The sequence below is a fragment of the Rhizobium sp. 01N424 genome, assembly GCF_056399485.1.
The window spans coordinates 56,392-111,831 of sequence record NZ_JBFTRK010000007.1 but is presented as its reverse complement, the minus strand read 5'-3'; the positions used below and the strand labels follow the sequence as shown (position 1 = coordinate 111,831).

The window sequence follows — 55,440 nt, the reverse complement described above, 5'->3', positions numbered from 1 at the left end:
AAGAGCAAGGTGGCGATTCGCCATGTTCGCCGCGACGGCATGGACGGCCTTAAGAAAGCCGAAAAGGACGGTGTCATTGGCCAGGATGAAAGCCGGGCGCAATCCGATCGTGTGCAGAAGATGACGGATGAGACGATTTCCGAAATCGATCGCTTGCTTGCCGAGAAGGAAAAGGAAATCATGCAGGTCTAGGCTTTCGCCTGCGCCCCAAGAGACCGGACGGGAAATGTCGGAACCAGCATTCGTGAGCATGCCAGAACATGTTGCCATCATCATGGATGGCAACGGCCGTTGGGCCAAGCAACGCGGCTTGCCGCGCGCCATGGGGCACCGCAAGGGCGTGGAGGCGGTTCGTGCGACCGTCCGCGCTGCCGGTGACGCTGGCATCAAGTATCTGACCCTTTTTGCATTTTCGTCCGAAAACTGGCGCCGGCCGGAGGCCGAGGTTTCCGACCTGATGGGCCTTCTCAAGGCCTTCATCCGTCGCGATCTCGCCGAGCTTCACTCGGAGAATGTCCGCATCCGCATCATCGGCGACCGCCACACGTTGCGCAGCGACATTCTCGACCTGCTGCTCGAAGCCGAAGAGACGACCAGCAACAATACTGCACTGACGCTGGTCATCGCTTTCAACTACGGCTCGCGCGACGAGATGGCGAGAGCCATGGTCAGCCTTGCCAAGGACGTCGAAGCCGGCCGTCTGCGGACGCAGGACATTACGCCAGCGCTGATCAATGCCCGGCTCGATACGGCGGGGATTCCCGACCCTGACCTGATCATCCGCACCAGTGGCGAAGAGCGGCTGTCCAACTTTCTGCTCTGGCAGGCCGCTTATTCCGAGCTGATCTTCGTGCCGGAATACTGGCCGGATTTCGGACGCGAGCTGTTCTATTCGGCGCTTGAGAAATACGCCGCCCGCGACCGCCGCTTCGGCGGACTGTCGTCGCAAGCCGCGGCAGTGGGTACTTGATGCAGCAGGAACTGAAGCTTCGCATCATCTCGGGCATCATCCTTGCCATCATCGTGCTTGCGGCGACCTGGTACGGTGGCTTGGCGTTTCAGGCGCTGTCGGCGCTGATCGGGCTGCTGATCTACTATGAATGGTCGACGATCACCCGCCTTAGCGTCGAGCAGCCGGTTGCCAATGCCGCAGGCTGGGCCGGGCAGGGTGCTATCGCCCTCGCAATCCTCCTTGGCCGCTTCGATTGGGCCCTCGGACTTCTCCTGGCGGTTTTCATCGTCGCCATCGGCTTCACGCTGCTGCGGGGCGTCAGCCGCTGGTTTCCTGCAGGTGTCGTCTATGCCGGGCTGACGGGCATTGCCCTGGCCGAGATCCGTGGCGCCGATACCGGCGGCCTGCATGCCATGCTTTTCCTGTTTGCCGTGGTCTGGGCGACCGATATCCTCGCTTATTTCGTTGGCCGGGCAATCGGCGGGCCGAAGCTGGCGCCGAAGATTTCTCCCGGAAAGACCCAGTCGGGCGCGATGGGCGGCGCGGTCTCTGCTGTGATCGCTGGCAGCCTGATTGCCTATTTCCTGGTGCCTGAGGCCGATTGGCTGGTCGCCGCTGCGGTCGCGTTCATCCTGTCGGTCTGCAGCCAGGCCGGAGATCTCTTCGAATCCTTCATCAAGCGCCGCTTCGGCGTCAAGGATTCCAGCCGTCTCATTCCGGGACATGGCGGCGTCATGGACCGCGTCGATGGCCTGATTTTCGCCTGCTTTGCGGCTTTCTTGCTTGCGACGTGTTTTTCATTGATAAGAGGCGGCACAGCAGCGCCGCTTGGCGCGGCGTTGTTCGGACTTTGAATTCGCGGAAAGGCGGCGGAAGAAACTTATGGAAGGCTTGACCGGAATATTCGGCTTCCTGACGGGGTATATCATCCCCTTCGTCCTTGTTCTCTCGCTGCTCGTTTTCGTGCACGAGATGGGGCACTATCTCGTCGGCCGCTGGAGCGGCATCCGCATCCTGGCTTTTTCTGTCGGCTTCGGCCCTGAGATCATCGGCTTCAGCGACCGTCATGGCACGCGCTGGAAGATCTCCGCCATTCCGCTCGGCGGTTACGTGCGGTTCTTCGGCGACGAGGATGCATCGAGCAAGCCGGATACCAGCGTTCTGAATGCCATGTCCGAAGAGGACAGGGCGCGGTCTTTCGCAGGCGCCAAGCTCTGGAAACGGGCCGCGACCGTGGCCGCCGGTCCGATCGCCAATTTCATTCTGGCAATCGCCATCTTTACCGTGCTGTTTTCGATCTACGGCCGCTCGGTCGCCGATCCGGTCGTTGCCGAGGTCAAGCCCGAAAGTGCGGCTGCTGAAGCCGGTATATTGCCGGGCGACCTGTTGATCGCCATCGACGGCGGCAAGGTCGAGACATTTGATGACGTGCGCCGCTACGTCAGCATCCGTCCGGAGCAGAAGATCGTCGTCAGCATCGAGCGCAATGGCGAAAAGCTGGACCTGCCGATGGTGCCGAAGCGCACCGACATGACCGACCAGTTCGGCAACAAGATCGAGATCGGCCTGATCGGTATCGTCACCAATCAGGAAGTCGGCCATTTCCGCGTCCAGACCTATACGCCGGTCGCTGCCCTGAAAGAGGGTACGATTCAGACCTGGCATATCGTCACCGGTACGTTCAAGTATATCGGCAACCTGTTCGCCGGTTACATGAAGCCCGATCAGCTGGGCGGCCCGATCCGCGTCGCTCAGGCCTCCGGCCAGATGGCGACGCTCGGCGTTGCTGCTTTGCTGCAACTCGCAGCAGTATTGTCCGTCTCTATTGGATTGCTTAACCTGATGCCTGTACCGGTACTTGATGGCGGGCATCTGATGTTCTATGCGATTGAAGCGGTGAGGGGAAAACCTTTGGGGTCCTCGGCTCAGGAAATTGCATTTCGCATCGGCCTGGCTATGGTGCTTTCGCTAATGGTTTTTGCCACCTGGAATGACATAAGCGCGCTAATTGGATAGCGCGTGCGGTGAGGGAAAATTACCGTTTATTTACGATGTTTCAAAGCTGTAGTGGCGAATGGGTCACGCTTCGAAATGAAGTAAACAGAAATTAACTTGCTACCTTGCTTGTATGTCAAAAGCGGGTAAAACGACACACGTGGCCGGAATCGGGTTCTCCCGGCGACGGGGACGAGAAAAAAGGTAATGGGTGAAATGAAGGCTGGTTCAAGATTTTTGAACGCAGTATCGGCGGTTGCGCTGTCTGCAAGTGTTGTGGCTTCCGGCGCAGGTGTCATTACAATCATCTCTGCGGGGGCGGCTGAGGCCGCAGTCATTCAGCGCATCGATGTACGCGGGGCAAGCCGCGTCGGTGCTGAGGCTGTGCGTTCCAACCTGACCATCGCACCAGGCAAGAGCTTCTCCAACACCGACATCGACGACTCGGTGAAGCAGCTCTACGGCACTGGCTATTTCTCCGACGTCAAGATTTCCGTCTCCGGCGGCACGCTCGTCGTACAGGTTCAGGAAGCCCAACTCGTCAACCAGGTCGTCTTCAACGGCAACCGCAAGGTCAAGGACGACAAGCTGGCCTCCGTTGTCGGCACGCACGCCTCCGGCCCATACAATGATGCGCAGATCCAGGCTGACATCGCCGCTATCAAGGAAGCTTACGCTGCCACCGGCCGTAGCGAAGTCAACGTCACGACGCAGGTCGTTCCGCTTGGCGAAGGCCGCGTGAACCTTGCTTTCGTCATCGACGAAGGTGACCGCACCAAGATCGATTCCATCAACTTCGTTGGTAACAACGCTTACAGCGCCGGCCGCTTGGCTGCTGTCATCTCGACGAAGCGTTCGAACTTCCTGTCGTTCCTGACGCGCAAGGACGTTTACAACGAAGACAAGCTGCACGCCGACGAAGAGGCGCTGCGCCAGTTCTACTTCAACCGTGGCTATGCCGACTTCAAGGTCGTCTCGTCCGACGCTCAGTTCGACGAAACCACAAACAAGTACACGCTCACCTTCAACATCGAAGAAGGTCCGCGCTACAATTTTGGTCCTGTTACGGTCCAGTCGACGGTCGATGGTGTCAGCGGCGAACAGTTGCAGGGTCTCGTCAAGACGCACGAAGGCGAGGTTTATAGCGCCAAGAGCGTTCAGCAGTCGATGGAAGCCATCTCCGACCAGGTTGCTTCGGCAGGTTATCCCTTCGCCCGTGTCACGCCGCGCGGTAACCGCGACCTCGGCAACAACACGATCGGCGTCGAATATCTCGTCGACCAGGGCGAGCGCGCCTATATCGAGCGCATCGAAATCCGCGGCAACAGCCGCACGCGCGATTACGTCATTCGCCGCGAGTTCGACGTCTCCGAAGGCGACGCCTTCAACCAGCAGATGATCACCAAGGCGAAGCGCCGCCTTGAAGCGCTTGGCTTCTTCTCGTCCGTCAACATCTCGACGCAGCCGGGCAGTGCCGCTGACCGCGTCGTCGTTGTCGTCGATGTTCAGGATCAGTCGACCGGTTCGTTCGGTATCGGCGCCGGCTACGCTGCAGGCGGCGACGGCCTCATTCTCGAAGCCTCGATCGAAGAAAAGAACTTCCTCGGCCGCGGCCAGTACATCAAGGTTTCGGCAGGTGGCGGTCTCGAAGGATCGCAGAGCTACGGCCTGAGCTTCACCGAGCCCTACTTCCTCGGCTATCGTCTTGCGACCGGTTTCGACCTGAACCACAGCGAAACCTCGAGCAACGACAACTACGACTACACCGAAGACAGCCTTGTGCTGCGCGCAACAGCGCCGATCACCGAAGACCTGGCTTCGACTTTCCGCTACAACTTCAAGCGGATGGACTACGACTCCAGCGGCAGTGATTTGAGCGATCTGTCGATACCCTATCAGGATCTGGTCAATAACGGTCCTTGGATCAAGTCGTCGATCTCGCAGACTTTTACCTACAACACGCTCGACGATATGACGTTGCCGCGTGAAGGTATCTACGCAACCTTGACCAACGAAATCGCTGGTCTCGGCGGCGACTCGCAGTTCTATAAGGTCTACGGCAAGGCCCGCTATTATCATCTGCTTGCTGACGATGCAGACATCATCGGTTCGCTCGCGGCAGGCGCTGGCTATGTTGTTGGTTTCGACAAGAACCTGAATATCTTTGACCAGTTCACCCTGGGCAACAGCGATATTCGCGGCTTTGAAAACAAGGGCATCGGTCCGCGGATGGGCGGATCCCAGCCAGACGATCCGCTTGGTGGTACGACCTATTTCACGGTCTCTGCTGAGGCTTCGTTCCCGATGCCAGGCTTCCCGCGTGACTTTGGTCTGCGTGGCGCAGTCTTTGCGGATGCGGGTACGCTTTTCGGCAACGATGTTGATGTTTCTGGTCTTACTGTCGATGGTGATAACGCAGCTCTGCGGGCTTCCGTCGGCCTTGGCCTGATCTGGCAGTCGCCTTTCGGTGCACTTCGCGTCGACTATGCGATCCCGGTCGTCAAGAAGGACTACGACAAGACGCAGTACTTCAAGTTTGGCATCAACAACCAATTCTGATATCGGCAGTCCGGAACCATACTGGAATTCCGTTCTGGAGCATTGCCGATGGAGCAAAATTCGTTCTTTAAGCCTCGGGATGGGGTGAAGCTCTCTGAGCTCGCTCAATATCTCGGGGCAGAACTTCCCGATTCGTCCAAGGCTGACGTCATCATTCATTCCGTGGCTCCTGTGAGCCGCGCCAAGGCTGGTGACATCTGTTATGTGATTTCGCGCAGGAGCCGGGCCGAGCTGGAAACATGCGAGGCATCGGCTGTTCTGTGCGATCCGGCTTTGCTGTCTGCAATCCCGGCGCATATACCGGCGCTCGTCTCAAAAAATCCTCACGCAGCATTTGCAATGGCTGGCGGATATTTGCATCCGTCGGCTCTGCAGCCATTGCCATCCATGTCGGTTGACAGCGCCATCGGCACTGGCGCCGTGGTCGATCCGACCGCCAAGCTGGAAGCCGGCGTCATCGTCGAGCCTTTGGCTGTCATCGGCGCCGGTGTCGAAATCGGTTCGGGCACCCGGATCGGAGCGGGTGCGATCATCGGCCCCGGTGTCAAGATCGGCCGCAATTGTTCGATCGCCAGCGGCGCGAGCGTGCTGTGTGCTTTTCTCGGCAATCACGTCATCATCCACAATGGCGCACGTATCGGCCAGGATGGATTCGGCTATGCGCCGGGCCCGCGTGGCATGATCAAGATCGTTCAGATCGGCCGTGTCATCATTCAGGACAATGTCGAGATCGGCGCTAACTCGACGATCGACCGCGGTACGATGGACGACACGGTCATTGGTGAAGGCACCAAGATCGACAATCAGGTGCAGATCGGCCACAACGTGAAGATCGGCCGTCACTGCGCGGTTGTTTCACAGGTTGGCATCGCCGGCAGTGCTGTGATCGGCGATGGTGTGCAGATCGGTGGTCAAACCGGGATTAATGGCCATATTACCATTGGCAACGGCGTTCAGATCGCTGCCAAGAGCGGTGTGGTACAAAGCATTCCGGACGGCGAGCGTTATGGTGGCATTCCGGCCAGGCCGATCAAGCACTTCCTGCGCGAATCTGCCGAGATCATGGCACGTTCGGCGGCACGGGCGAACAAAACGGGAGACAAGAATGACTGAAGAAGCAAAGGCTTCTCTTTCGTCGGCAGACATCATCGAGATCATGAAGCTCCTGCCGCACCGCTATCCCTTCTTGATGGTCGACAGGATCATCGAGATCGACGGTGACGATTCCGCGATCGGTATCAAGAACGTCACGGCCAACGAACCGCAATTTACCGGCCATTTTCCCGATTCGCCGATCATGCCTGGCGTGCTTCTGGTCGAGGGCATGGCCCAGACGGCCGGCGCGATCTGTGCGCGCAAGGATGGCACGAGCGGCAATCTCGTCTACTTCATGACGATCGACAATGCCCGCTTCCGCAAGCCTGTCATCCCCGGCGATCGCGTCGAATTTCACGTCAAGAAGCTGAAGCAGCGCGGCAATATCTGGAAGTTCCACTGTGACGCCAAGGTTGATGGCAACCTGGCCGCGGAAGCCGATATCGGTGCAATGATCCTACGCAAGGACAAGGCATGAGCACGGTTGCCGCCAGCGCCCGCATTCACCCGATGGCCGTCGTTGAAGACGGCGCCGTCGTCGGTGAGAACGTGACCATCGGTCCCTTCGCCTATGTCGGTCCGAAGGTGACGCTTCATGACAATGTCGAGCTTCATCCCCATGCCATCGTCACCGGCCGGAGCATCCTCGGCAAGGGTTCGAGGGTGTTTCCTATGGCCGTCATCGGTGGTGATCCGCAAAGCGTCCATCACGCCGGTGAAGAGACGACGCTGACCGTCGGCGAAAATTGCACGATGCGCGAAGGTGTGACGATCAATACCGGCACCAGCGATTTCGGCGGCAAGACCATCGTCGGCGACAACAATCTGTTCCTCGCCAATTCGCATGTTGCCCACGATTGCCGTGTTGGCAACAATGTCATCATGTCGAACAACGTCATGCTTGCAGGTCACGTGACGATCGAAGATCGCGTCATTCTCGGCGGCGGTTCGGCGGTGCATCAGTTCACGCGTGTCGGCCGCCAGGCCTTTGTCGGCGGCCTCTCCGCCGTCAGCTACGACGTCATTCCCTACGGCATGCTGAACGGCAATCCGGGGCTGCTCGGCGGCCTGAACGTCGTCGGCATGACGCGTGCCGGCGTTGATCGCGCTGTCATTCACACCGTACGGCGCGCCTACAAGGCAATTTTCGAAGGCTCCGGTTCGGTTCGCGATAACGCAGCCGCAATCCGCGCCGAATATGATGATTGCCCTCAGGTTGTCGAAATCCTCGATTTCATTGCCGCCGAGAGCGATCGGGCGCTGTCTTCGCCGACGCGGGGACAGAAAGGCTGAGCGTGTCCGTTTCCGGCGACACCGCGAAGGGCCGTCTTGCGATCATCGCTGGAAACGGCCTTTTGCCGGCTTACGTCGCTCAGGCAGCGCGAGCTGCCGGCGATGAGCCCTTCGTGATCTCGTTGAAGGGCGAAGTTGACCGTTCCTGGCAGGGCTACGACCATGCCGTCATCGGCGTCGGCGATGTCTCCGCACTCGAAGCTATCTTCAGCAAGCATGACATTCGCCGCGTCGTAATGTCCGGTGGCGTTCGCCGCCGGCCGGAATGGCGGGAAATACGCCCGACCTGGAAGTCCATCGTCAAGATCCCGTCGGTCGTCAGGACATTGATCTCCGGCGGTGATGACACCGTGCTGCAGATGGTCATCAAGCTCATCGAAAATAACGGCCGCCGCGTGATCGGCGCTCAGGAAATCGCACCTGATCTCCTGGCTTCTGTCGGCTCTCTCGGTGCGGTGGCGCCGGGCAAGGACGATATCTCCGACATGCTGAAGGCTGCCGAGGCCGCCAATGCCCTGGGATTGCTGGATGTCGGGCAGGGTGCCGTCTCTGTGGGTGGACGCGTCGTCGCGCTCGAGGGACCCGAAGGTACCGACGGCATGCTGGAGCGGGTCGCATCGCTGCGGGGTACAGGGCGGATATCGGCGCGCCGCAAGGGCGTCCTCGTCAAGCTCTGCAAGCCGCAACAGGATTTGCGCGCCGATCTGCCATCGATCGGCGTATCGACAATTGCCAATGCACAAAAAGCCGGTCTTGCAGGCGTCGCCGTCGAGGCGGGCAGGGCACTGATTCTGGAGAGAGATGAGATGATCGCTGCGGCGGATCAGGCTGGCCTTTTCGTGTGCGGCATCGACCGCGGCTTGCCTGGATGGGGGCTGACGTGAGCACCAGTCTGAAAATCGGCATCATTGCCGGAGAAGTCTCCGGCGACCTACTGGGCGGCGATCTGATCGCCGCTCTGAAAAAGATCCATAACGGCCCGGTCGAGCTTTTCGGCGTCGGCGGCGAGGCGCTGGAAGCCCAGGGCCTGAAATCGCTGTTCGACTATTCCGAACTGTCGATCATGGGCATCAGCCAGGTGCTCGCCAAGCTGCCGACGCTTTACAGGCTGATCCGCCAGACCACGGCGGCAATCATCGCCGCCAAGCCTGATGTTCTCGTCATCATCGACAGTCCCGACTTTACCCATCGCGTCGCCAAACGCGTACGCGCGGCTCTCCCGGATCTGCCTGTCGTCAACTATGTCTGTCCGAGTGTCTGGGCGTGGAAGGAATACCGCGCACAACGCATGCTGGGATATGTCGATCATGTTCTGGCGGTCCTGCCATTCGAGCCCGGCGTGATGAAGGAACTCGGCGGGCCGCCGACGACCTATGTCGGCCACCGGCTGACGGCAGATCAGGATCTCATCGCGACACGAAACGCGCGCAGCGCAAGGGCAAACGCTGCCCAGCCCGCCGTCAAGTCGATCATGTTGCTCCCGGGCTCGAGGGCCTCGGAGATCAACCGTCTTTTGCCGCATTTCGGCGATGCAGTGAATGAGCTTGTCTCGCGCAACGGCGAGATGCGGTTCATGTTGCCTACCGTTGCGAGGCGCGAGGCGCAGGTGCGCGAGATGATCAAGGATTGGCCGGTGAAGCCGGAGATCCTTGTCGGCAGCGAGGCGAAGTGGCAGGCTTTCGCCGAAGCCGACGCAGCGATGGCCGCATCCGGAACGGTGATCCTGGAGCTGGGGCTCGCCGGCGTGCCGACGGTGTCGGCCTACAAGATCGACTGGATCATGAAGCTGCTGACGGGCCGCATCAAGACCTGGACGGCTGCCATTCCGAACCTGATCGCCGACTACGCGGTCGTGCCTGAATATATCAACGAGGTTGTCCGCGGCGGCAGCCTGTCGCGATGGATGGAGCGACTGTCGGCGGATACGCTGCAGCGCCGCGCGATGAGCTCGGGCTTCGATCTCGTCTGGCAGCGCATGCAGACGGACAAACCGCCAGGACAAAAGGCGGCCGAGGTCGTTCTCGAGACTCTGGACAAGAAAAAACCCGGTCAGAAATGACCGGGTTTTTTTGTTTCACCGATACAGGCGCCTAGCGCTTGGAGACCGGAACGTAGTTGCGCTCCGCTTCGCCGATATAGAGCTGGCGCGGGCGGCCGATACGCTGCTGCGGATCCTCGATCATCTCGTTCCACTGCGCGATCCAGCCGACGGTGCGGGCGAGAGCGAAGAGAACCGTGAACATGGTCGTGGGGAAGCCGAGAGCCTTCAGCGTGATGCCCGAATAGAAGTCGATGTTCGGGTAGAGCTTCTTCTCGATGAAATACTCGTCGGTTAGCGCGATGCGCTCGAGTTCCATCGCCACTTCGAGAAGCGGATCGTCCTTGATACCGAGTTCGCCGAGAACTTCATGCGTCGTCTTCTGCATGATCTTGGCGCGCGGATCGTAGTTCTTGTAGACGCGGTGACCGAAGCCCATCAGGCGGAACGGATCGTTCTTGTCCTTGGCGCGGGCAACATATTCAGGGATACGATCGACGGAGCCGATTTCCGAAAGCATGTTGAGAGCCGCTTCGTTGGCGCCGCCGTGGGCAGGACCCCAGAGGCAGGCAATGCCGGCCGCGATGCAGGCGAACGGGTTTGCACCTGAAGAGCCGGCGAGACGAACGGTCGAGGTCGAAGCGTTCTGCTCGTGGTCGGCATGCAGGATGAAGATGCGGTCCATGGCGCGCGAGAGAACCGGATTGACCGTGTACTCTTCGCAAGGGACAGCAAAGCACATGCGCAGGAAGTTCGACGCGTAGTCCAAGTCGTTCTTCGGGTAAACGAAGGGCTGACCGATGTGATACTTGTAGGCCATGGCGGCCAGCGTCGGCATCTTGGCGATCATGCGCAGCGAAGCGACCATGCGCTGATGCGGATCGGTGATGTCGGTCGAGTCGTGATAGAAGGCCGACAGGGCGCCGACACAGCCGCACATGACGGCCATCGGGTGTGCATCGCGGCGGAAGCCGGTGAAGAAGCGGCTCATCTGCTCATGCACCATGGTGTGGTGCGTGACGCGGTAATCGAAGTCCTTCTTCTGCGCAGCGGTCGGCAGTTCGCCGTAGAGCAGCAGATAGCAGACTTCGAGGAAGTCGCCGTGCTCGGCCAGCTGCTCGATCGGATAGCCGCGGTGCAGCAAAACGCCTTCATCGCCATCGATGTAGGTGATCTTCGATTCACAGGATGCGGTCGAGGTAAAACCAGGATCGTACGTGAAGGAACCGGTGTTCTTGTAGAGTGCGCCGATATCGATGACATCAGGCCCAATCGTTCCGCTCTTTACGGAAAGATTGGCGGATTTGTCGCCGATTTTGATTGTTGCGCTTTGATCCGTCATTCTGATCCTCCAAATTGGCGGCGGCGCCATAAAAGCGCCATAGGGTTAAGCGTCCGCTCAGATTGCTATATGATAGCGCGCCTAATGCCAAGTTACCGTGACGCCATTTTGTGCATCGCAGTATCAACTTTTAGGCACTCCTGCGATGCTGTAAACGCATAGCGGAAGCCGATGATTTATTTAGGCTTTTTGCACTCACGTTTTTTCATCATTTTTCAATCGATTATTGTTGCTGAAACGCGCGCAGGGTTGCATTCTGGTTGTATTCTATCGGGTCATCAGGCTCTTTGCATGCCGGAGTTGAAAACCAGCGACGTCAGCACGATCACCATCGGCGCCGCGGCCAAATTGCCGCAGACGCTGCTGATGCCGCCTGCAGCGGGCTCTCTCCTCGCACCTGTTAATCTAGGTCACCGCCGGCAGCTTTCTATTCATGCTCTTCGGTCGCTGCAGCGCCGTGTTGTGCAAAGCCTGCCGGCCTGCGCTGTCGAAGAGCTGGCTTATGGCGGCCGCATGTTGTTTGCGCCGGTGGCGCTCGGACTGGGCTCCCTTCTCTGGTTTGCCTGCGGTGCAGACATTTCACCGGCTGTGCCGCTTTCATGCGCGGTCGTGCTGCTTCTGCTGCTCGCCGTGACCGATCGCAGCCGGCAGTGGAGCCGGATCTGCGTGGCCTCCATGACGTTGATTGCTGCCGGCATCCTCGCCGCACAATTCGAGACCTGGAGAGCTGGTACTGTCGTTCTCGATTCGGCGGTAACGACGACGCTGACAGGCCGCGTAGAGCGGCGGGAAAGCGATGGCCGCGGCGGCTGGCGGTATCTGCTGGCGCTCAAGGCGACGGAGAACCCGGCGCTGAAGCGACCGCCAGAGCAGGTGACCGTGATTGCGCGCGGCCAGAAAGCGGAGTTCGAAACCGGGACTTGGCTGAAAGGCCGGGCAAGGCTGACGCCGCCGTCTGGGCCTGCTCTTCCCGGCCTCAACGACTTTTCGTTCGGTGCCTATTTCGACGGCGTCGGTGGCAACGGTTTCTTTTATGGTGCCCCTGCCGTGGTGCCAGCGGCCGAACCCGAGCCCGGATCGATGCAGGATCGCGCTATTGAATGGCTTTATCGCCTCAGAAGCGGCATCGGCGATCGTATCAGAGGCATCCTGCCTGGCGACACCGGCGCTTTCGCCGCCGCTCTCGTCACGGACGAGCGCCGCGCCATTTCGAGCGAGACGACCGAGGCGCTGCGCCAATCCGGGCTTGCGCATATCATTGCCATTTCCGGTCTCAACATGGCGCTGTCGGCAGGCATCTTCTTCGTCGGCTTCCGCAGCGTGCTCAGCCTGTTTCCGGCTGTCGTCCAGGCCTATCCCGTCAAGAAGATCGCCGCAGCCGGTGCGCTTGCCGCCGTCACCGCCTATTTTCTGATCTCGGGCTTCGCTGTCTCTGCCGAACGCGCCTTCATCATGATGGCGATCATGCTGGCGGCGGTCTTCTTCGACCGGCCGTCGATCAGTCTGCGCAACGTCGCCCTGTCGGCGCTGGTGATCATTATCCTCTCACCCTCGGAGATCATGGGGCCAAGCTTCCAGATGTCCTTCGCCGCGACACTGGCCCTCGTCGCGGGCTATGCGCTCTGGAAGGAGAGGCCGGTGCGCGACCGGCCCTTCGCAAAGTTTCGCGCCGTCAGGATGCTGTCTTCCGCCGCCGCGTTCTTCGGCGGCATCCTGCTGACCTCCGTCATCGGCGGCTTCTCGACTGCATTGTTCTCGGTCGAGCACTTCCACCGGCTGACGGCCTATGGCCTGCCAGCCAATCTCGCCGCAATGCCGATTATCTCCTTCATCATCATGCCGTTCGGCCTCATTGCCATGCTGCTGATGCCCTTCGGTCTCGATGCATGGGCGTGGCAGGTGACGGGTTTCGGGCTCGATCTGGTGATCGCCATCGCCAGGACGGTTGCCTCATGGGGCGGCGATATCGGCGTCGGGCGCCTGGCGTCTTGGTACTTTCCCGCGGCGGTGACAGGTTTCCTGCTGCTGACTTTGCTGCGCAGCCGCATGCGCCATCTCGGCACCGCGATCTTGATGGCATCGACGACAGCCGCCGCGATGTTGGGAGGTCCTCCGCCGCCGAAAATCGTGATTGCCGAGGACGGGAGCATGGCGGGCATCGTCAGCGACAACGGCCTCGCCACCAATCGCGAGCGGCCACCGGGCTTCATCTTTGATCAATGGAGGCGCGCTCTGGTGATCGATAAGCATCTGTCACCGGCGTTCCCGGCGCTCCCGGATATTCCCACCGCACCGCGCGGTGAAAGGCTGAAACTGACGGAGGCACAGCAGAACGACACCATGAACGCGATCAAGGCCAGTGCGACGGGCGAGCGCTTCTCATGCGTGAAAAAGGCCTGGTGTACAGCGAAGCTCGACAACGGTTCGATCCTGACCGTGATCGAGAATGCGGCGTTCCTTGGCCCAGCCTGCGACATATCCGATATCGTCGTCACACCGGTTCGCCTGCGCTTCGATACCTGCCGCTCAGGCGCCCTGCTTTTCACCGGGGAGACACTGCGGAAGACAGGCGCTGTCGAGCTTCGTTTCCCCAATGGGATCGCCGAAATCACCACATCATTCGAGGGTCTCGATCGTCCCTGGACCCGCCACCGCGCCTATGACTGGCGCAGTGGAGCTTTTGGTGAAAGCGAACCGCTCAGTGATAGCGGCGGATAAGGCCGACGAGCTTACCCTGAACCTTGACGCGGTCAGGTCCAAAAATGCGGGTTTCGTAAGCCGGGTTGGCGGCCTCGAGCGCAATGGACGCGCCCTTGCGGCGGAAGCGCTTCAGTGTTGCCTCTTCGTCATCGACGAGCGCAACGACGATATCACCGGCATTGGCGGTATTGGTGTTGCGGATGATGACCGTGTCGCCGTCGAAGATGCCGGCCTCGATCATGGAGTCGCCCTTGACCTCAAGAGCATAGTGCTCACCGTTTCCGAGCATGTCGGCGGGAACTGTAATGTCGTGGGTGTTCTGCTGGATCGCCGAAATCGGCACACCGGCTGCGATCCGGCCCATGACCGGCACGGAGATCGACGTGTGATTGTCCTCGTTCGCCGGCTTCGGCGGCGCGACCGGCTGCGGCTTGCCGAGGCTGCCTTCGATGACGCTCGGCGAGAATCCGCGGCGCGGCTGAATGCTCGGGCTGTAGGCTTCCGGAAGCTTGATGACCTCGAGTGCGCGCGCCCTGTTCGGTAGGCGGCGAATGAAACCGCGCTCTTCCAACGCGGTGATCAGGCGATGGATGCCCGACTTGGAAGCCAGGTCGAGCGCGTCCTTCATTTCGTCGAAGGACGGCGGTACGCCGGACTCTTTCATCCGCTCGTGAATGAAGAGGAGAAGCTCCTGTTGTTTGCGCGTCAGCATCGAAGTCTTTCCCCAGATTCGTGAAACAAAGCCAGAACGGACACTATATGTTCCATATGTGTTCCGCAAGTGCCTAAATATTGGTAAAACTTCCGATGATTTTTCGTCGTTTTTGAAAGTTTATTTGCCGGATTGGTGATCCACGCTTGCGCTTTGCCGGGCAGGGAGTGCAAATCTCTGCCGGCTTCACCGGAGGGAACCGCCATGACGCATCCGCTCGATCATCTGGTACTGCCCGTCACCCATATAGATGTTGCCCGCGAGCGACTCGGCCGTCTCGGTTTCACCGTCGCGGCCGATGGCCGTCATCCGTTCGGAACGGAGAATGCCTGCGTCTTCCTTGCCGACAGGACCTATCTCGAACCGCTCGGTGTCGCCAACCAGGCGGAGTGCGACGCGGCCGTCGCGAAGGGCAACAGCTTCGTCGCCCGCGATCAGGCCTTCCGCTTCCGCTGCGGCGATGACGGCTTTTCGGCTGTTGTCTTCGGCACCGATGATGCCGATGCGGACAAGGCTTCCTATGACGGCGCACAGCTGAGCGGCGGTGATATGGTCGAATTCTCGCGGCCGATCGTCATGCCCGACGGAACACAGGCGACAGGCGCCTTCAAGCTCGCCTTTGCCGCCGATCTCCGGGCACCCGATGTCTTCTTCTTCGCCTGCCAGCGGATCAACGCCTTTCCGGCCGATCGCAAGGCACTGGAAACCCATGCAAACGGCGTCACCGGCATCAGCGAGATTGCCCTGAGCGCTGAGGATCCGCAGGCCTTCGCCGAATTTCTGGAGACGGCCAGCGGTGGAGTGGAGCCTAAGGAGGCGGCACTCGGCCTATACTTCGAATTGCCGAACGGGAGACTTTCCATCTTCTCGAGCGAGGGCATGGAGGCCTATTTCGATGCCGAGCCACTTGTCACCGATAACGGCCTCAGGGCGCGCGCAATCGTGTTTTCGGTCGGTGATCTGGCCGTGACAGCGGCGCATTTGGCTGCTAACGGGATCACCCATGTCAGTATGAACAATCGTCTGCTGGTGAAGCCGGCGCCGGGACAAGGCGCAATCTTTGCCTTCGAGGAGACCCAATGACAAATACCAATGCAGAAGTCGTCGCCGGCGAGGGTGCTGGACGCGTTACTTTTTCGAATACGGGCAAGCTGTCGCTGATCGCCGGTCCCTGCCAGATGGAAAGCCGCGACCATGCTTTCATGGTCGCCGGTGTTCTGAGCGAACTCTGCAAGTCGCTCGGTATCGGCCTCGTCTATAAGTCGTCTTTCGACAAGGCGAACCGCACATCGCTTTCTGCCGAGCGCGGCATCGGTCTTGAAAAGGCGCTCGAAGTCTTCTCCGATCTGAAGAAGGAATTCGGCTTTCCTGTTCTGACCGATATCCACACGGAAGAGCAGTGCGAGCAGGTGGCAACCGTCGCCGACATCCTGCAGATCCCGGCCTTCCTCAGCCGCCAGACGGACCTTCTCGTTGCTGCCGCCAAGACCGGCCGGATCGTCAACGTCAAGAAGGGCCAGTTCCTGGCGCCCTGGGACATGAAGAATGTCCTCGCCAAGCTGAATGCCAGCGGCAATCCGAACATCCTGCTCTGCGAACGCGGTGCCTCCTTCGGGTACAACACACTGGTATCGGACATGCGCTCGCTGCCAATCATGGCTGCACTTGGCGCTCCCGTTATCTTCGACGCCACGCATTCCGTGCAGCAGCCGGGCGGGCAGGGCGGTTCGAGCGGCGGCCAGCGCGAATTCGTCGAGACCCTGGCGCGTGCCGCCGTTGCCGTCGGTGTCGCGGGTGTCTTCGTCGAAACGCACGAAGACCCGGACAACGCGCCGTCCGACGGACCGAACATGGTCTATCTGAAGGACATGCCGCGGCTTCTCGAAAAGCTTCTCGCCTTCGACGCCATCGCGAAAGCGGCCTGACGTTCAAAAGGCTGACATGATCCTGTAATAGGCCTCGAATGAGGCTGGAAACGAAGGCATGTTAGGCGGCTCAAAAACGGCCATTGTAATTTGCGTGCCTTCGATTAAGACGATTTCAAACGATTTATCCCACCCACCGAGCAGGAAGAAACCCATGACTGCAATTACCGATATCATCGCCCGCGAGATTCTCGATAGCCGTGGCAACCCCACCGTCGAGGTCGACGTTTATCTGGAAGATGGCAGCATGGGCCGCGCGGCTGTTCCGTCGGGTGCGTCGACCGGCGCGCACGAAGCCGTCGAAGTTCGCGATGGCGGCAAGCGCTATCTCGGCAAGGGTGTCGAAAAGGCCGTCGAAGCTGCCAACACCGAAATCTTCGACGCCATCGGCGGCATCGACGCCGAAAACCAGATCCAGATCGACAACATCATGATCGAACTGGACGGCACGCCGAACAAGTCGCGCCTCGGCGCCAACGCCATCCTCGGCGTTTCGCTGGCCGTCGCCAAGGCTGCTGCCGAAGCTGCCGGCCTGCCGCTCTATCGCTATGTCGGTGGCGCTTCCGCCCACCTGCTGCCTGTTCCGATGATGAACATCATCAACGGCGGCGCTCATGCCGACAACCCGATCGATTTCCAGGAATTCATGATCCTGCCCGTCGGCGCCGACTCGATCCGTGAAGCCGTCCGCATGGGTTCGGAAGTCTTCCACGTCCTCAAGAAGGAACTCTCGGCTCAGGGCCACAACACCAACGTCGGCGACGAAGGCGGTTTCGCACCGGGCCTGAAGAGCGCGCCTGAAGCCCTCGATTTCATCATGAAGTCGATCGAAAAGGCTGGCTACAAGCCGGGCGAAGACATCTATCTCGGCCTCGACTGCGCCTCGACCGAATTCTTCAAGGACGGCAAGTACGTTCTGGAAGGCGAAGGCCGCACGCTGGAGCCTGGCGCAATGGCCGAATACCTGGCGCAGCTCGCTGCCCAGTACCCGATCATCTCGATCGAAGACGGCATGGCTGAAGACGATTGGGACGGCTGGAAGGCTCTGACCGATCTGGCCGGCAAAAAGGTTCAGCTGGTCGGCGACGATCTCTTCGTCACCAATTCGGCCCGCCTGCGCGACGGTATCAAGATGGGCGTCGCCAACTCGATCCTCGTCAAGGTCAACCAGATCGGCTCGCTGACGGAAACCCTCGACGCCGTCAACACTGCGCACAAGGCAGCCTACACCGCCGTCATGTCGCACCGTTCGGGCGAAACCGAAGATTCCACGATTGCCGATCTCGCGGTTGCCACCAACTGCGGTCAGATCAAGACCGGCTCGCTGTCGCGCTCGGATCGTCTGGCAAAGTACAACCAGCTGATCCGCATCGAAGAGGGCCTCGGCCCGCAGGCCCGCTATGCCGGCCGCTCGATCATCCGCGGCTGATAGCCGTTAGCGATCAATGCCTTGAAACCCGCGCTTCACCGGCGCGGGTTTTTTCTTGCTCGCAAGAATTCATAGTCAACGGACGGTTAATCTCTCAGCGCTACTGTCATCGCATAGGTAATGCGTTTTAGAGCATGTGTGCGTATGTGGACAAAGCATCATAAGAAAAAGAAGATCGGCCGGTTCGTTGTTCCGGCTATGACGATCGCCTTTCTCTCCTATTTCGGCTATCATTGCATCCATGGCGATTACGGCCTGCGTGCGACCGAAGTCTTCGAGCAGCGGCGCATCGCCCGCGAGAAGGAGCTTGCGACGCTGAAGGCCAAGCGCGAGCATATCGAGCAGCAGGTCGCGCTTTTGAGTGATGGCTCTCTCGACAAGGATATGCTAGACGAAAAAGCCCGTTACCAGCTGAATGTGTCACGCGCCGACGAGGTCGTCATATTCAATTCATATTCCAATTAACTGAAAACAAGTTAATCGTTAATTATATAGAATTATCAGTGGCTTAATCCTGAATACGTGCCATGCATTTATGGCATTGCTGTGGCCATATTTCTTCCCTATGGTACGCGCCACCTAAGAACCACAAACCCATAGGGAGGGTTGAATGGCGCCGCGAAAGAACGCGACCGTTTCCAGCCGCAAGACCAGCGCAAAATCCGCAGCCAAGGCCTCGAATGGTGGTCCTGTCGCCGATTTCGATCGCGACGAGGAGCTCAAGGCTTACCGCGAGATGCTGCTGATCCGCCGCTTCGAAGAGAAGGCCGGCCAGCTTTACGGCATGGGCTTCATCGGTGGTTTCTGTCACCTTTACATCGGTCAGGAAGCTGTCGTCGTCGGCATGCAGATGGCGCAGAAGGATGGCGATCAGGTCATCACCGCCTACCGTGACCACGGCCACATGCTGGCAACCGGCATGAGCGCCCGCGGCGTCATGGCCGAACTGACCGGCCGCCGCAACGGCTATTCCCACGGGAAGGGCGGTTCGATGCACATGTTCTCCAAGGAAAAGCATTTCTACGGCGGACACGGCATCGTCGGCGCGCAGGTCTCGCTCGGCACCGGCCTGGCATTTGCCAACCGCTACCGCGGCAATGACTCGGTCAGCGTCGCCTATTTCGGCGACGGCGCGGCTAACCAGGGCCAGGTCTACGAAAGCTTCAATATGGCGGCACTCTGGAAGCTGCCGATCATCTATATCGTCGAAAACAACCGCTACGCCATGGGCACCTCCACGGCTCGCGCCACCGCACAGTCGAACTATTCGCTGCGCGGCTCCGGCTTCGGCATTCTGGGCGTACAGGTCGATGGTATGGACGTGCGCGCCGTCAAGGCTGCCGCCGACGAGGCGCTCGATCATTGCCGCTCCGGCAAGGGCCCGATCATCCTGGAAATGCTGACCTACCGCTACCGCGGCCACTCCATGTCGGACCCGGCCAAGTACCGTTCCAAGGACGAAGTGCAGAAGATGCGCTCGGAGCATGATCCGATCGAGCAGGTGCGCCAGCGCCTCGTCGAAAAGGGCTGGGCCTCCGAAGACGATCTGAAGGCGATCGACAAGGACGTCCGCGACATCGTCGCCGACAGTGCCGATTTCGCCCAGAACGATCCGGAGCCGGATGCATCCGCGCTCTACACCGACATTCTGCTCTAATCGGGGAGGGAACCAATGCCTATCGATATCCTCATGCCCGCCCTCTCTCCGACGATGGAAGAAGGCACGCTGTCTAAGTGGCTCAAGAATGAAGGCGACAAGGTCACCTCGGGTGACGTGATTGCCGAAATCGAAACCGACAAGGCGACGATGGAAGTCGAAGCCGTCGATGAAGGCGTGATCGGCAAGCTGCTGGTTCCGGCCGGCACCGAAAACGTCAAGGTCAATGCCAAGATCGCGATCCTCCTGCAGGACGGCGAATCGGCTTCCGACATCTCGGCCGCACCCGCTGCTGCACCGGCACCTGCCGCTGCTCCCACACCGGCCGCAGAAGCCAAGCCTGCCGCAGCACCGGTTCCGGCTGAACCGAAGGCAGCAGCACCGAACGATCCGGAAATCCCCGCCGGCACCGAGATGGTCTCCATGACCGTTCGCGAAGCGCTTCGCGACGCGATGGCCGAAGAAATGCGCGCCGACGACAACGTCTTCGTCATGGGCGAAGAAGTGGCCGAGTATCAGGGCGCCTACAAGGTGACCCAGGGCCTGCTGCAGGAATTTGGCGCTCGCCGCGTCATCGATACCCCGATCACCGAGCACGGCTTTGCCGGCGTCGGCGTCGGCGCTGCGATGGCCGGCTTGAAGCCGATCGTCGAGTTCATGACCTTCAACTTCGCCATGCAGGCGATCGACCAGATCATCAACTCGGCTGCAAAGACGCTCTACATGTCCGGCGGCCAGATGGGCGCTCCGATCGTCTTCCGCGGCCCGAATGGTGCCGCCGCACGCGTCGGCGCTCAGCACAGCCAGGATTATGCCTCCTGGTACAGCCAGATACCGGGCCTCAAGGTCGTCATGCCCTACACGGCAGCCGACGCCAAGGGCCTGCTGAAGGCCGCGATCCGTGATCCGAACCCGGTCGTCTTCCTCGAAAACGAAATTCTCTACGGCCAGCACTTCGACGTGCCGAAGCTCGATAATTTCGTCCTCCCGATCGGTAAGGCCCGCATTCACCGCCAGGGCAAGGACGTCACCATCGTCTCCTTCGGCATCGGCATGACCTATGCGGTCAAGGCAGCCGCTGAACTCGAGAAGATCGGCATCGACGTCGAACTGATCGACCTTCGCACCCTGCGCCCGATGGACCTTCCGACGGTGATCGAATCGGTCAAGAAGACCGGCCGCCTGGTTACCGTCGAAGAAGGCTACCCGCAGAACTCGGTTGGCACCGAAATCGCCACCCGCGTCATGCAGCAGGCCTTCGATTATCTCGACGCACCGGTCCTGACGATCGCCGGCAAGGACGTTCCGATGCCTTACGCCGCAAACCTCGAAAAGCTGGCGCTGCCGAATGTCGACGAAGTCGTCCAGGCAGTGAAGACCGTCTGCTACAAATAAGGGGAGGGTATTTCGATGCCTATCAACATCACGATGCCTGCCCTCTCTCCGACGATGGAAGAAGGCAACCTGGCCAAGTGGCTGGTCAAGGAAGGCGATACGGTCAAGTCTGGCGATGTCATCGCCGAGATCGAAACCGACAAGGCGACGATGGAAGTCGAAGCGGTCGATGAAGGCACCGTTGCCAAGATCGTCGTTCCTGCTGGCACGGAAGGCGTCAAGGTCAACGCGCTGATTGCCGTTCTGGCCGCCGAGGGTGAAGACGTGAAGGCGGCCGCAAGCGGCGCCGGCTCGTCCGCGCCGGCTCCGAAGGCCGAAGCTGCCCCGGCACCGAAGGCTGAAGCCGCAGCTGCCCCGGCAGCAGCCGCCCCTGCGGCGCAGGCTCCGGCCGCAGCACCTGCTGCTGCATCGTCTGGCAACCGCACCTTCTCTTCGCCGCTGGCACGCCGCCTCGCGAAGGAAGCCGGTATCGATCTCGCTGCTGTCACCGGCTCCGGCCCGCATGGCCGCGTCGTCAAGAGCGATGTCGAAGCTGCCGTATCCGGTGGTGGTGCCAAGGCGGCTGCGCCTGCTGCTTCTGCAGCTGCACCTCAGGCCGCTGCCGCTCCTGCCGCCCCGAAGGGTGCTTCGGAAGAAGCCGTTCTCAAGCTCTTCGAGCAGGGTTCCTACGAGCTCGTGCCGCATGACAACATGCGCAAGACGATTGCCCGCCGTCTGGTAGAATCGAAGCAGACCGTGCCGCACTTCTACGTCACCGTCGATTGCGAACTCGACGCGCTGATGGCGCTTCGCGCGCAACTGAACGATGCCGCGCCCCGCAAGGACAGCGCACCGGCCTACAAGCTCTCGGTCAACGACATGGTCATCAAGGCGATGGCTCTGGCACTGCGCGACGTTCCGGATGCGAACGTCTCTTGGACCGACAACAACATGGTCAAGCACAAGCATGCCGATGTCGGCGTCGCCGTCTCGATCCCCGGCGGCCTGATCACCCCGATCATCCGCAAGGCCGAGCTGAAGACGCTGTCTGCCATCTCCAACGAGATGAAGGACCTCGGCAAGCGCGCCAAGGATCGCAAGCTGAAGCCTGAAGAATATCAGGGTGGCACGACCTCGGTTTCGAACATGGGCATGATGGGCGTGAAGGATTTCGCAGCCGTCATCAACCCGCCGCATGCAACGATCCTGGCGGTCGGCGCAGGCGAGCAGCGCGTCGTCGTCAAGAAGGGCGAGATGGCCATTGCAACGGTCATGAGCGTCACCCTGTCGACCGACCATCGCTGCGTCGACGGTGCGCTCGGCGCGCAGCTGCTGCAGGCCTTCAAGGGCTATATCGAAAACCCGATGGGCATGCTCGTCTGAGCATTGAGCGGAGGCGGAAATGACGAAGACCGTTCTTTGCTATGGTGACTCGCTGACCTGGGGCTACAGCGCCGAGACGATAGGCCGCCATGCCTACGAGGATCGTTGGCCGAGCGTGCTGCAGGCAGCGCTCGGCAACGGCACGCGCGTCATCGCTGAAGGCTTGAACGGCCGGACCACCGCCTTCGACGACCATCTGGCCGATTGCGACCGCAACGGTGCCCATGTGCTGCCGACCATCCTGCAGACGCATGCACCGCTCGATCTCGTCATCCTGCTGCTTGGCACCAACGACATGAAGCCTGTCGTGGCGGGTTCGGCCTTTGCCGCCTGCCAGGGCATCGCCCGCTTGGTGCGGCTGATCCGCAATCACGCCTGGCCCTTCGAGTTCGACGGGCCGGATATCCTGATCGTCGCGCCGCCGGTTCTATGCGAGACGGCGAACGCGCCGTTTGCGGCGTCCTTTGCCGGTGGTGTCGAGGAGTCGGCAAAGCTTGCGACCCTCTATCGCGATCTCGCCGACGAGCTCGGCTGCGGTTTCTTCGACGGCAGTTCGGTTGCGAGAACCACGCCGCTCGATGGCGTGCATCTCGATGCGGAAAATACCCGCGCTCTCGGGCGCGGTCTGGAATCGGTCGTCCGGATGATGCTGGGAGTTTGACCGTGGGCACCTTCGCCGCGCTGCGGCCGGCGGAACGGCGGGATGCGGCGGAACTCGCGATCCTCGTCGATATCGGCTCTCACGGTTTCGCCTCCTGGCTTTGGTTCTCCGAGGTCTCCGGCGGCAAGGTCGATACGCCTCTCGAGCAGGGCCGGCTGAAGATGAGCCGGGATGGCGAGTGGGGCAGCTGGCAGAATGCTGTTGTCGCCGAAGCCTATGGCGAAATCGCCGGAGCGGCGGTGGGTTACGAACTGGGCGCTGGCATCAGCGCCATCGAAACGGATCGCCCGGCGCTGGTGCCTGTGATCACCATGCAGAAGACGGTCGCCGGCGGCTGGTTCATCGGTACGCTGGCCGTCTACCGCCATCTGCGCGGCATCGGCATTGGAATGAAACTGCTCGGCGACCAGATCGACAAGGCAAATGGTTTGCCGGTCAGCCTGATCACATCGAGCGACAATGAGGCAGCGCTGGCGCTGTACAAGAAGAATGGTTTCTCGGAAGCGGATCGCGCGGATGCCGTGCCGATTTTCGAGAGCAGCAGGAAACACGAGTGGGTGCTTTTGACCCGCCTCGCCGGATAAAAAGGCAGGAAACATGGCTGAGAATTACGACGTCATCATCATCGGTTCGGGTCCGGGCGGCTATGTCGCGGCGGTGCGCGCCGGTCAGCTCGGTCTGAAGGTCGCGATCGTCGAGCGCGAGCACCTGGGCGGCATCTGCCTCAACTGGGGCTGTATCCCGACAAAGGCGCTGCTGCGCTCCGCCGAAATCCTCGATCATTCGAACCACCTGAAGGACTACGGCCTCGTTCTCGAAGGGTCGGTCAAGGCCGACACCAAGGCCGTCGTCGCCCGCTCGCGCGCCGTTTCCGGCCGCCTGAATGCCGGCGTCGGCTTCCTGATGAAGAAGAACAAGGTCGACGTCATCTGGGGCGAGGCAAAGATCACCAAGCCTGGCGAGATTGTTGTCTCCAAGTCGACGAAGCCTGTTGTCGAGCCGCAGCATCCGCTGCCGAAGAACATCAAGGCCGAGGGCGGCACCTACACCGCCAAGCACATTATCATCGCCACCGGCGCCCGTCCGCGCGCGCTGCCGGGCATTGAGCCGGATGGCAAGCTGATCTGGACCTATTTCGAAGCGCTGAAGCCGGATGTTCTGCCGAAGTCGCTGATCGTCATGGGCTCGGGCGCCATCGGCATCGAGTTCGCCAGCTTCTACCGCTCGATGGGCGTCGACGTCACCGTCGTCGAAGTCATGCCGACCATCATGCCGGTCGAAGATGCCGAGATCACCGCGATCGCCCGCAAGCAGCTGGAAAAGCGCGGCCTGAAGATTTTCACCAGTGCCAAGATCACCAAGGTCGAGAAATCGGCAGACAGCGTCACCGCGCATGTCGAGACGGCTGACGGCAAGGTCCAGCAGATCACTGCGGACCGGATGATCTCCGCCGTCGGTGTCCAGGGCAATATCGAAAACCTCGGCCTCGAGGCGCTCGGCGTCAAGACCGACCGCGGCTGCGTCGTCATCGACGGCTACGGCAAGACCAATGTCCCCGGCATCTACGCGATCGGCGACGTTGCCGGTCCGCCGATGCTCGCTCACAAGGCCGAGCATGAAGGCGTCGTCTGCATCGAGAAGATCGCCGGCCTGCCGAACGTCCATCCGACCGACAAGAGCAAGGTCCCGGGCTGCACCTATTGCAACCCGCAGGTCGCCTCCGTCGGTCTGACGGAAGCCAAGGCCAAGGAAGCCGGCCGCGATATCCGCGTCGGCCGCTTCTCCTTCGTTGCCAACGGCAAGGCCATCGCGCTCGGCGAAGACCAGGGCATGGTCAAGGTCATCTTCGACAAGAAGACCGGCGAATTGCTCGGCGCCCACATGGTCGGTGCCGAAGTCACCGAACTGATTCAGGGCTTCGTCGTCGCCATGAACCTGGAGACGACCGAAGAAGAACTGATGCACACGATCTTCCCGCATCCGACCGTTTCGGAATCGATGAAGGAAGCCGTGCTCGACGCTTACGGACGCGTGCTGAACGCTTGATAATTTCCGTTTCCGCCCTCTTTCTTGAGGATGGCAGAGGCCATCCCTGAAACAGGGAAAACGAAAGGAAATCATCATGTCAATGAGTACGCAGGCATTGCTCATCTTCCTGCTGATCGGGCTTGTCGCCGGTTTTCTGGCAAGCCTCGTGGTCGGTGGGGGCGGGCTGATACGGTGCCTGCTGAGCGGCGTCATCGGCGCCTTCGTGGGCGGGTTTCTGTTCAATGCACTGGGCATCTCGCTGGGCATTGAAAATGCGTTGGTGGTACAGATCATTCACGCCACGGTCGGCGCCATCATCGTGGTGCTGATCGCAAGGGCAATAGCGTAGGGAAAAGGGCTCATATGGAAGGCGTCGGCTGGATAGCAGCAATCATCATCGGCGGTTTTGCGGGCTGGCTCGCAGGCAAGCTGATGGAGGCACGGTACGGCATTCTGCTGAACATCGTGCTCGGCATTGTCGGCTCCGTCGTCGCCACCGCCATTCTGGCGCAATTCCATATCGAAGTGGCCGGCGGGCGGTTCGGCTACTTCGTCACCGGCTTCCTGGGCGCCTGCCTGCTGATTTTCCTCGCCCGGCTCGTCCGGCGATGATGCACATGACGGCTCGATTGTAAGATCGGCGTAAAACACTTATGTGCAGACTGATGATGAAGCCGCATGGGGCGGCGGAAAGTTGAAACTGCAATGGTCACTATCCTCGACACGATCAATCCCGATGTAAAGCGCGTGCGCCATCCCGAAAAGGCCCACCGGCCGGACCAGGAAGTGCTGCGCAAGCCGGACTGGATCCGCGTCAAGGCGCCGACGTCGAAGGGTTATTCCGAGACGCGCTCGATCGTGAAGGAGCACAAGCTCGTCACCGTCTGCGAGGAAGCCGGCTGCCCGAATATCGGCGAGTGCTGGGACAAAAAGCACGCCACCTTCATGATCATGGGCGAGATCTGTACCCGCGCCTGTGCCTTCTGCAATGTCTCGACAGGCAAGCCGAATGCGCTGGATATGGCCGAGCCCGAGAATGTCGCCAAGGCCGTCAAGCAGATGGGCCTTTCCCACGTCGTCATCACCTCGGTCGATCGTGACGATCTGGCCGATGGCGGCGCCGAGCATTTCGAAAAGGTGATCTGGGCGATCCGCGCCGCGTCGCCAATGACGACGATCGAGATCCTGACGCCTGACTTCCTGAAGAAGCCGGGTGCTCTGGAGCGCGTCGTCGCCGCCAAGCCCGATGTTTTCAATCACAACATGGAAACCGTGCCGGGCAATTATCTGACGGTTCGCCCCGGCGCCCGCTATTTCCACTCCATTCGCCTGCTGCAGCGCGTGAAGGAACTGGATCCGACGATGTTCACCAAATCGGGCATCATGGTCGGTCTCGGCGAAGAGCGGAATGAAGTCCTCCAGCTGATGGACGACCTGCGCACCGCCGACGTCGATTTCCTGACGATCGGCCAGTACCTGCAGCCGACCAAGAAGCACCATGCGGTCATGAGCTTCGTCACGCCGGAAGAATTCAAGTCCTACGAGACGGTCGCCTATACAAAGGGCTTCCTGATGGTCGCTTCCAGCCCGTTGACGCGCTCCTCGCATCACGCCGGCGACGATTTCGCCCGTCTGAAAGCGGCGCGCGAAAAGAAGCTGCTGATCGCCGCAGAATAAAATCCCTGCTTGCATTTTTTAGAAGCCGCGGCGATTTTCGCCGCGGCTTTTTGTTTGCAAGCGAGAGACGCGATGCCTGCTTATATCGACGATATCGGTGAAGCTGTCCGCCTCGCGCGCCGGTCCTCCCGGATCATGGTCATCGGCTGCTCCGGCGGCGGCAAGAGCACGCTGTCGCGAAAGCTCTCCGCAAGGCTCGGTCTGACCCATATCTCGATGGACAAGGAATTCTTCTGGCTGCCGGATTGGGTGAAGCGTCAGAAAGCCGAGGAACGGCAATTGATCACCGATACCGTCAACGGCGAAGGTTGGCTGATGGACGGAACCGGCCCATCGACCTTCGATATCCGCGTCCCGCGCACGCAACTGATCCTCTGGGTGCGCATGCCGCGCTGGCTTTGCCTATGGGGAATCTGCAAGCGTGCTTTCTTTCATCTCGGCAAGACGCGGCCGGATATGGCGCCCGGATGCCGGGAACAGCTGCCGGATCGCGAGTTCCTCACCTACATCTGGACGTTCGAGCAGCGGTTCGCACCGCTCGTCATCGCCGGTATCGATCGCTATGGCCCTGATGTCCCGGTTTTCCAGCTGAAAAGCCGGCGAGAGGTGAGCCGCCTTCTTGATCTTCTCGATGCGCCCGCTTAACTGCCCTTCATGCCGCAATTCGAAACGCATCGCCCCGTTCCCCATAGTGCCGAGCAGATGTTCGACCTCGTTGCCGATGTCGAACGCTATCCGGAATTCCTGCCGCTCTGCGAGGCACTGACCGTGCGCAGCCGCAAGGAGCGCGATGGCAAGATCCTGCTCGTGGCCGACATGACGGTCGGCTACAAGGCGATCCGCGAAACCTTCACGACCCAGGTGCTGCTCAACAAGGCCGAACACGTCATCGACGTCAAATATATCGATGGCCCGTTCAAGTATCTCGACAACCGCTGGAACTTCACCGGCGCGACCAACGGCTCGACGGTGAATTTCTTCATCGACTACGAGTTCAAGAGCCGCATCCTCGGCGCGCTCATGGGGACGATGTTCGACAGGGCGTTCCGCATGTTCACGGAAGCCTTCGAAAAACGCGCGACGGCGATCTACGGTAGCTGAGCTTAGCGGTCGAGGAAGTGGTCGAAGACCTGCGTTGCCGGATAGGCATAGTAGCCGCGATCGACAAAGCTGCGGCGGTAGAGGCAGTTCCTCAGCGCCGTATTGTAGCGGAGGCTGCGCGTGTCGGGCGAACCGCGCCACGAAATCGATTCTCGCTCGCAATAGGAGAGGGCGCGATCGTAGCGCGCCAGCAGCACCGGATCGGAATCGACACGGATGCCGGTATAGGTCTGGTAATTGGACGGTGCTTCCGCGGCGGAAATGCAGCCGAGACTCAATGCAACGCCGAAGACGGCCAAGTATCGCATGGGAACAATCCTTCAAAACCGGCATTGGCCGGCAACGCGGCAGGAACGGTAGCAGAAGACTTTTGTTCCGGCATGCTACTTCAGCGACAGCAGCATTTCCAGTGCTGTCGCAACGGTCGCGAACCGAACCTTGTCACGGCCGATATCGCCATAGAGCATCTTGCGATGGACGAGTTCGCCGCGCCGTGATTTGGCTGCGAGATGCACGAGACCGACAGGCTTCTCCGGCGAGCCACCGCCAGGTCCCGCAATGCCGGTAACGGCAACCGCCGCAGCGGCGCGCGAGCGGAAGAGGGCGCCATGCACCATCTGCCTCGCCGTCTCCTCGGAGACCGCGCCGAAGCGGGCAAGCGTCTCCTCCTGAACGCCGAGCATCTCCATCTTGGCGGTGTTAGTATAAGTCACAAACCCACGGTCGACGACGGCTGACGACCCGGAAATCTCCGTCAGGGCGCTGGCGATCAATCCGCCGGTGCAGGACTCGGCGGTCGAGACCATCAGGCCGGCGGCCGAAAATTCCCGGATGATCTTTTCTGAGAGAGCAAGGATATCAGCCGGAAACATCGTCACTCCTTCGTGCCGCGGAAGACGACCGTGGCCGTGGCGATTGCCGCGATACCTTCACGGCGGCCGACGAAGCCGATCGTTTCGTTGGTGGTGGCCTTGACCGAGCAGCGGCCGATCGAGATGCCGAGGAATTCGGCCAGATTGGCGCGCATCTGATCGCGGTGAGGGCCGACCTTCGGCGCTTCTGCGATCAGCGAGACGTCGGCATTCATGATCGTACCGCCGCAATCGCGGACGATCTTCGCTGCATGCTCAAGGAAAATCCGCGAGGCGGCACCCTTCCACTGCGGGTCGGATGGCGGGAAATGATCGCCGATATCGCCGGCGCCGCAGGTGGCAAGCAGCGCATCCGTCAGGGCATGCAGCGCGACATCGGCGTCCGAATGGCCCTTCAGCTTCTGGTCGTGCGGAATGAATAGCCCGCAGAGCGTCACGCCGTCGCCGGGCACGAGCTGGTGGACGTCGTAGCCATTGCCTGTGCGAACATCGGGTAAGGCAGACGACGACAGCCGGTTGTCGGCAAGGGCGATATCGCGTTTGACGGTCAGTTTCATGTTGTCGGCTGATCCTTCCACGATGGTGACCGGCATTCCGGCCCATTCGGCAATCGAAGCGTCGTCGGTGAAATCGATGCGGCCTGCGGAATGGGCCTTTTCATGCGCTGCAAGAATGGCTTCATAGGCGAAAGACTGCGGTGTCTGCGCTGCGAAGAGATGCTCGCGAGACACGGTTTCGAGAACCGTTCCGTCTTTGTCGGCGCGCTTCAGCGTATCGGCGACCGGTGTTGCCGGGAGAACTGCGGGCGCGCCGTCTGTCAGTGCGCCGGCAATGCGATCGAGCAGGACGTGGTCGAAGAATGGCCGCACCGCATCGTGGATCAGTACGTGGGTGATGCCCTTGTCCTTGAGATGTCTCAGACCCGCCAGGACCGACTGCTGGCGCGTCGCGCCACCATGCGCTGCAACGATCGGCGTTGCCGAGAGGATATGGCGCAGGGCCTTGTCGAACAGCGCCTCGTCGTCGGGGTGAATGACGACGACGATCTGCGAGGTGTGTTCCCATGTCATGAAGTTTTCAAGCGTATGGGCAATAACCGGCTTGCCGCCGATCATCCGGTACTGCTTCGGACCCTCGGTGGACGCGCCTGCACGCTCGCCGCGCCCGGCGGCAACGACGACGATCCCGGCCGATAATGGTTGCTTCGAATGCATTTGCGCCATAAATCCCTAAAATAAGCAGAAAGCGACACAGGTGCTCTATAGGCTCGGCTACCGGCTTTCCAGCTTCTGCCCGAAAAATATCAATTCTAACCAAAGCCTCTTGGCAAGCCATTCGTCTATGGCTAAAAATAGTGCAGCCATATTGTGTGCCTGAAAGATAATCAATTGCATCGAGTGAACCTAGCAGCGCCTTTGCAGATCGGAAATGTCTCCGTGCGCAACCGTGTTGCGCTGGCGCCCATGTCCGGCGTCACCGATATGCCGTTCCGGCAATTGGCCTGGCGATACGGCGCCGGTCTCGTCGTCACCGAGATGGTTGCGAGCCGTGAACTGGTCAACAACGCCGCCGAATCCTGGTCACGGCTGCAAGCCGCCGGTTTCAAGCCGCATATGGTGCAGCTTGCCGGTCGCGAGGCCTATTGGATGGGAGAGGCGGCAAAGGTCGCTGCCGACGCAGGTGCCGATATTATCGACATCAACATGGGCTGCCCGGCAAAGAAGGTCATCGGCGGTTATTCGGGCTCGGCGCTGATGCGCGATCCGGATCATGCGCTCACCCTGATCGAGGCGACGGTGAAGGCCGTCAACGTGCCTGTCACGCTGAAGATGCGCCTCGGCTGGGACGAGAATTCGCTGAACGCTCCCGAGATTGCCAAGCGCGCCCAGGATGCCGGCGTCCAGCTGATCACCATTCATGGCCGCACCCGCATGCAATTCTACGAAGGCAAGGCGGACTGGGATGCGATCCGTGCCGTCCGCGATGTCATTTCCGTGCCGCTGATCGCCAATGGCGATGTCAACACGCCTGAGGATGCTGAGGAAATCCTCCGCCGCTCGGGCGCCGATGCGGTGATGCTCGGCCGTGGCTGTCAGGGCCGTCCCTGGCATGCGGGCGTCATTGCCGGTGCCGCCGGCCCGAAGCGACAGGAGATGGCAGATATCGCCGTCGAGCATTACCGGATGATGCTCGAATTCTACGGTGAACATGTCGCCATTCGCCATTCGCGCAAGCATCTCGGCTGGTATCTGGAGCGCTATGCGCCAGCGCTGCCAAAGGACGACAAGGCCGTGATCATGACTTCGAAGCAGCCGCTGGAGGTGGAGCGGCGGCTTTACGATGCGCTCTCTGCAGAGGCAGAAGCAGCTGAAAGCCGGGAGGCGGCATGACCGACAAGACGCAGGCGGATCAGACGGGTGGTGTGGCGATGGCGGTTCTGAATGCCATCCAGAACCCTGTCATCATGGTGGACGAGGCCGGTCTCGTCGCCTTTGCCAATTGGGAGGCCGAGGCTTTCTTCGGCGCCAGCGCCTCGCATTTGGCGCGCTACAAAATCTCGACCTTCATTCCCTTCGGTAGTCCGCTGCTGGCGCTGATCGACCAGGTCCGCGAACGCCGCGCACCGGTGAATGAATATCGCGTCGATCTGAGTTCGCCCCGCCTTGGCCAGGACAAGCTGGTGGATCTCTATGTTGCGCCGGTGATCAGCGCGCCGGGTTCCGTCGTCGTCGTCTTCCAGGAGCGCTCGATGGCTGACAAGATCGACCGCCAGCTGACGCATCGCGCCGCTGCCCGCTCGGTAACCGGCCTTGCATCGATGCTCGCCCATGAAATCAAGAACCCTCTCTCGGGCATTCGCGGCGCGGCACAGCTGCTGGAGCAGTCGGCCGTTGACGAGGACCGGGCGCTGACGCGGCTGATCTGCGACGAGACCGACCGGATCGTCTCGCTGGTCGACCGCATGGAAGTCTTCTCGGACGAGCGCCCCGTCGATCGCGTCCCGGTCAATATCCACTCCGTTCTCGATCATGTGAAAGCCGTGGCCAAGGCTGGCTTCGCCCGCCAGATTCGCATCACCGAGAACTATGACCCTTCGCTTCCGGCCGTTTACGCCAATCGCGACCAGCTGGTTCAGGTGTTCCTCAATCTGGTGAAGAACGCGGCAGAAGCCGTTGGGGAAAGGCAGGATGGCGAAATTCTGCTGACGACGGCCTATCGTCCGGGTATCCGCCTCTCCGTCGCCGGAACCCGCGAGAAGATTTCGCTGCCGCTGGAATTCTGCGTGCAGGACAACGGCCCCGGCGTTCCCTCCGACCTGCTGCCGCATCTCTTCGATCCCTTCATCACCACCAAGACCAATGGCAGCGGCCTCGGTCTGGCACTGGTCGCCAAGATCATCGGCGACCATGGCGGCATCATCGAATGCGACAGCCAGAACAACAAGACCACCTTCCGCGTCCTGATGCCGGCATCCAAGGATGCCTCTTCCGATGACGCGGCAATTGCAAACCCCACAGGAACTTCTCGATGACAGCAACGATCCTCGTCGCAGATGATGATGCGGCCATTCGTACGGTGCTCAATCAGGCGCTCAGCCGGGCCGGGTACGATGTTCGCATTACCTCGAACGCCGCCACGCTCTGGCGCTGGGTTTCGGCAGGCGAGGGCGATCTTGTGGTGACCGACGTTATCATGCCCGATGAGAATGCCTTCGATCTGCTGCCGCGCATCAAGAAGGCGCGGCCGGACCTGCCGGTGCTTGTCATGAGCGCCCAGAATACCTTCATGACGGCGATCAAGGCCTCCGAAAAGGGCGCCTACGACTACCTGCCGAAGCCGTTCGACCTAACGGAACTGATCGGCATTATCGGCCGGGCGCTTTCCGAGCCGAAGAAAAAGCCTGCGAAACTCGACGAGGACATGCAGGACGGCATGCCCCTGGTCGGCCGTTCGGCGGCAATGCAGGAAATATACCGCGTGCTTGCGCGCCTGATGCAGACCGACCTGACGCTGATGATCACCGGCGAGTCCGGTACCGGCAAGGAACTCGTCGCCCGCGCGCTCCACGATTACGGCAAGCGCCGCAACGGCCCCTTCGTCGCCATCAATATGGCGGCGATCCCGCGCGACCTGATCGAATCCGAATTGTTCGGTCACGAGAAGGGTGCCTTCACCGGGGCGCAGAACCGCTCGACCGGCCGCTTCGAGCAGGCCGAGGGTGGCACGCTGTTCCTTGACGAAATCGGCGACATGCCGATGGATGCGCAGACCCGCCTTTTGCGCGTTCTGCAGCAGGGCGAGTACACCACGGTCGGCGGCCGTACGCCGATCCGCACCGACGTGCGCATCGTTGCCGCCACCAACAAGGACCTGAAGCAGGCAATCAATCAGGGTCTCTTCCGCGAGGACCTCTACTATCGCCTCAACGTCGTGCCGCTGCGCCTGCCGCCGCTGCGCGACCGCGCCGAAGATATTCCGGATCTCGTCCGCCACTTCATCCAGCAGGCTGAAAAGGAAGGCCTGGGTACGAAGCGATTCGATCAGGAAGCGCTGGAGCTGATGAAGGCCTATGCCTGGCCCGGCAACGTGCGCGAGCTTGAGAACCTTATTCGCCGTCTGATGGCACTTTATCCACAGGATGTGATCAGCCGCGAAATTATCGAAAGCGAGCTGCGCTCCGACGTCCCCGACAGCCCGATCGACAAGGGGCCGATCCGCTCGGGTTCGATGACCATCGCGCAGGCTGTCGAAGAGAATATGCGCACATACTTTGCAAGTTTCGGCGAGAATCTGCCGCCACCTGGGCTTTATGACCGTGTGCTGACGGAACTCGAATATCCGCTGATCCTCGCGGCCCTGACGGCGACACGCGGCAACCAGATCAAGGCAGCTGATCTGCTCGGTCTGAACCGCAATACGCTGCGCAAAAAGATCCGCGAGCTCGGCGTTTCGGTCTACCGGAGCTCCCGCACAGCTTGACAATGTGGCGGCATGCGTTGCATTTTCGCCACAATGCGTTGCTTAAAGGTCACGCATAGGGTTTGGACAATCGTAACCATAACAGATGGTCTGTGCCGCTGATCTCGATAGACCGGCATTGCGCGGGCGCTGATGGTTTTTCGGCCCGATGATTGCAGATGTGGCGTGGCGGCTTGCCGCCAGGAGAATGACCAGATGAAGCAGGATGCGGCATCGCCTGCGGCAGAAGACGAAGGGGTGGCAATCGTCACCGATCGTCGCGCGCTCTTTGCATTGCCCGGTCTCATGCTGGCTGGTGGTGCGCTTCTCTGTGCCACTGCCACACTCTTCGTGCTTCTCGGCTTCACGCCGATCGAACCGACCTCCCGCGTGGTCATCACCTCCGTCGTCGTCAATTCGTTCTTCGTTCTCGGCCTGATGGCGCTGATCGGCCGCGAGGTCGCACGGCTCATGAAGGCGCGTACGCGCGGAAGGGCGGCTGCCCGCCTCCACATCCGCATCGTCGTGCTGTTCTCGCTCGTGGCGATCACGCCGGCGATCCTCGTCGCACTGTTCGCCAGTATCACGCTGAACGCTGGTCTCGACCGCTGGTTCGCGCTCCGCACCCAGTCGATCGTCAGTTCGTCGCGCAATGTCGGCCAAGCCTACATGATGGAGAACGCCAGTTATCTCCAGGGCCAGACCGTATCGATGGCCAATGATCTGGAGCGCAATCGCACCCTCTACAATCTCGATCGGACCGGCTTTGCAGAATTGATGACCCGCCAGGCGCGTGGCCGCGGCCTGCTCGGAGCTTTCCTCGTCGAAAGCAATGGCGACGTCATCACCCAGGCGGACATCAAGACCGAGAAGCCGCTGCCGGCGATCCCGCCGGATGCGCTGACCAAGGCCGCTGCCGGCCAGCCGACGCTGATTCCGCCGGGCGTGACCAACCTTGTCGGCGCCATCATCAAGCTCGAATCCATTCCGGATGCTTTCCTCTACACCGTCCGTGCAGTCGATCCGAAGGTCATGGGCGCGATGCGGCTCATGCAGGAAAATGCCAACGAATATCAGTCGATGGAAGCAGGCCGGGTCTCGCTGCAGATCGCCTTCGCCGTGCTCTATATCGGCTTCGCGCTGATCGTTCTGCTTGCCGCCATCTGGACCGCGATTGCCGTTGCCGACCGTATCGTCCGGCCGATCCGTCTGTTGATCACGGCCGCCGACAGCGTTGCCTCGGGCAATATGGATATCGTTGTGCCTGTGCATGCCGTCGATGGCGACGTTGCCAATCTTTCGCGCACCTTCAACAAGATGATCTCCGAGATCCGCACGCAGCGGGACGAAATTCTGGAAGCGAAAGACGAGGTCGACGACCGCCGCCGCTTCATCGAGGCGGTCCTCTCCGGTGTGACCGCCGCCGTCATCGGAGTCGAGGGCGACCGGGCAATCACCATCGTCAACAGTTCAGCCGAGGCGCTGATGACGCTCGACGCGTCCGACATGCTCGGCAAGCATCTGGCCGATATTGCCCCCGAGGTCGATCAGGTGTTGACGGAAGCCGCCCAGCGCTATCGCGGCGATTTCCGCAAGCAGATCGCACTGGTGCGTGGCGGCACCGTTCGCACGCTCAGCGTCCAGGTGACGCGCGAAGAGGTGCGTGATGGCGCCGAATCCTACGTCATCACGCTCGACGACATCACCGATCTGGTCATCGCCCAGCGCTCGACCGCTTGGGGCGACGTGGCGCGCCGCATTGCCCATGAGATCAAGAACCCGCTGACGCCGATCCAGCTGTCGGCCGAGCGCATCCAGCGCCGCTATGGCAAGCAGATCAATCAGGACGACAAGACCGTCTTCGACCAATGCACCGATACGATCATCCGCCAGGTCGGCGACATTGGCCGCATGGTCGACGAATTCTCGGCCTTTGCGCGCATGCCGAAGCCGACCAAGGAGCAGAGCGACCTGCGCGATATCCTGCGCGACGCGATGTTCCTGCGGGAGATGGGCAACACCCATGTCAGCTTCCTGCAGGATCTCGGCGAACGGCCGCTCGAAGGCATGTTCGACAGCCGCATGCTCGGCCAGGCCTTCGGCAACCTCATCAAGAATGCCGTCGAGGCCATCGAGTCGGTGCCGAGCGAGGAGCGCGACGAGCGCAAGGTGCTCGTGCGCGCCGGCATGGACGAGGGCAGAGACCGCTTCACCGTCGATGTCATCGACAACGGGCGCGGTCTGCCAGTCGAAAACCGGCACAGCATTCTGGAGCCCTACATGACGATGCGCGAGAAGGGCACCGGGCTCGGCCTGGCGATCGTCAAGAAGATTATTGAAGAGCATGGCGGGCAGCTTGAGCTGCATGATGCGCCCGCAGATTTTGACCAGGGGAGAGGAGCCATGATCCGCGTGCATCTGCCGCGTCTCGAGCCGGCCTCGTCCGCTCCTGCTGAAACCGACAAGGAAAGCGTTTATGGCCTCTGATATTCTCGTCGTCGACGATGAGCACGATATTCGCGAGATCGTCTCGGGCATCCTTTCGGATGAAGGTCATGAAACGCGCACGGCGCATGACAGCGACAGCGCGCTGGCGGCGATTTCCGATCGCGCCCCGCGGCTGATCTTCCTCGACATCTGGATGCAGGGCAGCAAGCTTGACGGCCTGTCGCTGCTCGACGAGATCAAGACCCGCCATCCCGATATCCCGGTCGTCATGATCTCCGGCCACGGAAACATCGAGACCGCCGTCTCCGCCATCAAGCGCGGTGCCTTCGATTTCATCGAGAAGCCCTTCAAGGCCGATCGCCTGATCCTGATTGCCGAGCGCGCGCTCGAGAATTCCAAGCTGAAGCGCGAAGTCTCGGAACTGAAGAAGCGGGCAGGCGATGCCGTCGAGCTGATCGGTACTTCGGTTGCCGTCTCCCAGCTTCGCCAGACGATCGAGAAGGTGTCGCCGACCAACAGCCGCATCATGATCTTCGGTGCATCCGGCTCTGGCAAGGAGCTGGTGGCACGGATGATCCACAAGAAGTCGACGCGCGCCAGCGGACCGTTCGTGGCGCTGAATGCCGCCAACATCACGCCTGATCGCATGGAAATCGCGCTCTTCGGCACCGAGGGTTCGCCAGGCCAGGCCCGCAAGACCGGGGCGCTCGAAGAAGCGCATCGCGGCATTCTCTATCTCGACGAAGTCGGGGAGATGCCGCGCGAGACGCAGAACAAGATCCTGCGCGTGCTTGTCGACCAGCAGTTCGAACGCGTCGGCGGCTCGAAGCGCGTCAAGGTCGATGTCCGCATCATTTCCTCGACGGCCTATAACCTGGAAAGCCGCATTGCCGAAGGCTGGTTCCGCGAAGATCTCTATCATCGCCTGGCGGTGGTCCCGGTCCGCGTGCCGGCGCTCGCCGAGCGACGCGAAGACATTCCGTTCCTCGTCGATCAGCTGATGCGCCAGATCTCCGAACAGGCAGGCATTCGCCTGCGCCGCATCGGCGACGACGCGATGGCGGTGCTGCAGGCGCATGACTGGCCAGGCAATATCCGCCAGCTTCGCAACAATATCGAGCGGCTTATGATCCTTGCCCGTTCCGACGGTCCGGATGCGCCGATCACCGCCGACATGTTGCCGACCGATCTGGGCGACATGCTGCCGAAGGTCTCCGCCAAGAACGACTACCACATCATGACGCTGCCGCTGCGCGAGGCCCGCGAGATGTTCGAGAAGGACTATCTCATCGCCCAGATCAACCGCTTCGGCGGCAACATCTCGCGCACGGCCGAGTTCGTCGGCATGGAGCGATCGGCGCTGCATCGCAAGCTGAAGTCGCTCGGCGTCTGACAATTCTCCGGCGCGCAAGCCCGCGCCGGCGCTCTTCATTGCCCCACAGCCAGGTTTCCCGATGCCAAGAATTTCCTACGTCAACGGCCAGTATGTTCCCCATGCCCAGGCGGGCGTTCACATCGAGGATCGTGGCTACCAGTTCGCCGATGGGGTCTATGAGGTCTGCGAAGTCAGGCATGGCTATATCGTCGATATCACCCGCCACCTCGACCGCCTGAACCGGTCGCTGAGCGAACTGCGGATCGCAGCACCGATGAGCCGCGCAGCGCTGGTCACCGTGATTCGCGAGACGCTCCGCCGCAACAAGGTGAAGAACGGCTTGTTCTACATGCAGGTGACGCGCGGCGTTGCGCGGCGCGACCACGTTTTCCCGGCCGAAGGTACCAAGCCGTCAATCGTCATCACCGCCAAGAGCACTGATCCGTCGATCATCGCCAGGAAGAATGCCAGCGGCATCAAGGCGATCAGCGTGCCTGACAACCGCTGGGACCGCGTCGATATCAAGACCGTTGGCCTCCTGCCTAACGCGATGGCCCGCCAGCAGGCCAAGGAAGCAGGCGCCCAGGAAGCGATCTATGTCGATCGCGACGGCTTCGTCACAGAGGGGGCTGCAACGAACGTCTGGATCGTCGATGCCGATGGCACGCTGATCACCCGTCCGGCTGAACACGGCATCCTGCGCGGCATCACCCGCACGACGCTGATCGATGTCGGTGCCAAGCTCGGCCTCAAGATCGCCGAGCGCAAGTTCACCGTCGCCGACATGCTGGCGGCCCGGGAAGTCTTCATCACTGCCGCGACAAGCATTTGTTTTCCCGTCGTTTCCCTGGATGGCCAGACGATTGCCAACGGTCACCCCGGCAGCGTCTCCCAGAATATCCGGGAAGCCTTTTTCGACGTTGCGGAAAAGATTGCGATTTGATACCAAGATTTGCTGGACGCAGGGGATGAGGGTTACCTGCTGATGGCTTGGAGAGGCTGATTAGTATTCCACCGGCTGAGACATGCCGGCAATAAAGAAAGAAGCGGCGCGATGGCGGAACGTTCTCAAAATTTGCAGGACTTATTTCTCAATACTGTTCGCAAACAAAAGATTTCCCTGACAATTTTTCTGATTAACGGCGTTAAGCTGACCGGCGTTGTGACCTCGTTCGACAACTTCTGTGTTCTTCTTCGCCGTGACGGTCATTCGCAACTCGTGTATAAGCACGCGATCTCGACCATCATGCCGGGCCAGCCGATGCAGATGTTTGAGAGCGAAGAAGCCGCTTCCTGATAGGATCAGACGTTATTTCGACACGCGATACGAAGAATGATTCCATCATCCCGGAAGCCGAAAAGCTCCGGGACGATATGAATGCGACCGTCGTCGTGCCTGTTCTCAAGCAGGCACGTGGACGCGGCGCATCCGCTGACGGTGCGATCACCGTCACCCGCTCTCCCGAAAGCCGGCTCGAAGAGGCCAGCGGCCTTGCCGAAGCGATCGACCTCGATGTCGTCTATGGTGCCATCGTGCCAATCAGCGATCCGCGGCCGGCAACACTGCTCGGGACCGGCAAGATCGAAGAGATCAAGGCCAAGCTCGAGGAATACGATTCGGGTCTGGTGATCGTCGATCACCCGCTGACGCCCGTGCAGCAGCGCAATCTCGAAAAAGCATGGAACGTCAAGGTCATCGACCGGACCGGGCTGATCCTTGAAATTTTCGGCCGCCGTGCGTCCACCAAGGAAGGCACGCTGCAGGTCGATCTGGCGCATCTGAACTACCAGAAGGGCCGTCTGGTCCGCAGCTGGACCCACCTTGAGCGCCAGCGCGGCGGTGGCGGCTTCATGGGTGGTCCGGGCGAAACCCAGATCGAAGCCGACCGGCGCATGCTACAGGACCGGATCATCAAGCTGGAGCGCGAGCTGGAGCAGGTGGTACGTACCCGCCAGCTGCATCGCGCCAAGCGCCGCAAGGTGCCGCATCCGATCGTGGCCTTGGTCGGCTATACCAATGCCGGCAAGTCGACGCTGTTCAACCGCATCACCGGCGCCGGCGTGCTTGCCGAAGACATGCTCTTCGCAACGCTCGATCCGACACTGCGCCGCATGAAGCTGCCGCACGGCCGCACAGTCATTCTCTCCGACACGGTCGGCTTCATTTCCGACCTGCCGACGCACCTGGTCGCAGCCTTCCGCGCGACGCTTGAAGAAGTGCTGGAAGCCGATCTCGTGTTGCATGTCCGCGACATGGCCGATGACGACAATCCGGCCCAGAGCGCCGACGTGCTGCGCATCCTCAACGACCTCGGCATCGACGAGGCGGAAGGCGCCAAGCGTATTATCGAGGTCTGGAACAAGATCGACCGGCTGGAGCCGGAAACGCATGATGTCATGGTCCAGAAGGCCGCCGGCACCAAGAATGTCGTGGCGGTTTCGGCCGTCAGCGGCGAGGGCGTCGATCAGCTGATGGAAGAAATCAGCCGCCGCCTGTCTGGCGTCATGACCGAAGCAACCATCACGATCCCGGTCGGCAAGCTTGCTCTTCTGCCGTGGATTTACGAGCACGCCATCGTCGATGCCCGCGAAGACAACGAAGACGGGTCGATCACGCTCGACCTGCGCCTGTCGGAGACGGAAGCTACGGCGCTCGAAGGGCGGCTCGGCAGCGGATCGAAGGCCAAGGAAGATTGGGAGCGCTGAGCGCTCCAGGGTCCGAACTGAATTTCCGGTTCATGGAGGGGATGGCATGGCTGAGATCAAGGCGCGCGCCGGAGGGCTGCTGCTGATTGCGCTTGGATGCGCGATCGCCTGGTTCTTTCTCCTGCAGCCACTTGAGGAAGCACAGGCCGGTGTTCCTGAAGTCAGCTATCAGCTGAAAGCCTTTCTTGCCGTACCCGCCTGCCTCGTCTTCGGCCTGGGCTTTCTGGTCGCCGGTGCGAAGCTCAACTATCGCGATGCCGCCGCGAAAAAGCTGACGGTAACCGGCTGGATACTGTTTGCCATCGTCGCCGTTCTGACGGCCGCAGGCTACTGGTGGTTCCAGCAGCAGTTCTCCGCGTTCGGTTATAGCAGCGCCGTCTGATCGCTCATTGGCAACGCTCCATCGGGCGAAAGCCACTCGAGGCCAATGCGACCAACTGGATCGAGCAGCTCGCCGGTGACCAGCGTCGTGATCAGGTTTCGCAGCAGTGGCAGTTTGGTCGCCGGACCGATCATCACATCTCTGCTCATCGGCAGGAGACGGCTGTCGGACTGATAGAAGGGCGTCAACACTCTGCTCAGCAGTTGATAGAACCGGATGTGCAATTGCCGTTGCCTGAGATGGCGGGCGATCGCGTCGCTGACCGATGGTTCGCGGGCAAGCGCCGCGCACAGCGAGGCGGCGTCGAGCAGCGCCATATTGGCGCCCTGTCCAAGCTGCGGGCTTGTCGCGTGCCAGGCATCGCCGATCTTGACGCTGTTTACTGCCGCAAGCGGTAGCCGCGTATGATGCCGGTAGCGGGCATGGACCGGCTCGGCCGCAGCCGCGAAATGCGCCGCCTCGGGCCAGAAGCGATGCACGGCCTCCATCCAGGCCTCGCGCCCGGCGTCCCGCCAGGCCGCCACATCCCTGTTGCGGATGCTCCAGAAGAAGGTCGCCATCGGCGCCGCGCCATCCTTCGCCGTACCGACCGGCAGGACACCCGCCATCTGGCTGGCGCGGTGGTAGCGCTGCTCCAGTTCGTCGGACCGGAAGACGCCTGAGCCATCCCAGGGAACGGTGGCCCAGAGTGCGCCATAGTCAAGTTCTGTTGACGATTTGTAACCGATCGGCGAACTGGCACCCATGGCATCGACGACGAGATCGGATGCCGATGACATCTTGCCATTGCCGAGCTTCAACCATGGCCGCACGCCCGGCTCAAGCGCCGTCACCCGCGATGCAGTCTCGAAGCCAACGCCGGCGGCGATCGCTGCATCGAGCAGCAGATCGAAAAGCGCGACCCGCTGGATGGCGATGCCGGAGGCGCCGTTGCGGTAGCCCACGTCAAGCACGGTGCGGCCCGTCGTCGAGAGCTTTCCGTGCATGCGCCGGATCCTGGCGCCGCGTTGCTCTACCTGATCAAGCAGCCCCATCGCGGAGAGAACCGCCGATCCGGTCGGCTGCAGTACGAAGCCCGATCCGACCGGCTGCGGTGCCGCCATCTGGTCGTAGATCGTCACGGCAGCACCATGGCGGGCCAAGAGTGCCGCAAGCGACAGTCCACCGATCCCGGCGCCAGCAATCGCGATCTCAAGGCCGGCGAGCTTCATGGCGCCTCAGCCAAGCTGCCGTTCGATGGCCTTGGCGGCCTGCCAGATTTCCTCCATTCGTTCCAGGCTGGCGGCTTGCAACGTCTCGCCCTCTTTCTCAAGAACGGTCTCTATATGATTGAAACGGCGTCTGAACTTGGTGTTTGTTCCGCGCAGGGATTGCTCCGGATCGGCATCGACATGGCGGCCGATATTGACGACGGCGAAAATCAGATCGCCAAGCTCGTCGCTGACCTTGGCCCTGTCGCCATGCGCCAGCGCTTCCCTTAGTTCGCCGATCTCTTCCTCGATCTTGTCGAGGATCGGCTCTGGCGCCGACCAGTCGAAACCGACCTTGGCGGCGCGCTCCTGCAGCTTCAGCGCTTCGGTCAGTGCCGGAAAGCTGCGCTGCACGGAGCCGAGATGCCCCGCATTGAAATCCTCGCTCACGCCACGCCTGGCGCGGCGTTCAGCGCGTTCGCGCTTTTCGGCCTGTTTGATCTCGTCCCACTGCTGCTTCACCCGCGCAGGCGTATCGGCATCCGAACGGTCGAAGACATGCGGGTGGCGACGGATCATCTTGCGGGTGATCGCCTCCACGACATCGCCGAAGGAAAACTCGCCGGCCTCCTCGGCCATCCGCGCATGAAAGACCACCTGCAGAAGCAGGTCGCCGAGTTCGTCGCAGAGATCGTCCATATCGTTGCGCTCGATCGCGTCGGAGACCTCGTAGGCTTCCTCGATCGTATAGGGCTTGATGGTCTCAAAGGTCTGGACGATGTCCCAAGGGCAGCCGGTCTCAGGATTGCGCAGCGCAGCCATGATCTCGATGAGGCGCGAAATGTCTTTCGAAGGTTCCATGATCGCTCAATTCAGGGGAATGTCGTTGGCGCTTTTCGAGGATTGGTAGCTGTCGGACAGTGCCGCGTAGCGCGCCTTGATTCTGGCTGTCTGTTCCTTGAGCTCAGCGCTCAGCGCGCGCTCCTCGGTTTCCACCAGGTCGGCAATCGCAAAACTGTTCCAGAAGGCGTTCTGCTTGCGGTAGCCACCAGGCTCAAGCCCGAAGACTTCCTTGAGGATCTTCAGGTCGTGCGGGATGGCAAAGGCATCGCGCGAATCCTCGTGGCTGAAGAAATAGTAAAAGTTATCGAACCCGGCCCAGGTGATCGCCGACATACACATCGTGCAGGGTTCGTGTGTCGACAGGAAAATCAGGTCCTTCGTCGCCGGTTTCTCGCCAAGTTCGTAGAAGCGCTTGAGCGTATGGACCTCGCCATGCCAGAGCGGATTTTCGAGTTCGTTGTTGGTCTCGGCGATGACCAGCGAGAGATCGGACTTGCGCAGGATCGCCGCGCCGAACACCTTGTTCCCGGACGCGACACCGCGCTCGGTCAGCGGCAGGATATCTTGCTCCATCACGTCGAGCAGGCGAGGGGCGATCGTCTTTAAGGCCATGGCTTTCTCCTTATGCCCCGAAGTCTATCCCGCCCGGGCAAGAAGAAAAATGCCGAAATGCCAGATGGACGTTTTTGATCACAGGCTTTACATTGCACTGCAGCGACAACGGCGTCGCTCGGGCGACTTTTCTCAAATCAGTGGCATGCAGGCAAAAGATTACGCGGAGCGCGTAGGCTTTCGAATTTCTGTTTCTTCAACGCCTTGCCTGATGCAGGCATATTGGCGCAACTTCGAAGTGGAATGATAATGCCTTCCAAGAGCGAACAGCTATCGGTATTCCCTGCCTTCTTCCGTGTGGAAGGGCGGGTCGCAGCCGTCTTTGGCAACGGAGACGAGGCCTATGCGAAGGTGCGTCTGCTGATGAATACGCAAGCGCGGATCGTTGCCTATGCCGACCGCCCTGAGGCCAGCTACCACGCCTTCCTCATTGCCAATCGCATCGAGACGGTTCGGGCGAATTTCAGCGCCGATCAGGTTAATGGCGCAGCCCTCGTCTTTGCCGCCACCGGCGAGGCCGTGCAAGATCGCGCGATCGTCGATGCCGCGCGCGCCGCCAGGATCCCGGCAAATGCCGTCGATCAGCCAGACTGCTGCGATTTCTATACGCCGGCCCTCGTCAATCGCGCTCCCGTGGCCGTTGCGATCGGCACCGAAGGCGCCGGTCCCGTGCTGGCGCAGATGATCCGCGCACAGGTCGATCAGTTGCTGTCGCCATCGCTTGGACGTCTTGCGACGCTGGCGACCAGCTACCGCCGTGCCGTCGAACAGCTAATTCCGCGCGGCGTTTCCCGCCGCGTCTTCTGGCGCGGGTTCTTTTCAGGTGCCGTCGCCGATGCCGTTGCGAACGGCAATCTGCCGGAAGCCAAGCGTGCCGCCAATGCGCTGCTGCAGGAAACCGGCAAGGCGCAGGGCCGCGTCTGGCTGGTCGGCGCCGGTCCGGGTGCCGAAGATCTGCTGACGCTGCGCGCCCAGCGCGTCATGATGGAAGCCGATGTTCTGGTCTTCGATGCGCTGGTCCCGCAGGCGATCGTCGACATGGGCCGCCGCGATGCCGAGCGCATTTCGGTCGGCAAGCGCAAGGGCTGCCATTCGAAATCGCAGGAAGAGATCAACGATCTGCTCGTCCAGCTTGGCAGTGAGGGCAAGCGCGTCGTGCGCCTGAAGTCCGGTGATCCCCTGGTCTATGGCCGGGCAGGCGAGGAGATGGCGGCGCTGCGCGCTGCCGGTATCGCCTATGAGATCGTCCCCGGTATCACGTCGGCTTTCGCTGCCGCCGCCGATTTTGAACTGCCGCTGACGTTGCGCGGCGTTGCCTCGTCGCTGGTCTTCACCACCGGTCACGATCTGACCGGCGATGTGCTGCCCGATTGGGCAAGCCTTGCGGTCTCCGGCGCGACGATTGCCGTTTACATGGGCCGCACCGTCGCCGCCTCGGTTGCCGAGCGGCTGATGGAGGCCGGCATTCCGGCGGAGACCACGGTCGCTGTCATCGAGAATGCCAGCCGCGCCGATCGCCGCCTGCTGCATGGCATTCTGCGCGATCTTCCCGACCTGCAGCATCGTGACGAATTGACGGGTCCCGTCATGGTCATTATCGGCGATGCGGTAGCAGGCGCCAATTTCGAACTGTCCGAGCCTCTGGTGCGCCGTCAGGCGACCGTGCCGGAACTTGCAAGGAGCTGATTATGGTAGACAAGGTACTGACCGCCAACCGCCTGACGGATGGCATTGCCGTCTGGCTCGATGCCAATGGCGCTTGGGTCACCTCGTTGCAGGATGCGCTGATTGCCCGCCATGCCGAAGCGGTGGCTGCGCTGGAGGAAATCGGCAAGAAGGCTTACGCCGACAACAAGGTTGTTGACGTGAATGTCATCGAAGTTCAGGAAACCAACGGAGTTCTGTGGCCGCTGCGCCTGCGCGAACGTATTCGCGCGCAGGGGCCGACCATGGAATATGCGCCGGGCTACAAGCCTGCCGATCCGGAATTCATTGCAGTCTGAGGAAGCAGATGTACCGTTACGACGAATTTGACCACGCCTTTGTCGCCGAGCGCGTTGCGCAGTTCAGCGACCAGGTCCAGCGCCGTCTCGCCGGCGAGCTTTCCGAAGACGCTTTCAAGCCGCTGCGCCTGATGAACGGCGTTTATCTGCAGCTGCATGCCTACATGCTGCGCATCGCGATCCCCTATGGCACGCTGAGCTCCAAGCAGATGCGCATGCTCGCCCATGTCGCGCGCACCTATGACCGCGGTTATGGCCACTTCACCACCCGCCAGAATCTGCAGTTCAACTGGCCGAAGCTCTCCGACATGCCGGCGGTTCTCTCGGAGCTGGCAACCGTCGAGATGCACGCGATGCAGACGTCAGGCAACTGCATCCGCAATGTCACCGCCGACCATTTCGCCGGTGCCGCCGCAGATGAAGTCGCTGATCCCAGGCCCTATGCGGAAATCCTGCGCCAGTGGTCATCGGTTCATCCGGAATTCTCGTTCCTGCCGCGCAAGTTCAAGATCGCCGTCACTGGCGCGGAGCGCGACCGTGCGGCGATCCAAGTCCACGATATCGGCCTGCATCTGAAGAAGAACGACAAGGGCGAGATCGGCTTTGCCGTCTATGTCGGCGGTGGCCAGGGCCGCACGCCGATGGTCGCCAAGCTGATCCGCGACTTCCTGCCGGAAGAGGATCTGCTGTCTTACACGACGGCAGTCATGCGCGTGTACAACCTGCACGGCCGCCGCGACAACAAGTACAAGGCCCGCATCAAGATCCTCGTTCACGAGACGGGTGCCGAGGAACTCGCCCGCCAGGTCGAGGTCGAGTTCGCGCAGCTTAAGGATACCGAGCTCAGGCTTCCCGAGCAGGATGTCGAGGCGATCACCGCCTATTTCGCGCCGCCGGCCCTGCCGCAGCGCGCCGAAGGCTGGGAAAACCTGGCTCGCTGGAAGAAGGCCGATCCGGCCTTCGCCCGCTGGGTCCAGCAGAATGTCCAGCCGCACAAGAACCCCGACTACGGCATGGTGACGATCTCGCTGAAGCCGATCGGCGGCATCCCGGGTGACGCATCCGACAGCCAGATGGATTCGATCGCCGATATCGCCGAGGAATATGCCTTCGACGAAATCCGCGTCAGCCACGAGCAGAACCTCATTCTGCCACATGTAGCACTGGCCGATCTCGAAGCCGTCTATCGCGGCCTCGTCGCCATCAATCTGGCCGAAGCCAATGCCGGGCTGATCACCGACATCATTGCCTGTCCGGGCTTGGACTATTGCGCGCTCGCCAATGCGCGCTCGATCCCGCTGGCGCAGGAAATCTCACGCCGCTTCGGCGATGCCGAGCGTCAGGCCGAGATCGGCGAGCTGAAGATCAAGATTTCGGGATGCATCAATGCCTGCGGCCACCACCATGTCGGCCATATCGGCCTGCTGGGCGTGGAAAAGAAGGGTGCCGAACTCTATCAGATCACCCTTGGCGGATCGGGCGACGAGCACACCTCGATCGGCGAAATCATCGGCCGCGGCTTCGAGCCTGAGAAGGTGACGGATGCGATCGAGACGATCGTCGATACCTATCTGAAGATCCGCAAGGACCCGTCGGAAATCTTCCTCGAAGCCTACCGCCGCGTCGGACCGCAGCCTTTCAAGGATGCGCTCTACGGCTCGGCAGCGGAAGCGGCATAAGGAGGGGATGATGACCAAGATCTGGAGAGAAACCGGCTTCGTCGAAAACGATGCCTGGATCATCGAGACCGAGGAAGTGAAGGCGACCGGCGATCAGAAGCCGTTGCTTCCCCTCGATGAGCTGCTTGCCAAAGTGCAGGAGAGCAACGATGTCGGCCTCGGCGTGCTGATCAAGCCGGCCGACGATGTCCGCAAGCTCGAGCCCTATCTCGACCGCCTCGCGATCATCGCGGTTGCCTTCCCGGCATTCAACGATGGCCGCGCCTTCAGCCATGCCTCGCTGCTGCGTGATCGCCTCGACTACAAGAGCGAGTTGCGCGCCGTCGGCGACGTGCTGATCGACCAGGTGCCGTTGATGCTGCGCGTCGGTATCGACAGCTTTGCTGTCACCAACGAGACGGCCTTGAAGCGTCTGTCCGAAAACCGTCTTCCGGGAATTCAGCATCATTATCAGCCTGCTGTGCGTGACGCGGACAGTGGCAAGGGCTATAGTTGGCGCCGTCAGGCGAAGCCGGCGGCATAAGGCCGGCTCGCCGTCATCTGATGACGGAAGCGATGCGATGAAGAATTTCGAAGTGGCGGTGATCGGTGGCGGTCTCGCCGGCATGGTTGGCGCGGTTGCGATTGCCCGCGGCGGCCGCAATGTGGCGCTGATTGCGCCGCCTGCGCCCAAGGAAGACCGGCGCACCACGGCGCTGATGGATCAGTCGATCCGCTTCCTTGACCGCCTGACCCTCTGGGACAAGCTGAAACCGGCCACTGCGGCGCTGACCAGCATGCGCATCATCGACGGCACGAATCGCCTGCTGCGCGCACCGGCAACGACCTTCCGCGCCCCTGAAGTCGGCCTCGATGCCTTCGGCTACAATTTCCCGAACGCCGCCTTGATGACAGTGCTTGAGGCTGCCATCGCGGGCGAGGGCAATATCACCCGCTTCACGGCCTTCGCAGAGACGATCGAGATCGGCGCAGATACGGTGACGATCACATTGGCGGATGGCGACATGGTGAACGCGGATTTCGCCATCGGCGCCGATGGCCGCAAATCGAAGTTGCGCGAGACGGCCGGTATCGATGTGCGCAACTGGTCCTACCCGCAGTCGGCCATGGTGCTGAATTTCAGTCATTCCGTGCCGCATCAAAATATCTCCACCGAATTCCACACCGAGCATGGGCCGTTCACACAGGTCCCGCTTCCCGGAAGCCGCTCCAGCCTGGTCTGGGTCCAGAACCCGGCGGAGGCGGCTGCGAATGCGGAGCTCTCCCTGGAGGATTTGAGCCGCCTCGTCGAGGAGCGCATGCAGTCGATGCTTGGCAGGGTCAGCGTCGAGGAGGGCGTCCAGGTCTGGCCGCTGTCCGGCATGATGGCGCACCGTTTCGGCAAGGGCCGCATTGCCCTTGTCGGCGAGGCGGCGCACGTCTTCCCGCCAATCGGCGCTCAGGGCCTCAATCTCAGCCTGCGCGATATCATGGCGCTGACCGACATTCTCTGCAGCCGCGCCGAACTGCCGGTGGCAGCCGATTCGGGCGATCAGTTCGATCGCAAACGCCGCGCCGATATCATGACGCGCACCGCGAGCGTTGACTTGTTGAACCGGTCTCTGCTGTCCGATTTCCTGCCGGTACAGATGCTGCGGGCCGCTGGGCTGCATATTCTATCAGCCATCCCGCCGCTGCGCAGCATCGTGATGCGCGAGGGCATAGAGCCAGGCCGCGGTCTGCGCGGCATACCGGCTGCGTTGAAGGAAAGGCTAAGCCGGCAGAAAGCCTGATTTGATCGCGATCAGAAACACCGACACCGTCACGACGGAAAGGGCCGTTGCGATGAGGATCGTTGCCGAGGCGCGTTCCTGCCAGACGTGATACTGCTGGCCGATGACGAAGACATTGGTCGCGGTCGGCAGCGCCGCGAGCAGAACCGCGGCATAGACCCAGATCGGATCGAACCCGCCGACCAGTGTCAACGCTCCATAGACGACGAGCGGATGCACGATCAGCTTTGCCGGAACGATATAGCCGATTTCGGCCGGGATTCGCTTCAGCGGTCTAAGCGCCAGCGTCACACCCATCGCAAACAGCGCACAGGGCGCGGCGGCCTGCGCCAGATAATCGACGAACTGCCGCAGCGCTGACGGTTGCTCGAATTGCAATGCGGCTGCGAGAAAGCCTGCTGCCGTCGACAGGATGAACGGGTGCAGCGCCACCTTCCTGATAATGTCGGCGGCGATCTGGCCGCGTGAACGATCGTCATCGCCAGCCGCCGCCATCATCGCCGGCGCCACGATGAAATGCATCGCATTCTCCAGACAGACGATCAGCGCCACCGGCACGGCCGCCTTGTCGCCGAAGGCTATCAGCGCCAGACCCGGCCCCATATAGCCGATATTACCATAAGCACCCGCAAAGGCCTGGATCGTCGATTCGTCCATGCGGCTTTTCCGGACATAACGGCCGATGACGAAGAGTGCGATGAAGATCGAATAGGTGGCGGCGAGATCGGTGGCGATGAAGTCGATTCGCGCCAGGTCTTCCACCGGTGTCCGCGACACCAGCTTGAAGAACAGCGCAGGCAGCGCGGCATAGATGATGAAGGTGTTCAGCCACCCGAGCGCCTCGGCGGGCTGCTTGGTCGCCTTTGCGGCAATATAGCCGATCAGGATCAGGCCGAAGAACGGCAGAAGAAGGCTAATGATGTCGGTCACGGGACCGTCCGATGATGTTGCAGTGCGAAGCTTATGCTTCCGGCTTAGCCGATCTGCATCAGGATTGGAAAGGTCTGCTGGAACCAGATTGCGGCTTGACTGATGAATCCGAACATGAAGGCCAGCCCCGTCAATACCAGAAATGCGCCGAGAACCTTCTCGACCGTGCCGAGGTGACGGCGGAAACGCGCCAGGAAGCGCATGAACGCGCCGGAAAAGCCTGCAGCAATCCAGAACGGAATGGCAAGCCCGAGCGAATAGATCGCCAGCAGGCCAGCCCCGGAACCGACCGTCTCGCGCGAAGCGGCAACACCAAGGATCGCACCCAGTACCGGACCGATACACGGCGTCCAGCCGAAGGCGAAGGCAAGGCCCATCACATAGGCACCGGTCAGCGTCGCCGGCTTGCCGCCGCTCTGGAACCGCGCCTCACGTGCCAGCAGGCCGATTCGGAAGAGACCGAGAAAATTCAGCCCCATGATGACGATGATCAGCCCGCCGATCTTCGACAGCAGATCAAGGTGCTGGCGAAGAGCCATGCCAATACTGGAGGCGCCGGCACCCAGCGCCACGAAAACGGTGGCAAATCCAAGTGTAAAGAACAGCGCCGAAAAGAACACGCTACGGCGTACATCGGGTGCGACGGTCACCGCCGCGCCGCCACGGAACTGATCGACGGAAATGCCTGCCATATAGCAGAGATAGGGCGGAACGAGCGGCAGGACACAGGGAGACAGGAATGAGAGGGCGCCGGCGATCAACGCGCTCCACAAGGAAATATCGGCAATCGACACGCATTCTCTCCGGCTGCAATCCAGGCCGTTGTCTAGCGCTGCGACCTGCCGATTGCCAATCACCTTTTTGCGCTCCCGCAAGAAATGTGCCTAACGCTTGTGAAAGTCATGATTTTTCGGTTGACCGCAATGGGTCGCCTGCCTATGTTCCGCGCACTTCCGGCAGGGGCAGCAAAAATGCTGTTCTTGGGGTTAGGTTGCGTAGCTCAGCTGGTAGAGCATTTGACTTTTAATCAAAGGGTCCTGGGTTCGAACCCCAGCGCAGCCACCACACACTTCAAGCTTTGTTTTTCGCAATCGATGCGCCGGGTTGTCCGCGTGTCGTTCTAAGCTTTGCCTGAAATGCAATGGGCCTACACCGTAGCGCCGGTGCAAGCCCATGGAATAGCTGGTTAGCGTCTTCCGGTCAGGCTGCGTCAGACCGGTGAGGGGCCGGAACCGCCGCGGTTGCCTGGCTTGTCGTTGCCTGGCTTGTCGTTGCCCGGCTTGTCGTTGCCTGGCTTGTCGTTGCCCGGCTTGTCGTTGCCCGGCTTGTCGTTGCCTGGCTTGTCGTTGCCCGGCTTGTCGTTGCCTGGCTTGTCGTTGCCTGGCTTGTCGTTGCCCGGCTTGTCGTTGCCTGGCTTGTCGTTGCCTGGCTTGTCGTTGCCTGGCTTGTCGTTGCCTGGCTTGTCGTTGCCCGGCTTGTCATTGCCCGACTTGTCATGATCAGGCTTTCCCTCACCGGGCTTACCATGGCCAGGCTTTCCCTCACCGGGCTTACCATGGCCAGGCTTTCCCTCACCGGGCTTACCGTGGCCAGGCTTTCCATCACCAGGCTTACCATGGCCAGGCTTTCCGTCACCGGGCTTACCGTGGCCAGGCTTTCCGTCACCGGGCTTGCCATGACCAGGCTTTCCGTCACCTGGCTTGCCGTGGCCAGGCTTTCCGTCACCGGGCTTGCCATGACCAGGCTTTCCATCACCTGGCTTGCCGTGGCCAGGCTTTCCGTCGCCGGGCTTGCCATGACCAGGCTTTCCATCGCCGGGCTTGTCATGGCCCGGCTTTCCGCCGCCACCGTTGTCACCGCCGCCACCGTTGTCACTGCTGCCGCCGTTGTCGCTATTGCCGCCATTGCCGCCATTGCCATTGCCATTGCCATCGCCATCGCCGCCGGCCGTCCCGGCGTTGGATGACTGCTGGCCTCTGCTGCTGCTCTGGCTGCCGCCCTTGTTATCGTTTGACCCGCTGTAGCCAGCGTCCGGGATCGACTCCGTCGGCTTGCAGAGCCGGTATTCAAGCGTGCCTGGCTTGGCAATTCTGCAGTTCAGGAGGGTGGTAGGCGCTGCAAATGCGAGACTGCTGCTGGCCAATAGGTAAGCAACGGCGACGCTGTACTTCGCTGCTTTGCGGATCATTGATTTGTCTCCTAAGGTTAACGAAATGCTAACGGAGGCAATTCTTATATTAGCAACTAATTAATATGAAGAAATATTTGTGGATAACCGGACGAGATCTTAATCTATAGTTAATTACGTAAGTATAAAATTTTACTAAAGCTCTAATAAAAAGCATGTTATTGTCCCGCCGCAAATAGAGGGGCTTACATATGATTCGTCTTATTGCTGCTGTTTTCGCTTTGTTTCTTTCTCTGCAATTTCAAGCCTTTGCGGGTCAGTTCCTGCCGGTCACGCGCAGTATCGGCGCGCCTGTCGGATTCGCGTCGGCCTGCGCCAAGTACAGGTGGCTTTGTCACAAGACGTCGTCGCATCAGGCCGGTGAGGGCGCCGGTGTGCCGTTGCTGCAAAAAGTCAACCGTGCCGTAAACGGACGGGTCATTCCGCAAAATGATGGTCCGCTGGCCGCAAATGGCGACGACTGGTCGCTGCCGACAGGCGGCCGCGGCGATTGCGAAGACTACGCGCTGCAGAAGATGAAGGATCTGATCGATGCGGGTTTCCCGGCGGACCGGCTGGCGCTGTCGGTGGTGATTGGCCCGCACGATCAGAATCACGTCGTGCTGATTGCCCGCACCGACGGCAGCGACTACGTGCTCGATAATCTGACGAATGCGGTGCGGCCCTGGCAGCGTACGCCTTACACCTTCCTGGCAACCCAGGATTTCCGGGCGCGATCGGTCTGGCGCGTGACGCTTGCAGGCCCTCGGGCGGGTGAGTTCTCCTGATGGCGATGCGGCCGGAAAGGCGTGCGTGGTGCACACGTCGTTAATGCTGGATTAATCGCAATGATGCCATTGTTTCCATGTTTGAGTGCGGTGCGCGAAGCGCGGAAGCTCGACTGGAGACATGATGAAGAAGATACTCATTTCGACCCTTGCGGCGGTCATCGCGGGAAGCGCCATGCTGGCGACCGCGCCGGCTTCCGTCGCTCAGGATTATGGTTGGCAGCGGCGTGACCGCGGCTATTACCCGCCACCACCACCGCCGCGCCGCCGCCACCATGACAATACCGGTGCTGCGATTGCCGGTGGCCTGGCTGCCGGCGTGATCGGTGGCATGATTGGTGGCGCGATCGTCAATAACAGTGGTCCGCGCTATGTCGAGCCGCCACCACCGCCTCCGCCGCGCTGCTGGTTCGAGGACCGCCGCGTACCCAACGCCTATGATGGCGGCTGGCATATGGAGAGCATGCGCGTCTGCCGCTGATCGCAGACAGCCTCAAAAGAAAAGCGCGCCTGACGGCGCGCTTTTTTTGTTTCCAGCTGTCAAAAGAAATGCGGGATCAGCGCCGGGGAAAGTCGTTCCAGCCCGAGGCGCGTGCCTTCGCAACCACCGTCTGCGCCTCACGGCCGATGAACAAGATGCTGAAGATTGCGACGATCGTAATGATATCCCACATGGCCTGATCCCTCGTTTTGCGGCCCCGCCTCGGGGTCGCTCTATCCTGGCGCGACCGCCATCGCGCGTTTGGATGGAATAGTTATGATCGAAGGCCGCGTTTCAGGATATCGTGAGATTTGGGGATGCCCCGCCGAACGCGCAGCGGGGCATGGCATCACATCAGGCTATGCTCAGCTCTTCAGCTTCGCATTGCAGAGGCTGTAGTAACCGCCGCCTTTCTGGATCCACTTCAGACCGCCAAGCGAATTGCTGGCCTTGTCTTCGTTATAGGCGTCGACGCAGGTATGCATGCGTGCCTTGCCGGGTTTTTCGCTTGCATATTTCGTCGAGATCGCCGTCGGGAACTTGACGCCTGACGGAGCTGCCGTGGTGGGTTTTTCCGGCTCTTCGTTGGTGTTGAGCGAGACATCGGGCTCGGCGGTAGCATCCGCGCCGCACTGTGCCTTGCGGAAGTCGTTCCACTTGACGCCCTTGGCCGAACCATCCGTCTGCGCGGACTTATACTTGGCGCTACATTCCTTCATCGTCAGTGCCGAAGCGGGCGTTACCATGAAGGCGGTAGCGCCGAGAAACGCAAGCGAGGTCAGCAGAACTGCACGATTAAGCATTGGTCCATCCTCCGATTGTACCTTGTACGGGTAAACTATCGGTCCGGACGAAATTCTTAGTCAACGTGGCATTTCATCTCACCAACCCTAAGTATAATTCCGGAAAATATTGAAGGTTGCACTTTCGCCTTCATGGTTGGGCTGTCCTTTCCATCACGCGGCCGCGCCCTAGTTTCCTTTTGAACCGAAGGAGGGATGTTTCATGTCAGAGCAATCAGGCGAGGGGATCACTGCGCCCCGCAAAGTGCTGCGCGGGCGCCCTTACAGCATCAGCGAATTCGCCCGCAAATACCGGCTCGACGATGAAGAGGCGAAACGGCTGTTCGAGAAATTCGGACCATCGGCGACCGAACTCGACCTGCTGATGGCGGCCAAGCGCAAGCCGCCGCTCCCGGTGCCGGGTGTCCGCATGTGAGCCTGTCGCGCAAAGGCGCTTGCCTCTGCGGCGCCGTCCGCTACGTCATTTCCGGCGCGCCTTTGCTCTCCGGTCTGTGCCATTGCGCGGATTGCCGCAAGGAAAGCGGCTCCCTGTTTTCAGCCTTCGCCATCTGGCCGCGCGCTGCATTATCTTATTCGGGCACGGTCTCAGCCTTTGCGGGCCGCAGTTTCTGCCCGCTCTGCGGCGGCCGGCTTTTCTGTCTGACCGAAGACAAGGCCGAGATTCGATTGGGTTCCCTCGATGACGCACCGGGGGAGATCCAGCCCGACCACGAGATATGGACGAAGCGTCGCGAAAGCTGGCTGCATCCGATCGCCGGTGCTGGTCAGTTTCCCGGCGATGCGGATTAAAACCGGATTTTCATTACCAAGATTTAATTGCACATCGCCCGCTTTCCGTGGCAATGCGCCTCTATCGCTAATCTCCGGTTCATCTTGCCTATGACTATCTAGGGCTGAACCGAGCAGATGCTCTTATATCTCTGTTTGAGGACTTTCATGAGCGATTCCGAATCTGGAACCGGCCCGAAACCGTCTGCCCCGCAAGCGCCCGGCCATGCCGATCTGGCAGCCGTTCTCGCCGCGTCGGGCAAGCAGCGCCGGTCCGGCCGGTGGCGCGGCAGGCTGCTGGCAGCAGTGGCAATCATCATCATCGGCGGCGGTGCGGCCTATTATTATGCCGGCCGCGGCGGCAACGAATATAGCTACACGACCCAGCCGGTGAAGCGCGGCGATCTGACGGTCCTGGTGACCGCGACCGGCTCCGTCCAGCCGACCGAGCAGGTCGATATATCGAGCGAGCTGTCCGGCACCGTCCGGGACGTCAATGTCGATTACAACAGCACCATCAAGGCAGGCGACGTGCTTGCCGTTCTCGACACCACCAAGCTGGAGGCTGACGCCAAGAGCTCACGGGCGAAGCTGGCATCGGCACAGGCCAATGTCACGAAGGCCAGCGCCGATCTCGAATCGGCCCGCACCTCGCTGGATCGTGTGAAGAACCTCGTGCAGAGCAACGTTACCACCCGCCAGAGCCTCGACGACGCGACCTACAAATATGACTCCGCCGTC

General features: G+C 60.9%; 58 protein-coding genes and 1 tRNA gene (2 of these 59 cut by a window edge). 47 read left to right on the top strand and 12 right to left on the bottom strand.

Translation table 11 applies throughout. The annotated features are described in order from the left end of the window. The 10 genes from frr to lpxB form a co-directional block, all read left to right on the top strand. Positions 1–192, top strand: the 3' end of a protein-coding gene (gene frr, locus AC1DNK_RS18400) for a ribosome recycling factor (protein ID WP_112388107.1). 369 nt of this gene lie to the left of the window's left edge; only the last 192 of its 561 coding nucleotides appear in the window; its start codon lies beyond the left edge, outside the window; the stop codon is at positions 190–192. A gap of 34 nt (positions 193–226) precedes the next feature. Continuing rightward, entirely contained in the window at positions 227–970 is a 744-nt protein-coding gene (locus AC1DNK_RS18395; protein ID WP_112388108.1) for an isoprenyl transferase, read from the top strand. Further along, on the top strand, positions 970–1,806 hold the full coding sequence (locus tag AC1DNK_RS18390) for a phosphatidate cytidylyltransferase (protein ID WP_112518619.1): 837 nt from the start codon (positions 970–972) through the stop codon (positions 1,804–1,806). Before AC1DNK_RS18395 ends, AC1DNK_RS18390 begins: the two co-directional genes overlap by 1 nt. Before the next feature lie 28 nt (positions 1,807–1,834). Continuing rightward, positions 1,835–2,968: an RIP metalloprotease RseP gene (rseP, locus tag AC1DNK_RS18385; RefSeq protein WP_310299115.1), complete on the top strand. Its 1,134-nt coding sequence runs from the start codon at positions 1,835–1,837 to the stop codon at positions 2,966–2,968. A 195-nt stretch (positions 2,969–3,163) separates the two neighbouring features. Continuing rightward, positions 3,164–5,506: an outer membrane protein assembly factor BamA gene (gene bamA, locus AC1DNK_RS18380; RefSeq protein ID WP_477942880.1), complete on the top strand. Its 2,343-nt coding sequence runs from the start codon at positions 3,164–3,166 to the stop codon at positions 5,504–5,506. A 48-nt stretch (positions 5,507–5,554) separates the two neighbouring features. Next, complete coding sequence (gene lpxD, locus AC1DNK_RS18375; RefSeq protein ID WP_477942878.1) at positions 5,555–6,619, top strand: UDP-3-O-(3-hydroxymyristoyl)glucosamine N-acyltransferase; 1,065 nt, start codon at positions 5,555–5,557, stop codon at positions 6,617–6,619. After that, on the top strand, positions 6,612–7,079 hold the full coding sequence (gene fabZ, locus AC1DNK_RS18370; RefSeq protein WP_112388112.1) for a 3-hydroxyacyl-ACP dehydratase FabZ: 468 nt from the start codon (positions 6,612–6,614) through the stop codon (positions 7,077–7,079). The genes lpxD and fabZ overlap by 8 nt, the downstream gene beginning before the upstream one ends. Then, positions 7,076–7,894, top strand: coding sequence for an acyl-ACP--UDP-N-acetylglucosamine O-acyltransferase (lpxA, locus tag AC1DNK_RS18365; RefSeq protein WP_477942650.1), 819 nt, complete (start codon positions 7,076–7,078; stop codon positions 7,892–7,894). The genes fabZ and lpxA overlap by 4 nt, the downstream gene beginning before the upstream one ends. A 2-nt stretch (positions 7,895–7,896) precedes the next feature. Continuing rightward, positions 7,897–8,778, top strand: coding sequence for an LpxI family protein (locus AC1DNK_RS18360; RefSeq protein ID WP_477942648.1), 882 nt, complete (start codon positions 7,897–7,899; stop codon positions 8,776–8,778). Continuing rightward, the gene (gene lpxB / locus AC1DNK_RS18355; RefSeq protein WP_477942646.1) at positions 8,763–9,953 is read left to right on the top strand and encodes a lipid-A-disaccharide synthase; all 1,191 of its coding nucleotides are present in this window, start codon (positions 8,763–8,765) and stop codon (positions 9,951–9,953) included. The genes AC1DNK_RS18360 and lpxB overlap by 16 nt, the downstream gene beginning before the upstream one ends. A 31-nt stretch (positions 9,954–9,984) precedes the next feature. On the opposite strand, the gene gltA is transcribed toward lpxB, so the two are convergent. Next, on the bottom strand, positions 9,985–11,274 hold the full coding sequence (gltA, locus tag AC1DNK_RS18350) for a citrate synthase (RefSeq protein ID WP_112388116.1): 1,290 nt from the start codon (positions 11,272–11,274) through the stop codon (positions 9,985–9,987). Positions 11,275–11,565: 291 nt separating this feature from the next. On the opposite strand from gltA, the gene AC1DNK_RS18345 reads away from it, so the two are divergent. After that, entirely contained in the window at positions 11,566–13,992 is a 2,427-nt protein-coding gene (locus AC1DNK_RS18345) for a ComEC/Rec2 family competence protein (RefSeq protein ID WP_477942644.1), read from the top strand. Here AC1DNK_RS18345 and lexA read toward each other — a convergent pair. Then, positions 13,973–14,686, bottom strand: a complete 714-nt coding sequence (gene lexA / locus AC1DNK_RS18340) for a transcriptional repressor LexA (protein ID WP_112388118.1) — start codon at positions 14,684–14,686, stop codon at positions 13,973–13,975. The two genes, AC1DNK_RS18345 and lexA, sit on opposite strands and share 20 nt — an antisense overlap. Positions 14,687–14,890: 204 nt before the next feature. Here lexA and AC1DNK_RS18335 point away from each other — a divergent pair, with 204 nt between their 5' ends. From AC1DNK_RS18335 to AC1DNK_RS18265, 15 genes are all read left to right on the top strand, one after another. Next, positions 14,891–15,769, top strand: a complete 879-nt coding sequence (locus tag AC1DNK_RS18335; protein WP_477942642.1) for a VOC family protein — start codon at positions 14,891–14,893, stop codon at positions 15,767–15,769. After that, the gene (gene kdsA / locus AC1DNK_RS18330) at positions 15,766–16,611 is read left to right on the top strand and encodes a 3-deoxy-8-phosphooctulonate synthase (RefSeq protein ID WP_310299137.1); all 846 of its coding nucleotides are present in this window, start codon (positions 15,766–15,768) and stop codon (positions 16,609–16,611) included. The genes AC1DNK_RS18335 and kdsA overlap by 4 nt, the downstream gene beginning before the upstream one ends. A gap of 154 nt (positions 16,612–16,765) precedes the next feature. Beyond that, complete coding sequence (gene eno / locus AC1DNK_RS18325) at positions 16,766–18,040, top strand: phosphopyruvate hydratase (protein WP_112388121.1); 1,275 nt, start codon at positions 16,766–16,768, stop codon at positions 18,038–18,040. 144 nt (positions 18,041–18,184) lie between these two features. Next, entirely contained in the window at positions 18,185–18,505 is a 321-nt protein-coding gene (locus AC1DNK_RS18320) for an FtsB family cell division protein (RefSeq protein ID WP_477942876.1), read from the top strand. Positions 18,506–18,650: 145 nt separating this feature from the next. After that, on the top strand, positions 18,651–19,697 hold the full coding sequence (gene pdhA / locus AC1DNK_RS18315) for a pyruvate dehydrogenase (acetyl-transferring) E1 component subunit alpha (protein ID WP_477942640.1): 1,047 nt from the start codon (positions 18,651–18,653) through the stop codon (positions 19,695–19,697). 15 nt (positions 19,698–19,712) lie between these two features. Next, positions 19,713–21,092 carry a pyruvate dehydrogenase complex E1 component subunit beta gene (locus tag AC1DNK_RS18310; protein WP_477942638.1) on the top strand — a complete coding sequence of 460 codons (1,380 nt, stop codon included), beginning with the start codon at positions 19,713–19,715 and terminating at the stop codon, positions 21,090–21,092. 15 nt (positions 21,093–21,107) lie between these two features. Next, a complete protein-coding gene (locus AC1DNK_RS18305) occupies positions 21,108–22,454 on the top strand; it encodes a pyruvate dehydrogenase complex dihydrolipoamide acetyltransferase (protein WP_477942636.1) in 1,347 nt (448 codons plus the stop codon). Positions 22,455–22,473: 19 nt separating this feature from the next. After that, positions 22,474–23,115: an SGNH/GDSL hydrolase family protein gene (locus AC1DNK_RS18300; RefSeq protein WP_477942634.1), complete on the top strand. Its 642-nt coding sequence runs from the start codon at positions 22,474–22,476 to the stop codon at positions 23,113–23,115. Positions 23,116–23,117: 2 nt separating this feature from the next. Then, positions 23,118–23,699 (top strand): GNAT family N-acetyltransferase, encoded by a 582-nt coding sequence (locus AC1DNK_RS18295; RefSeq protein WP_477942632.1) that lies wholly within the window; start codon positions 23,118–23,120, stop codon positions 23,697–23,699. 13 nt (positions 23,700–23,712) lie between these two features. After that, positions 23,713–25,161, top strand: coding sequence for a dihydrolipoyl dehydrogenase (lpdA, locus tag AC1DNK_RS18290; RefSeq protein WP_477942630.1), 1,449 nt, complete (start codon positions 23,713–23,715; stop codon positions 25,159–25,161). A 76-nt stretch (positions 25,162–25,237) separates the two neighbouring features. Then, entirely contained in the window at positions 25,238–25,492 is a 255-nt protein-coding gene (locus AC1DNK_RS18285; RefSeq protein ID WP_112539526.1) for a GlsB/YeaQ/YmgE family stress response membrane protein, read from the top strand. A 14-nt stretch (positions 25,493–25,506) separates the two neighbouring features. Next, a complete protein-coding gene (locus AC1DNK_RS18280) occupies positions 25,507–25,755 on the top strand; it encodes a GlsB/YeaQ/YmgE family stress response membrane protein (RefSeq protein WP_477942628.1) in 249 nt (82 codons plus the stop codon). Positions 25,756–25,848: 93 nt separating this feature from the next. After that, positions 25,849–26,820, top strand: coding sequence for a lipoyl synthase (lipA, locus tag AC1DNK_RS18275; protein WP_477942626.1), 972 nt, complete (start codon positions 25,849–25,851; stop codon positions 26,818–26,820). 72 nt (positions 26,821–26,892) lie between these two features. Then, on the top strand, positions 26,893–27,465 hold the full coding sequence (locus AC1DNK_RS18270) for a P-loop NTPase family protein (RefSeq protein WP_477942624.1): 573 nt from the start codon (positions 26,893–26,895) through the stop codon (positions 27,463–27,465). A 9-nt stretch (positions 27,466–27,474) separates the two neighbouring features. Next, positions 27,475–27,921, top strand: a complete 447-nt coding sequence (locus AC1DNK_RS18265) for a type II toxin-antitoxin system RatA family toxin (RefSeq protein ID WP_477942622.1) — start codon at positions 27,475–27,477, stop codon at positions 27,919–27,921. A 2-nt stretch (positions 27,922–27,923) separates the two neighbouring features. On the opposite strand, the gene AC1DNK_RS18260 is transcribed toward AC1DNK_RS18265, so the two are convergent. From AC1DNK_RS18260 to AC1DNK_RS18250, 3 genes are all read right to left on the bottom strand, one after another. After that, complete coding sequence (locus tag AC1DNK_RS18260; protein ID WP_477942620.1) at positions 27,924–28,229, bottom strand: hypothetical protein; 306 nt, start codon at positions 28,227–28,229, stop codon at positions 27,924–27,926. Between the two features lie 75 nt (positions 28,230–28,304). After that, complete coding sequence (locus AC1DNK_RS18255; RefSeq protein WP_477942618.1) at positions 28,305–28,799, bottom strand: CinA family protein; 495 nt, start codon at positions 28,797–28,799, stop codon at positions 28,305–28,307. Beyond that, positions 28,796–30,016, bottom strand: coding sequence for a bifunctional 2-C-methyl-D-erythritol 4-phosphate cytidylyltransferase/2-C-methyl-D-erythritol 2,4-cyclodiphosphate synthase (locus AC1DNK_RS18250; RefSeq protein WP_477942616.1), 1,221 nt, complete (start codon positions 30,014–30,016; stop codon positions 28,796–28,798). Before AC1DNK_RS18250 ends, AC1DNK_RS18255 begins: the two co-directional genes overlap by 4 nt. A gap of 144 nt (positions 30,017–30,160) precedes the next feature. Between AC1DNK_RS18250 and dusB the strand changes: the two genes are divergently transcribed. From dusB to AC1DNK_RS18205, 9 genes are all read left to right on the top strand, one after another. Next, positions 30,161–31,183, top strand: a complete 1,023-nt coding sequence (dusB, locus tag AC1DNK_RS18245) for a tRNA dihydrouridine synthase DusB (protein ID WP_477942614.1) — start codon at positions 30,161–30,163, stop codon at positions 31,181–31,183. Beyond that, entirely contained in the window at positions 31,180–32,325 is a 1,146-nt protein-coding gene (locus tag AC1DNK_RS18240; RefSeq protein WP_112388137.1) for a two-component system sensor histidine kinase NtrB, read from the top strand. Before dusB ends, AC1DNK_RS18240 begins: the two co-directional genes overlap by 4 nt. Beyond that, complete coding sequence (gene ntrC, locus AC1DNK_RS18235) at positions 32,322–33,773, top strand: nitrogen regulation protein NR(I) (protein ID WP_112388138.1); 1,452 nt, start codon at positions 32,322–32,324, stop codon at positions 33,771–33,773. Before AC1DNK_RS18240 ends, ntrC begins: the two co-directional genes overlap by 4 nt. 195 nt (positions 33,774–33,968) lie before the next feature. Beyond that, positions 33,969–36,239 carry a sensor histidine kinase NtrY-like gene (locus tag AC1DNK_RS18230; protein ID WP_477942612.1) on the top strand — a complete coding sequence of 757 codons (2,271 nt, stop codon included), beginning with the start codon at positions 33,969–33,971 and terminating at the stop codon, positions 36,237–36,239. Beyond that, on the top strand, positions 36,229–37,593 hold the full coding sequence (gene ntrX / locus AC1DNK_RS18225; RefSeq protein ID WP_112388140.1) for a nitrogen assimilation response regulator NtrX: 1,365 nt from the start codon (positions 36,229–36,231) through the stop codon (positions 37,591–37,593). Before AC1DNK_RS18230 ends, ntrX begins: the two co-directional genes overlap by 11 nt. Before the next feature lie 61 nt (positions 37,594–37,654). Beyond that, positions 37,655–38,518: a D-amino-acid transaminase gene (locus tag AC1DNK_RS18220; protein ID WP_477942611.1), complete on the top strand. Its 864-nt coding sequence runs from the start codon at positions 37,655–37,657 to the stop codon at positions 38,516–38,518. A 111-nt stretch (positions 38,519–38,629) separates the two neighbouring features. Continuing rightward, positions 38,630–38,872 carry an RNA chaperone Hfq gene (gene hfq, locus AC1DNK_RS18215; RefSeq protein WP_003539403.1) on the top strand — a complete coding sequence of 81 codons (243 nt, stop codon included), beginning with the start codon at positions 38,630–38,632 and terminating at the stop codon, positions 38,870–38,872. Between the two features lie 77 nt (positions 38,873–38,949). After that, the gene (gene hflX, locus AC1DNK_RS18210) at positions 38,950–40,281 is read left to right on the top strand and encodes a GTPase HflX (protein ID WP_112388142.1); all 1,332 of its coding nucleotides are present in this window, start codon (positions 38,950–38,952) and stop codon (positions 40,279–40,281) included. 46 nt (positions 40,282–40,327) lie between these two features. After that, a complete protein-coding gene (locus AC1DNK_RS18205) occupies positions 40,328–40,663 on the top strand; it encodes a hypothetical protein (RefSeq protein ID WP_477942609.1) in 336 nt (111 codons plus the stop codon). Here the strand turns inward: AC1DNK_RS18205 and AC1DNK_RS18200 are convergent. Genes AC1DNK_RS18200 through AC1DNK_RS18190 form a run of 3 tightly spaced genes read right to left on the bottom strand, consistent with a single transcriptional unit; the run spans position 40,645 to position 43,308 of the window. Further along, positions 40,645–41,874 carry an FAD-dependent oxidoreductase gene (locus AC1DNK_RS18200; protein WP_477942607.1) on the bottom strand — a complete coding sequence of 410 codons (1,230 nt, stop codon included), beginning with the start codon at positions 41,872–41,874 and terminating at the stop codon, positions 40,645–40,647. The genes AC1DNK_RS18205 and AC1DNK_RS18200 overlap by 19 nt on opposite strands. A gap of 6 nt (positions 41,875–41,880) precedes the next feature. Next, a complete protein-coding gene (gene mazG / locus AC1DNK_RS18195; RefSeq protein WP_477942605.1) occupies positions 41,881–42,714 on the bottom strand; it encodes a nucleoside triphosphate pyrophosphohydrolase in 834 nt (277 codons plus the stop codon). 6 nt (positions 42,715–42,720) lie between these two features. Further along, positions 42,721–43,308 (bottom strand): deaminase, encoded by a 588-nt coding sequence (locus AC1DNK_RS18190; RefSeq protein ID WP_477942604.1) that lies wholly within the window; start codon positions 43,306–43,308, stop codon positions 42,721–42,723. A gap of 64 nt (positions 43,309–43,372) precedes the next feature. Between AC1DNK_RS18190 and AC1DNK_RS18185 the strand changes: the two genes are divergently transcribed. From AC1DNK_RS18185 to AC1DNK_RS18160, 6 genes are read left to right on the top strand one after another with little or no spacing between them, the layout of a single operon-like run. Further along, positions 43,373–43,555 carry a hypothetical protein gene (locus AC1DNK_RS18185; protein WP_477942602.1) on the top strand — a complete coding sequence of 61 codons (183 nt, stop codon included), beginning with the start codon at positions 43,373–43,375 and terminating at the stop codon, positions 43,553–43,555. Between the two features lie 2 nt (positions 43,556–43,557). Continuing rightward, positions 43,558–44,994: a siroheme synthase CysG gene (cysG, locus tag AC1DNK_RS18180; RefSeq protein ID WP_477942600.1), complete on the top strand. Its 1,437-nt coding sequence runs from the start codon at positions 43,558–43,560 to the stop codon at positions 44,992–44,994. Positions 44,995–44,996: 2 nt separating this feature from the next. Continuing rightward, positions 44,997–45,311 carry a DUF2849 domain-containing protein gene (locus AC1DNK_RS18175; protein ID WP_477942598.1) on the top strand — a complete coding sequence of 105 codons (315 nt, stop codon included), beginning with the start codon at positions 44,997–44,999 and terminating at the stop codon, positions 45,309–45,311. A gap of 8 nt (positions 45,312–45,319) precedes the next feature. Continuing rightward, positions 45,320–46,990 carry a nitrite/sulfite reductase gene (locus AC1DNK_RS18170; protein WP_477942596.1) on the top strand — a complete coding sequence of 557 codons (1,671 nt, stop codon included), beginning with the start codon at positions 45,320–45,322 and terminating at the stop codon, positions 46,988–46,990. A gap of 10 nt (positions 46,991–47,000) precedes the next feature. Next, positions 47,001–47,513, top strand: a complete 513-nt coding sequence (locus AC1DNK_RS18165) for a DUF934 domain-containing protein (protein WP_477942874.1) — start codon at positions 47,001–47,003, stop codon at positions 47,511–47,513. Positions 47,514–47,550: 37 nt separating this feature from the next. After that, positions 47,551–48,762, top strand: a complete 1,212-nt coding sequence (locus AC1DNK_RS18160; RefSeq protein ID WP_477942594.1) for a UbiH/UbiF family hydroxylase — start codon at positions 47,551–47,553, stop codon at positions 48,760–48,762. Here AC1DNK_RS18160 and AC1DNK_RS18155 read toward each other — a convergent pair. Both AC1DNK_RS18155 and AC1DNK_RS18150 read right to left on the bottom strand, forming a co-directional pair. Beyond that, positions 48,742–49,692 (bottom strand): AEC family transporter, encoded by a 951-nt coding sequence (locus AC1DNK_RS18155; RefSeq protein WP_477942593.1) that lies wholly within the window; start codon positions 49,690–49,692, stop codon positions 48,742–48,744. The genes AC1DNK_RS18160 and AC1DNK_RS18155 overlap by 21 nt on opposite strands. Positions 49,693–49,736: 44 nt before the next feature. Then, complete coding sequence (locus tag AC1DNK_RS18150; protein WP_112387438.1) at positions 49,737–50,486, bottom strand: cytochrome c biogenesis CcdA family protein; 750 nt, start codon at positions 50,484–50,486, stop codon at positions 49,737–49,739. A gap of 195 nt (positions 50,487–50,681) precedes the next feature. Between AC1DNK_RS18150 and AC1DNK_RS18145 the strand changes: the two genes are divergently transcribed. Next, positions 50,682–50,757: transfer RNA gene (locus AC1DNK_RS18145), tRNA-Lys, on the top strand. A gap of 145 nt (positions 50,758–50,902) precedes the next feature. Here the strand turns inward: AC1DNK_RS18145 and AC1DNK_RS18140 are convergent. Then, a complete protein-coding gene (locus AC1DNK_RS18140) occupies positions 50,903–51,880 on the bottom strand; it encodes a hypothetical protein (protein ID WP_477942591.1) in 978 nt (325 codons plus the stop codon). A 191-nt stretch (positions 51,881–52,071) separates the two neighbouring features. Here AC1DNK_RS18140 and AC1DNK_RS18135 point away from each other — a divergent pair, with 191 nt between their 5' ends. Both AC1DNK_RS18135 and AC1DNK_RS18130 read left to right on the top strand, forming a co-directional pair. Then, complete coding sequence (locus AC1DNK_RS18135; RefSeq protein WP_112387435.1) at positions 52,072–52,647, top strand: transglutaminase-like cysteine peptidase; 576 nt, start codon at positions 52,072–52,074, stop codon at positions 52,645–52,647. A gap of 124 nt (positions 52,648–52,771) precedes the next feature. Continuing rightward, positions 52,772–53,128: a hypothetical protein gene (locus AC1DNK_RS18130; RefSeq protein WP_112387434.1), complete on the top strand. Its 357-nt coding sequence runs from the start codon at positions 52,772–52,774 to the stop codon at positions 53,126–53,128. 365 nt (positions 53,129–53,493) lie between these two features. Here the strand turns inward: AC1DNK_RS18130 and AC1DNK_RS18125 are convergent, their stop codons facing one another. Next, positions 53,494–53,931, bottom strand: coding sequence for a hypothetical protein (locus tag AC1DNK_RS18125; RefSeq protein ID WP_477942589.1), 438 nt, complete (start codon positions 53,929–53,931; stop codon positions 53,494–53,496). A 202-nt stretch (positions 53,932–54,133) separates the two neighbouring features. Between AC1DNK_RS18125 and AC1DNK_RS18120 the strand changes: the two genes are divergently transcribed. The 3 genes from AC1DNK_RS18120 to AC1DNK_RS18110 all read left to right on the top strand — a co-directional run. After that, on the top strand, positions 54,134–54,346 hold the full coding sequence (locus AC1DNK_RS18120) for a hypothetical protein (RefSeq protein WP_112387432.1): 213 nt from the start codon (positions 54,134–54,136) through the stop codon (positions 54,344–54,346). A gap of 2 nt (positions 54,347–54,348) precedes the next feature. Then, positions 54,349–54,720 carry a GFA family protein gene (locus AC1DNK_RS18115; protein ID WP_477831500.1) on the top strand — a complete coding sequence of 124 codons (372 nt, stop codon included), beginning with the start codon at positions 54,349–54,351 and terminating at the stop codon, positions 54,718–54,720. 147 nt (positions 54,721–54,867) lie between these two features. Next, positions 54,868–55,440, top strand: partial view of an efflux RND transporter periplasmic adaptor subunit gene (locus AC1DNK_RS18110; RefSeq protein ID WP_112539477.1) — the beginning only. It continues 738 nt past the right edge of the window; the window shows 573 of its 1,311 coding nt (coding positions 1–573); the start codon lies at positions 54,868–54,870; the stop codon falls past the right edge of the window.

What these genes read in the sequence shown, in the direction of transcription:
- AC1DNK_RS18395 (WP_112388108.1), top strand. Translation starts at nt 227, where the DNA reads ATGTCGGAACCAGCATTCGTGAGCATGCCAGAACATGTTGCCATCATC.
- AC1DNK_RS18390 (WP_112518619.1), top strand. Translation starts at nt 970, where the DNA reads ATGCAGCAGGAACTGAAGCTTCGCATCATCTCGGGCATCATCCTTGCC.
- rseP (WP_310299115.1), top strand. Translation starts at nt 1,835, where the DNA reads ATGGAAGGCTTGACCGGAATATTCGGCTTCCTGACGGGGTATATCATC.
- bamA (WP_477942880.1), top strand. Translation starts at nt 3,164, where the DNA reads ATGAAGGCTGGTTCAAGATTTTTGAACGCAGTATCGGCGGTTGCGCTG.
- lpxD (WP_477942878.1), top strand. Translation starts at nt 5,555, where the DNA reads ATGGAGCAAAATTCGTTCTTTAAGCCTCGGGATGGGGTGAAGCTCTCT.
- fabZ (WP_112388112.1), top strand. Translation starts at nt 6,612, where the DNA reads ATGACTGAAGAAGCAAAGGCTTCTCTTTCGTCGGCAGACATCATCGAG.
- lpxA (WP_477942650.1), top strand. Translation starts at nt 7,076, where the DNA reads ATGAGCACGGTTGCCGCCAGCGCCCGCATTCACCCGATGGCCGTCGTT.
- lpxB (WP_477942646.1), top strand. Translation starts at nt 8,763, where the DNA reads ATGGGGGCTGACGTGAGCACCAGTCTGAAAATCGGCATCATTGCCGGA.
- gltA (WP_112388116.1), bottom strand. Translation starts at nt 11,274, where the DNA reads ATGACGGATCAAAGCGCAACAATCAAAATCGGCGACAAATCCGCCAAT.
- AC1DNK_RS18345 (WP_477942644.1), top strand. Translation starts at nt 11,566, where the DNA reads ATGCCGGAGTTGAAAACCAGCGACGTCAGCACGATCACCATCGGCGCC.
- lexA (WP_112388118.1), bottom strand. Translation starts at nt 14,686, where the DNA reads ATGCTGACGCGCAAACAACAGGAGCTTCTCCTCTTCATTCACGAGCGG.
- AC1DNK_RS18335 (WP_477942642.1), top strand. Translation starts at nt 14,891, where the DNA reads ATGACGCATCCGCTCGATCATCTGGTACTGCCCGTCACCCATATAGAT.
- kdsA (WP_310299137.1), top strand. Translation starts at nt 15,766, where the DNA reads ATGACAAATACCAATGCAGAAGTCGTCGCCGGCGAGGGTGCTGGACGC.
- eno (WP_112388121.1), top strand. Translation starts at nt 16,766, where the DNA reads ATGACTGCAATTACCGATATCATCGCCCGCGAGATTCTCGATAGCCGT.
- AC1DNK_RS18320 (WP_477942876.1), top strand. Translation starts at nt 18,185, where the DNA reads ATGTGGACAAAGCATCATAAGAAAAAGAAGATCGGCCGGTTCGTTGTT.
- pdhA (WP_477942640.1), top strand. Translation starts at nt 18,651, where the DNA reads ATGGCGCCGCGAAAGAACGCGACCGTTTCCAGCCGCAAGACCAGCGCA.
- AC1DNK_RS18310 (WP_477942638.1), top strand. Translation starts at nt 19,713, where the DNA reads ATGCCTATCGATATCCTCATGCCCGCCCTCTCTCCGACGATGGAAGAA.
- AC1DNK_RS18305 (WP_477942636.1), top strand. Translation starts at nt 21,108, where the DNA reads ATGCCTATCAACATCACGATGCCTGCCCTCTCTCCGACGATGGAAGAA.
- AC1DNK_RS18300 (WP_477942634.1), top strand. Translation starts at nt 22,474, where the DNA reads ATGACGAAGACCGTTCTTTGCTATGGTGACTCGCTGACCTGGGGCTAC.
- lpdA (WP_477942630.1), top strand. Translation starts at nt 23,713, where the DNA reads ATGGCTGAGAATTACGACGTCATCATCATCGGTTCGGGTCCGGGCGGC.
- AC1DNK_RS18285 (WP_112539526.1), top strand. Translation starts at nt 25,238, where the DNA reads ATGTCAATGAGTACGCAGGCATTGCTCATCTTCCTGCTGATCGGGCTT.
- AC1DNK_RS18280 (WP_477942628.1), top strand. Translation starts at nt 25,507, where the DNA reads ATGGAAGGCGTCGGCTGGATAGCAGCAATCATCATCGGCGGTTTTGCG.
- lipA (WP_477942626.1), top strand. Translation starts at nt 25,849, where the DNA reads ATGGTCACTATCCTCGACACGATCAATCCCGATGTAAAGCGCGTGCGC.
- AC1DNK_RS18270 (WP_477942624.1), top strand. Translation starts at nt 26,893, where the DNA reads ATGCCTGCTTATATCGACGATATCGGTGAAGCTGTCCGCCTCGCGCGC.
- AC1DNK_RS18265 (WP_477942622.1), top strand. Translation starts at nt 27,475, where the DNA reads ATGCCGCAATTCGAAACGCATCGCCCCGTTCCCCATAGTGCCGAGCAG.
- AC1DNK_RS18260 (WP_477942620.1), bottom strand. Translation starts at nt 28,229, where the DNA reads ATGCGATACTTGGCCGTCTTCGGCGTTGCATTGAGTCTCGGCTGCATT.
- AC1DNK_RS18250 (WP_477942616.1), bottom strand. Translation starts at nt 30,016, where the DNA reads ATGGCGCAAATGCATTCGAAGCAACCATTATCGGCCGGGATCGTCGTC.
- AC1DNK_RS18240 (WP_112388137.1), top strand. Translation starts at nt 31,180, where the DNA reads ATGACCGACAAGACGCAGGCGGATCAGACGGGTGGTGTGGCGATGGCG.
- ntrC (WP_112388138.1), top strand. Translation starts at nt 32,322, where the DNA reads ATGACAGCAACGATCCTCGTCGCAGATGATGATGCGGCCATTCGTACG.
- AC1DNK_RS18230 (WP_477942612.1), top strand. Translation starts at nt 33,969, where the DNA reads ATGAAGCAGGATGCGGCATCGCCTGCGGCAGAAGACGAAGGGGTGGCA.
- ntrX (WP_112388140.1), top strand. Translation starts at nt 36,229, where the DNA reads ATGGCCTCTGATATTCTCGTCGTCGACGATGAGCACGATATTCGCGAG.
- AC1DNK_RS18220 (WP_477942611.1), top strand. Translation starts at nt 37,655, where the DNA reads ATGCCAAGAATTTCCTACGTCAACGGCCAGTATGTTCCCCATGCCCAG.
- hfq (WP_003539403.1), top strand. Translation starts at nt 38,630, where the DNA reads ATGGCGGAACGTTCTCAAAATTTGCAGGACTTATTTCTCAATACTGTT.
- hflX (WP_112388142.1), top strand. Translation starts at nt 38,950, where the DNA reads ATGAATGCGACCGTCGTCGTGCCTGTTCTCAAGCAGGCACGTGGACGC.
- AC1DNK_RS18205 (WP_477942609.1), top strand. Translation starts at nt 40,328, where the DNA reads ATGGCTGAGATCAAGGCGCGCGCCGGAGGGCTGCTGCTGATTGCGCTT.
- AC1DNK_RS18200 (WP_477942607.1), bottom strand. Translation starts at nt 41,874, where the DNA reads ATGAAGCTCGCCGGCCTTGAGATCGCGATTGCTGGCGCCGGGATCGGT.
- mazG (WP_477942605.1), bottom strand. Translation starts at nt 42,714, where the DNA reads ATGGAACCTTCGAAAGACATTTCGCGCCTCATCGAGATCATGGCTGCG.
- AC1DNK_RS18190 (WP_477942604.1), bottom strand. Translation starts at nt 43,308, where the DNA reads ATGGCCTTAAAGACGATCGCCCCTCGCCTGCTCGACGTGATGGAGCAA.
- AC1DNK_RS18185 (WP_477942602.1), top strand. Translation starts at nt 43,373, where the DNA reads ATGGACGTTTTTGATCACAGGCTTTACATTGCACTGCAGCGACAACGG.
- cysG (WP_477942600.1), top strand. Translation starts at nt 43,558, where the DNA reads ATGCCTTCCAAGAGCGAACAGCTATCGGTATTCCCTGCCTTCTTCCGT.
- AC1DNK_RS18175 (WP_477942598.1), top strand. Translation starts at nt 44,997, where the DNA reads ATGGTAGACAAGGTACTGACCGCCAACCGCCTGACGGATGGCATTGCC.
- AC1DNK_RS18170 (WP_477942596.1), top strand. Translation starts at nt 45,320, where the DNA reads ATGTACCGTTACGACGAATTTGACCACGCCTTTGTCGCCGAGCGCGTT.
- AC1DNK_RS18165 (WP_477942874.1), top strand. Translation starts at nt 47,001, where the DNA reads ATGACCAAGATCTGGAGAGAAACCGGCTTCGTCGAAAACGATGCCTGG.
- AC1DNK_RS18160 (WP_477942594.1), top strand. Translation starts at nt 47,551, where the DNA reads ATGAAGAATTTCGAAGTGGCGGTGATCGGTGGCGGTCTCGCCGGCATG.
- AC1DNK_RS18140 (WP_477942591.1), bottom strand. Translation starts at nt 51,880, where the DNA reads ATGATCCGCAAAGCAGCGAAGTACAGCGTCGCCGTTGCTTACCTATTG.
- AC1DNK_RS18135 (WP_112387435.1), top strand. Translation starts at nt 52,072, where the DNA reads ATGATTCGTCTTATTGCTGCTGTTTTCGCTTTGTTTCTTTCTCTGCAA.
- AC1DNK_RS18130 (WP_112387434.1), top strand. Translation starts at nt 52,772, where the DNA reads ATGAAGAAGATACTCATTTCGACCCTTGCGGCGGTCATCGCGGGAAGC.
- AC1DNK_RS18125 (WP_477942589.1), bottom strand. Translation starts at nt 53,931, where the DNA reads ATGCTTAATCGTGCAGTTCTGCTGACCTCGCTTGCGTTTCTCGGCGCT.
- AC1DNK_RS18120 (WP_112387432.1), top strand. Translation starts at nt 54,134, where the DNA reads ATGTCAGAGCAATCAGGCGAGGGGATCACTGCGCCCCGCAAAGTGCTG.